Source organism: Bacillus sp. MUM 116 (assembly GCF_001866655.1).
Taxonomy (GTDB): Bacteria; Bacillota; Bacilli; order Bacillales; family Cytobacillaceae; genus Neobacillus.
Genome location: NZ_MLYR01000016.1, coordinates 1 through 57,671 on the forward strand (window position 1 = coordinate 1; position 57,671 = coordinate 57,671).

The window sequence follows — 57,671 nt, forward strand, 5'->3', positions numbered from 1 at the left end:
TTTAACCTTTTGGACGGATTGGCTTGTGACCTCGAGGGGCAGGACGCTTGCGCTGGACAATTCTCAAAGCAATTTATTAATTCTTAAATAATAAAAAACCATCTGCGGTTTTCACCTTTCAGATGGTCCTCCAAAAACAGTTTGCAGCATTTTATTTTTTACTCCCGGAAAGCTCATAATCGAGCCTACCGCAATGCGACGCAGCCAACCGGATGCGAGCAATAAATTAATTAAACGATATCGGTAACGAAAACCAAAATAACCAATCGAACCAATTAGAAAAATAGATGTAATCACACGAGACATATTAAATCCCTCCTACATCTATTTTGTGTTAATCAATTAAATTTTATCCAAAAAAAATTAACCACCATCGCAAATAAGGCTGCGATGAAACCTGATAGAAAATTAACCATATCATTATCAATATAGTTATAACCTTTTATCCGCTTCGTCTCTTTTTGACAATGAAATCGTCTTTCCGTTTCAATCCCGCATTGACCGCACTTGTACAATTGTTGATAAAAAGCTCCAAATAATGTATCGATTACATTACCGAAAAAACCAAAAAGGAAAATAACAAAGGCAAGAAAAATATGTAAATGAAAAAGCAAAAAACTAAAGACAGCTATTAACAAAGCCCCTGCTATAGACGCAATAGTACCCAATATACTAATTGCACCTGATGTCCCTTTTTCCACCGGCTTAAATGTGCGGATATAAAGGGGATTTTTTTTACTCAAAGAACCAACTTCTGATGCCCATGTATCCGAGTTGGCACTTGCCAGAGAAACGGAAAAAGCAACCAGCCATGAGACGTCCGGTTGAAAGAAATTCATGATACTGAAGAATGCTGCTGCACCACCATTGGCAGCCACTTGCTGCCAATCCCTTGTAGCGCCTTTTGCCAATTTTTCTTCAATCCTTTTCTTTACGGAACTTTTATACTCTGACCATAAACTTGAAGAAACAAAAAATGCGCCAAGAAGAAAAAGACCTTTTACACTAAAACCAAGCATGACTGCCGCCCCAACAATGATGGCTGCCACAGCCCCTGATTTGCTTAATGCTTTTACATAGTAGGCAAGAAATCCAGCACAAATAATAATCGCAAGAATGACCCACTTTTCCATCATTTTGTAATAATGACCTCTTTGTTTGTAATAATTTTGGAAACCGGTAAATCATGTTTCTCAATTCTAAAATCGGGCACCACTTGAATATTAAAGGCGAGGGAAGTTGTTTTCCCGCGAAAATTTGATAAGAAACGGTCATAATATCCTCCGCCAAACCCTATCCGATATCCTTCTTTAGTGTATACTACCCCTGGTACAATTAACAAATCAATCTCTTGTGGATTTATTTCCTTCGAAAGTTCTACCTTTGGCTCTAATAACCCATAGTACACTGATTCAAGTTGGGAAAATTCAGTCAAGATGCGAAATGATAGTAGTTTTTCCATTGGCAGGCACTTTGGGACTGCTACTTGTTTCCCTAGTTCCCAAGCCTTTCTAATAATTTGATACGTATCTACTTCCGGCTCTTTTGAAATGGTGATTCCAATTACGCCTGCATTTTTCCAATCTTGGTCATCAAATAGACGGTTGGCAATTTTATAAGAGTGGTCTTCATATAGAGGCTTTGAAACTTGCGATAAAGTCTCGATCATTTGCTTCCGAAGCAGCTTTTTATCATTCATACTGGAGTCCTCCTTATCTTTTTGGGCAACAAAAAAAGCAGCAGGAAATTCCCACTGCTTATTTTGTTTCACGGTGTGTAATAGAGCGCTTTTCTCTTGGGCAATATTTCTTAAGCTCAAGACGATCAGGATTGTTACGTTTATTTTTTGTTGAAATATAGTTACGGTCTCCACACTCAGTGCAAGCTAACGTAATATTTACACGCATGTTGATTTCCCTCCAAACCATTAAGCTAGTTCGTTCATACGACTTTTCTATAATATCATTTTTCGAAAGGAAATGCTAGTATGTTTTTTAAAAGTGCACGCTCCATGCTTAAAAGCTCATTTTTACTGCTTCCAATGATTGACCAAGTACTGACTTTTTTTGTTTCACGAGGCTCAATCGACATTTTTATCGTAAAGATACTTGCAGCCGGCCCTTTTGCCATAGGCTGATAAACAAGACTGCCTTTATTTACATTGCTCCACATTTTAGCATTAAAAACATTCCATGAAGGGTGAACCGTACATTCTTTCATTTCAGTACCAATGTATTTTCCATTGACAAGGAAGAACTTTTCATTTGCAAGATGAAAAATACGATTCTCCACAGGAGAAATAAACGTAAAATGTTCACCCGTTAAATTCGGATTATGATGTATGACTAAAACCTTGATTTCTTTCTTTACTTTGCTATGGTTGCTAATATAGATTTTTGTAAAAGAAATTTTCGAATGAATATGACAGGATTTTAGCTTAACAACCAATTCCTCTCCATAAATTACCTTTTCCGTACAATTTTGCACCCAATGCACTTTACCATTTACCCATATCCCCGGAATAAGCTGCAGTTCCTCGGTAACTGTTTGTTGAGGAGGAACTGAAACAGTCTTTATCTGCTCCATTAGACTCATCAGATTAACACCACCTTTTGTCATTAATAGCATTATTCCTTATAACAATCGTTAACATCCACTAGTTGGGTTAATAGCAAATCTTCCATCAATCTGCTAGTTTCCAGTGCTACACGTTTCCAGCTGTACAAGTTTTTCATTACCTGTTGCCCTTGTATTGCAATCTCGGCTGATTTTTCGGGGTGAATGAAAAGAAATGATATTTGCTCTAATAAACTTTCTGCATCTCCCGGATTCATTAACATACCTGTCTGCAAATGCTTCACAATCCCTTTTAATCCGCCCGTTTTTGAAACAATTGTCGGCTTTCCTAATGCCATCGATTCCAGTGCTACAATCCCAAAAGGTTCATACAAACTTGGTACAACGACCATTTCACAATTTTGAATAAAAGCATTCCGTTGTTGTTCGGTAATAAAACCAATAAAGGTGATTTTGTCTTCTAATTGTCTTTCTTTAATCTTCTTACGATAGGTTTCAAGCATTGGACCTTTTCCGGCAATAACAAAGAAGTAGTCAAGCCGTTGTTTCTTAACCATCGCTGCCGCTTCTATCATGGTTTCGAATCCTTTTTCCTTTACGATTCTGCCCATTGAAAAAATGTATTTTTGGTCATGAAGAAATTCGGGCAAATCAACCTCTTCATCCCTACTGGTAGTTAAATCTACTCCGTTTGGAATAATGGCTAATTTTTCAGCAGCAGTATCAAAAATCGCAGTAACTTCTTCAACCATATATTCGCTGCAGACAATGACTTGATTGGCCTCTGTAATCAGCTGTTGTTCTTTCCGATTAATAAATTCCTGTATTTCGGTATGAATCCCATTATTTCTCCCATGCTCTGTCGCATGAATCGTTGCTAATAATGGAATGGATAATAAATCCTTTAAGGCAATTGCCGCAGTCCCAACAAGCCAATCATGGGCATGAATAAGGCTAAAGTGATTTTCTTCGGCCAATTGCTCCACTTTATACCCAATCGCCAGGTTAAGTCCGCCAATCCAGGAAAGAAAATCTTCATCCTGTTCGTTTAATGGCTTTACACGATGAATATGGACATCATTTAATTTTTCATATGGAGGCAGGTCATCTCGAATCAGAGTAATCACATGCACGTTATGACCCCGTTCTGCAAGATGAACAGATAATCCAAATACATGTCTTGAAAGCCCGCCTACAACATGCGGCGGGTACTCCCAAGATAACATTAAAATATCAAATGTCCGGCTATTATTAGGCATCGACTCCAAGCCAACCGGCAAGGATATTGTTTTATTCATTGTTCTCCTCCATGTTATCTGTTTCAGCATAATAGCTATAGGTACTTACATGGTCGATCCACTTTGGAGTTTGTGTTGCAATTTTCTGCAACTGATTTAGGTTTTCGGTTAATTGGATTCTCTTCGTTGTCTCCATTGAGGGAGTTTGGACGGTATTTGACCGAAGGATTGGAAAAAAGCGATCTCCGAGTTTAACACCAAGTTCAGCAATATAATGACGATTAGAAAGTAAACCCTTTATATACCAAAAACTATTTTTATAAGGCACAGCAATTTCATAGAAATGATGGGCATTTATTCCATTGAACCTAAGATCGGTAACATCATAAATGCGCACAACGGAAACGAATTCATCAAAAGGCTGATCAAAGAATAGTTGGATAACGTTTTGGGGCAATTCTGAGACTTCCCAAAGTATGATGATTTTCTGTGGATTAATAAGCTTTGCTGTCAATTTACCCTTAACAGGAACAAAGGCCGAAGGGGACCCGCTAATTGAGGATTTGTTTTCCTCATTATTATCTTGTATATCCGCATCATCAATACTATTTTTTTCATTGCTGCTTATCCATTTATTCCACCGGTATTGAACTTTGCCTACCGTAGTGTCCAGCTCAGAAGCGATTTTCCTAAACGACAATCCTTCCTCTCGTAGTTTAATTATTTCTTCAATCATATTGTCCTCCTAAATGTAAACAATCAATTTATGCGGAAAAGTTCCAAATTATTCTTTTTTTAATAATTTTATCGTATCATCTGATTGAAAAAGGCACAATAAACGCAATTTGTCGTTTCTTGCTTGTCCTTATCACGTGGTTATTAAAGACTTAGATTTTTTTTATTTTAGAAGGCAAACAACCTGAAATTACGTCTAACCGACATTTTTCTTCAAAATCCCGAACAAAACGTTTCGACAAATTTTCAATTTGGCAAAAATAAAAAAGATGAGGGTTTCCCTCATCTTTTTTATGCATTCAAATCATATCGTTTTCCTGTTACGAGGAATATTACATTCTCCGCGATATTGGTGGAATGGTCGCCAAGTCTTTCTATATATCGACAAACAAACGCCAGTTGAGTAATTTGGTTCGTTTGGTTCGGATAGTTAGGAATAAACCCTAAAAGCTCTTTAACCAATTTCCCATACATTTCATCTACCTGGTCATCTTTTGCTGCGCATTTCTCTGCAAGATCAGTATCTTCATAAATAAACGCCTTTAAAGAATCAGAAAGCATATCTAAAGCTATTTCCATCATATTTGGAATATCAACAATTTCTTTAATATGTTTTTCCTTGCCAATGTGCAGGGTTGATTTAGCAATATTTACTGCTTGGTCCCCCACTCGTTCAACCTCGGAGGAAATTTTTAAGGCAGCAATAATTCTTCTAAGGTCTGTGGCTACAGGAGATTCTTTCGCAATTAGAATGATTGCTTTATTATTAATTTCTTGCTCTAACTCATCAATTACGCTATCTTCGTTAATTATTTGTTGGGCTTTTTCTAAATCTTGATTGATAAGGGCAACCATTGCATCCTTAATGGCCATTTCAGCTTTTTGGGCCATATCCAATAATAATTTTTTTAAATCTAATAATTGTTTATCAAAATTTGCTCTTGTACTCACATGATCACCTCTGTTATCCGAATCTTCCTGTAATATAATCCTCAGTACGTTGATCTGAAGGCCGTGAGAAAATTTTTGCCGTGTCGTCAAGCTCAATTAATTCTCCCATTAAAAAGAAGGCAGTCTTATCTGATACCCTGGATGCCTGCTGCATATTATGCGTTACAATTACAATCGTATATTTTTCTTTAAGCTCCAAGATTAATTCTTCAATTTTCAAGGTAGAAATTGGATCAAGCGCAGATGTTGGCTCATCCATAAGTAAAACGTCTGGTTTTGTTGCAAGTGCCCGGGCAATGCACAACCGTTGCTGTTGTCCACCGGAAAGCCCAAGTGCAGGAGAATGTAGACGATCTTTTACTTCATCCCATAAAGCTACATCTATTAATGCTTTTGTTACCATTTCTTCAAGATGTACTTTTCTTTTTATTCCATGGATTCTTGGTCCATATGCAACATTATCGAAAATCGATTGGGGAAAAACATTTCCTTTTTGAAAAACCATCCCGACATTTTTTCGCAAATCTACAAGGTCCGTCTTATCATTTAAGATATTTTGACCATTATAATTAATTTCCCCAGTCATCTTTACATTCGGTACATAGTTAATCATCAGGTTCAAGGTTTTAATGAACGTTGATTTCCCGCATCCTGAAGGGCCTATGATTGCCGTTACTTCTTTTTTGTTTATCGGAAAGTTTATGCTCTTTAGTGCGTGGTGATCTCCATACCATAAGTTCAAATCGTTTATTTGAAAAGCTTGTCTGTGAACCGTTATTGAAGTCATATTTTCCTCCTTAGCCAAACCTTCCAGAAATATATTCTTCTGTTTTTTGTACAGATGGATTGGTGAAAATCTTTTCAGTCACATCATACTCGATTAAATCACCACTTAAAAAGAAGGCTGTTTTATCGGAAATCCGTGATGCCTGCTGCATATTATGGGTTACGATGATAATGGAATAATCCTTTTTCAAATCAACAATCAAGTCCTCTACCTTTGCATTCGAAATTGGGTCGAGTGCAGAGGAAGGTTCGTCCAACAGCATAACCGTTGGTTTCATGGCAATCGTCCTTGCGATGCAAAGACGCTGCTGTTGCCCGCCTGAAAGCGAAAGAGCAGATTTGTGAAGCCTATCTTTTACTTCATCCCATAAAGCTGCTTTTTGAAGGCTTTCCTCCACAATTTCGTCTAGCCGACTTTTCTTTCTTATGCCGCTAAATTTTATGGCATGGGTAATATTTTCATATATTGATTTGGGAAAGGGATTGGGCTTTTGGAAAACCATTCCGATTTCTTTTCTTAATGCAACTACATTGATATTTTCTAATAAAATATTTAGACCTTCATAGTTAATTTCGCCTTCAGCCCTAGCCCCTGGAATAAGATCGTTCATCCTGTTGATACTACGTAAAAAGGTCGACTTCCCACAACCTGAAGGACCAATGAGTGCCGTAATCGAGTTTTTTTCAATATCCATTGAAATACCGTTAACTGCGCGTTTTTCACCGTAAAAAATTTCAAGGGCCTTTACATTTAAAATAGTTTCTTTTGGCTCCGGAGAAATCTTTTGTTTTGTATACCCTGCTTTTTCTACTGTTTCTTTTTCCTTCATAGCTGTTACCATCGAACCTCACCTTTTTCCTTATTTAGTAGCAGTAATCTTTTTATGAATAAGGCTGCCAATCCATCTGGCTAGCAGGTTGAAAATTAAAACTGAAAGTACCAAAACAGCTGCAGATCCGTTTGAAACGTCATTAGCATCCGGAATTAATCCTTGAGTGTTAACCGCCCAAATATGAACTGCTAATGTTTCAGCCGGACGAAAAATATTAAGCGGTGAAACCTCCGAAAAAGGATTCCAATCCGTATAATCTAATCTTGGTGTCGAAAGTCCAGCTGTGAATAATAATGCAGCCGCCTCTCCGAAAACACGTCCTGATGCAAGAATTGCCCCTGTAAGGATAACAGGAAAGGCACTTGGTAATAAAACAGTTTTAATGGTATGCCAATGTGTGACACCAAGACCAAGACTCGCTTCCTTTAATTCCCGTGGTACTGAGCGAATCGCATCTTCACTCACCCTTACCATGACTGGTAAGTTAAAAACGGTAAGTGCAAGGGCTCCCCCTAAAATGGTATAACCCCAACCAGTTAAAGTTACGAACATTAATAAACCAAACATCCCAATGACTATAGAAGGAAGGGAGGCAAGTACCTCAATACATGAGCGAATAAAGTCTGTTACTTTACCTGGTTTCGCATATTCGGCCATATAGATTCCACCCCCAACGCCAAGGGGAACAGTGATTAACATGGTGATAAATAGGACATAAAATGAATTAAATAATTGATCGCGAATTCCTCCGCCAGCCATCATATTACTTGATGGAGTGGTTAAAAACTTGAGTGAAACATGTTGTAATCCGTTAATTAAAATAAAAGAAAATAAACCAACTAAAACGGCAATAATGACGATAGCAATTGCTATAAAAACTCCTGTTGCAATCCGATCGGCTACTCTCGAATTCATTAAATTTTCCTCCTAGATGACAGGTAGCGAATCAAAAGAATAAAAGCAAATGACATAATTAAAAGGATTAAACCTAGAGACCAAAGAATATTATTTTCAGGACTTCCAAACGTCGTGTTGCCCATATTTAATGTAATGATGGTTGTTAACGTTGCTGATGCATCTAAAAGACTGTGAGGCATGGTTTTCACATTTCCGATTACCATTTGTACGGCTAACGCTTCACCAAATGCTCTAGACATTCCTAGAACTATTGCTGTCAGCAAATTTGGTAAGGCTGCCGGAATTAATACTTTTCGAATGGTTTGCCACCGAGTTGCTCCTAGTGCATAAGATCCTTCGCGAAGATTATTTGGTAGAGAACTCATCGCATCTGTAGCAATGGTTGTGACAGTTGGCAAAATCATAATCGAAAGCACAATCATGCCTGAAAGTAGACTAAACCCAAGTCCGCCAACATGTGCCCTTACAAATGGCACCAATACTGTAAGCCCAATGAATCCATAAACAACAGAAGGAATACCTACTAAAAGTTCTATTACGGGTTGTAAAATTTTTCTTCCCCACGATGGAGCAATTTCAGTCATAAAAATTGCTCCCCCTATTCCTAATGGTGCAGCAATTAGCGCTGAAAGAAACGTTACTGCGAAAGATCCCAAAATAAATGGAAGTGCTCCGTATAGTGGTTTAGCTGGATCAGTAGGATTCCAAATCTTACCAGTTACAAATTCAATAAGACCTACACCATCTTTAATAAAAGATTGCAGTCCTTTTTGTCCAAGAAAAATCGTAATCGCAATGGTTGCCGTTATCATGATAATTGCACAAACAAAAACGATAATCTTCCCTCTTACTTCCCCATCCATCCAATTTTTTTGAGATTTTAACAATCTATCTTTTGCTGGAATCACTTTTTCCATAAAAAAGAAAAACACCCCTATCTAACATCATAATAGGGTAAATACTCATATGTATTTACCCTGTTTTTAATTCTTACACCTATTACTTATTCTTCACATTTCCTTTTGCATCGCGCTCTACTTTCATTTGTGTCACAGGAATGTAGCCTTGTTTCGATACGATATTCGTTTGAACCGCATCGCTCATCATATAATCAAGGAATGCTTTTGCTGCTCCAGTTGGCTCACCCTTTGTATACGCGTGCTCATATGCCCAAACTGGAAATTTACCAGTTGTAACATTCTCTGAAGTTGGTGCTACACCATCAATTGAAAGAGCTGTTACTGTGTTATCAGTTAAATATGAGAATGCAAGGTATCCAATTGCACCAGGAGTTTCATTAATAATTTTTTTAACTGTATTTGATGCATCTTCTGTAACTCCCTCAGCAGGTGTTGCACCGTCTAAAGCCAATTTATTGAATACCGCACGTGTACCAGAAGAATCCGGACGGTTTACAAGCGTAATTTTTTGGTCTGCCCCGCCAAGCTCTTTCCAGTTTGTGATTTTTCCAGTGAAAACCTTGATAAGATCCGCTTTTTTAATATCTTTGATTCCCACTTTAGGGTTTACTGCGGCTGTAATTCCAACTACAGCGACTTTATGGTCAACTAACTGGCTTGCATCCATTCCTTTTTCTTCAGCGAAAAGGTCAGAGTTACCAATTTGAACCGCACCTTGTGAAACTTGTGATAAACCTGTACCAGATCCACCGCCGTTTACTTGAATGCTTACTTTTGAATTTTTATTCATAAATTCTTCAGCAGCCGCTGAAGCTAATGGTTGTAATGCTGTTGAACCAGAAATAACTAATGAGCCGGAAACTTCTTTTGTATTAGCCCCATTACCTTTTGATTGATCTTTATTTGTTCCGCCTCCACAAGCAGCCATTACTACCATGAAAGCTGCTAAAATTGTGACAAGGCTAAATTTTTTCAAGTTTTTCATTTCTTAAATCCCCCTAAGAATTTTTATTACTTGTCTGCCTTACATGTTACATATTAACGATAAAGTGTTAACCGGATTTGAATTTAGTGTAAAGCCTTCGTAAACTAATATTAAGTTTTTGTAAAGTTCTTTAACAAAAATTTACAATCCGGAAGAAATGGAACAGGAATAGTTTTTAACAAATAAGAATATTCCATTCGCTAAAACCATGTAGCGAGAAAAAAATTATTAATATCTGTCGTTTCTGGGAAGTATAACTTCTAGATAAAAGGAGGATTAGAAATGTGGCAAGATCGTCCATACGAAAATGAAGCTGAGGAAGCAAACTGGGAAATAAGTGAAAAATTTAAAGATTATAGTGCTCGAAGTTCTGCCAATGTAAATTCAGAGGCAGATATGGCCAATCAACAAATTCAAGAGCAGTTTTATGGGGAAGAAAAAGAGATAAACTCATTACCCTTTCATGTTGATGTAAATAACCCTCCTATTAAAAAATAACAGATTATATAAGAAAAATGGGGTGCCCACTTGTAGGGTGCCCCATTTTTACCATGATTTGATTACTTATTTGTAACATTCCCTTTTGCATCACGTTGTACTTTCATTTGTGTTACAGGGATGTAACCTTGTTTCGTTACGATATTCGTTTGAACTTCATCACTCATCATGTAGTCAAGGAATGCTTTTGCTACTTCATTTGGCTCACCTTTTGTATAAGCGTGCTCATAAGCCCAAACTGGAAATTTACCAGTTGTTACATTTTCTGAAGTTGGTGCTACACCATCAATTGAAAGAGCTGTTACTGTGTTATCAGTTAAATATGAGAATGCAAGGTATCCAATTGCACCAGGAGTTTCATTAATAATTTTTTTAACTGTATTTGATGCATCTTCTGTAACTCCCTCAGCAGGTGTTGCACCGTCTAAAGCCAATTTATTGAATACCGCACGTGTACCAGAAGAATCAGGACGGTTTACAAGCGTAATTTTTTGGTCTGCTCCGCCAAGCTCTTTCCAGTTTGTAATTTTACCAGTGAAAACTTTGATTAAATCAGCTTTTTTAATATCTTTAATGCCAACTTTAGGGTTAACAGCAGCTGTAATTCCAACTACAGCAACTTGATGGTCAACTAGCTGACTTGCATCGACACCTTTTTCTTCAGCGAAAAGGTCAGAGTTACCAATTTGAACCGCACCTTGTGCAACTTGTGATAAACCTGTACCAGATCCACCGCCGTTTACTTGGATGCTGACTTTTGAATTTTTATTCATAAATTCCTCAGCAGCTGCTGAAGCTAATGGTTGTAATGCTGTTGAACCAGAAATGACTAAAGAACCGGAAAGTTCCTTTGTGTTCGTCGCATCATTCTTTGCAGGTTGATTAGATTGATTTGATTCCTTAGATGTACCGCCTCCGCAAGCAGCCATTATTACCATAAAAGCTGCTAAAATCGTTACAAGGCTAAGTTTTTTAAAGCTTTTCATTTCTGTAATTCCCCCTAAGAATTTTGGTGGTATTGTTTTTCTTACATGATTCATGATAATACCAAACTGTTAACTGTGTTTTAAGGGAATGTAAATCTTTTGTAAATCGATGTCGAATTTTTCGCATTAACATGTAAAAAGCAAAAAACCTTGCCTCTGAATGAGACAAGGTTTTTATTAACCATTATTATTTCCTGCTGATAAAGCCTTTTGACTATTCTTAGCCCGCTCTTTCTTTAAATCAAAATACGCATCTAATACCCGGCGGCCGATAAGTTCGTTCACACTAGGTCCGTTGTTACCTTGAAAAACCCATGGAACTAAAACAGCCATAGCAACCTCAGGGTTACTATATGGAGCAAAGCTGACAAGGCTTAAGTTCATCACTTCAGGAGGGATTTTCCCATAATTTTTACGATTAGGTCCGTCATAAAATGCTTGAGCGGTTCCTGTCTTTCCAGCAGGACTGTAATCCACTCCTTTAAAATAACTGTAGGCAGTACCTCCTGATGTCTCCATAACCATTCTAAATCCTTCTTTTACACGATTAATCCATGAATCCTTTTCATCAATCCGATTTAATATGGTCGGCTGGATTTCTTGAACAATTGGTCCCAATTGATTTTTTTCCATAATTGGTTCGCGTATCTCCTTCACAAGATGCGGCTTGACACGGTATCCGCCATTGGCAATGGTAGAAATATACTGTGCTAGCTGCATGTTGGTATACGTATCGAACTGACCAATTGCAAGGTCAAGTAGATTACCTGGCTGTAAGGCAATCCCCTTAAACCCGGCACTCTCATTTGGCAGATCAATCCCAGTTAAAGTTCCCAGACCGAATTGATTGAAAGACTGCCGCATTGTATTAACTTTTGTCAAATCTAATGGTAACGGCTGCCCTGGAGCATAATGTCCTCCTGCCATGGCAATAACCGTTTTCCACATATAAACGTTCGAGGAAACTTGGAGTGCTTTTAAGTCGTTAAGATATCCAAAGGTTTTCCATGAAGCTTTAACTGGTGTGCTGGCGATTCTTAATGGTTCATCCAAAAGCACATCTCCAGGTTTGATTGCACCGGTTTTATATCCAGTCAAAACGGTTGCACCCTTTACTGCCGAGCCGACGTTATAAGAGGTGGTTATATTCCCCAGGGCAAAGTCAGTCATTCCCAATTTACCTGTTTTCTCATCACGGGCTATTTGTTTACCTGCCATGGTTAAAACCTCACCAGTATGAGGGTCCATCAAAACAACAAAGGCACGGTCTAGTAATCCGGTTCTCGGATAGGCTTTTGCTTTCCAAAGTTCTTCTTCAATGATTTTTTCAACTTTAAGCTGCAAATCCATGTCAATGGTTAAGACAAGGTCTTTACCGCGTTTGCCTTGCGAAACAAGCTCAGTGGATAAAACGTTACCAGATTTATCAGTCTGGTTTTTCACTTTAGCTTTTTGACCATGAAGTACATCTTCATACTCCGCTTCAATATAACTTTTTCCCACTCGATCGTTTCGACTGTAATCACGGGCAAGATACTCATCAATCTGTTCCTTAGGAATACCTTCCCCTGAGGAAGTTACATTTCCTAACACCGTTCTTAATGTTTTCCCAAATGGATATATACGATCCCAATCTGTCGTTGTATCGACACCTGGAAGATTCTCCAAATTCTCACTTACAACTGCAAACTCTTTAGGTGTTACATTTTTATTTTTCACAATTTGCGGGGTTAATGCATAACCGCTGTTAAATTGCCGATAAATCGCTAATGTTTTTATGTCATCCTGGGTGAAACTACTGAGGTCTTTGTCAGTAATTCTTTGCAATTGTAATTGATAGAGATCTTTATCAGCCAATTTTTTTTGTTCAAATAATGCCCATTCTTTTTTCGTTATTTTTTCTTTTGCTTTTTCTGGATTCTTAATGATCCAAAAATCCTTCTTATCACGATCACGAATTTTGGATGTATCCACTTTTATTAATTTTGCGAGATCTTGAGCCGTTTTGATCATTTCTTCTTGGCTTGTGTTTTGATATTTCGTATAGGTAATCGCATTTAACGGATTGTTATCGACGATGACCTTCCCATTCCGGTCATACATTTTACCGCGGGGAACCGGATTATTGACAGTAATATCTTCGGTCCGTTGAATTTCCCGTTTAAAATCATCACCATAAACGATTTGGACTACTCCAAGACGCAGAACAAGAATAGAAAAAAGTAAAAATACCATAAAGAATAACATATTTAAACGAAAAGGAACATGTGTCTTTTTCTTTTTCTTTTTTTGATTCAAATCAAATTTTCACATCCTTCTTACTCGACATAACATTTTCTATTTTATAAGAAAAAGCCCACTTTTACTATTATCAACCCTTACCAATTTACAACAATCGACGAAAGTCACATATTATTTACAAAAAGTAGAAAAAGCGATGAGTAAAATTCTGCTCATCGCTTTATGCTGTAGGGATTTGAACTCGTTTGACAAACCAATATATACATGTATGCCCTGCACCTAAAATTAGTAGGAGGATGGGGATACTGTTCTTCTCATTAAACCATGTGATGGCGGCTAAAAATAATAAGATTGAAACCACTCTTCCAATATTTAAGAAAATCTCCCGAACCACAATATATTCAATCCTCATTTCAGCAGCTTTCCAGCCTGTTCCTATGACATCGTATGTGGTTGAGATATAAGGAACAAGTAAAAGTGGGTAGGCAATCGCAATGGTGGCTGCATAAATTAACAGTTTAGCAAAATTCACATCCCAAACGATTAACAGGATTGCCAAATAGAGAAGAATGCCGCCGATAAGGATTGCTTTTTTCCTGGCTTTTTTCTTAATTAGCCTTGATGCAAAATAATAGGCTATAAAGGAAATACCGGAATTCAGGAGTCCATACGTTCCTAATGCCATCTCACTTCCTGTTGAGATATAGACAAAAACCGAGATGACAAATAAAAACGTCCCTTCCCTTAAGCCCTGGAAAAAATGAGCATTCGTTATGAGACGCCAATTTTCATTTTGTTTTCTTTCTGCCAAAATCCTTGTAAAACAATACTTTCCATGTGCAGGCCTGCGTTTTAAAGAAAAACTCAAGAATACAGCAAGAGCAAATAAACCCAAAGATAAACCAAAAACAATGGAATAACCGGCAAATTTTTCAAATCGTGTAATGATAATCCCTGCTGCAATCGGACCGATCATTCCTCCGGCGGATGATAAAATCCCTAGAAATCCGTTAAAAAAATCTCGAGTTTCTGGCTCTGTTATTTCAAATGTTAAAACATTATAGGCAAGCCAATAAAACCCATAGCCAATCCCTAAAAGGCTTCCTAATAGAAGAAGATAGGTGGAGGCATGTTTCCCGGTTAATAAAACAGTTACGTAAAAGAATGTCAGAAAGATGACACCGATTCTAAGGACAATGACACGATCAATTTTCTTTGCCCATTTCCCTGCTAATATAAATGTTAATGGCTGCAGTACGACAATTGACAAGTTGTACAACGCCAAATCAGAATATTGCCCGGTTTGCTTCCATAAATAAATGTTCACAAATGTGTTCGAAAGCGCAACACTTAAGGAATATAAGCCGCCAATGATAAGCAGCAATGTTAAATCCTTTGTTAATTCAACGTCACCTAAAATCTTAAATTTTTTTGCCATAAAAACTCCCCTTTATCATAAAGGTAGTCTTTAACAAGCAAAATTTTTTATTCACTTTTTAGAATCAAAGCCGCAAAAAAAGACAGCTAAAATAGCTGCCTTCATGTTTATTTATATTATTTTGCTGCACTATAGCGTTTTGCAACTTCATCCCAGTTTACTACATTCCAGAATGCACCGATGTAGTCAGGGCGTTTGTTTTGATATTTTAAGTAGTAAGCATGCTCCCAAACATCAAGACCAAGGATTGGAGTTTTGCCTTCCATTAAAGGAGAATCTTGATTTGGAGTGCTCGTTAATTCTAATTCGCCGTTGTTTACAGCAAGCCATGCCCAGCCAGAACCGAAGCGAGTAGTTGCTGCTTTAGCAAATTCTTCTTTGAAAGCTTCAAAGCTGCCAAATTTGCTGTTGATTGCATCAGCTAGTTCACCAGATGGTGCGCCGCCGCCGTTTGGTGAAAGAATGGTCCAGAATAAAGAGTGGTTAGCGTGTCCGCCGCCATTGTTACGTACAGCCGTACGCGCAGACTCAGGAACTGCATCCAGGTTAGAGATTACTTCTTCAACAGATTTAGATAGTAATTCTTCATTTCCTGCTAAAGCATTGTTTAAATTTGTAACATAAGTATTGTGGTGTCTTGTGTGGTGAATGTTCATTGTTTCTTTGTCAATGTGTGGTTCAAGAGCATCTTCTGCATAAGGTAATTGTGGTAATTCGAATGCCATGTTACTTCCTCCTATGTAAACGATTTATTTTTTCGCTTTAGCAAACTAAAATCATAATGATTTTAGAATATTTCTAAAGCTTTTCTCCTTAAGATTACCAAAGAAACTCGAGCGTTTCAAATGAAATGCTCGCTTAAATACCAATGAATAGAATCCCCGTATTTTCTTTTTTTATTCGCATTCATCTCAATTTTCCCCCTTACTTTTTTTGAGAAATTGTCATGACTTTAAAAAGATGATTCTATCAACTATATCAGCTAATTGAAAAATTCACTCTTTATTGATCATTCTTGTATATAACGCTTTAAGCGGCTACAATAGAAAGGTGAATCAATGTAAAGGTGGTCATTATGAATATTTTCAAACAATTTTACAAAAGTTTGTATTCCCCAAAGGATATAGCTCTTTTTCGTTTTCAGGGAATAGGAAAAACAATCTTATATGTATTTTTTTTAACTTTCATTTCAATCCTCCCGTCCATCTACTATTTAAGTACTTCACTTGCAAACGGAATTGACTCGGCTAGGACTGTTATTAAAGATGAAGTCCCTTCATTTGAAATTAAAAATGGCAAACTGAATGCCAATACGAAGGTTCCTATTACAATCAATAAGAATCAATTCTCTATTATGCTCGATCCGACAGGCACCGTTACGGAAAAAGATGTTGGAACTGAGAACAATGCGTTTGCCTTATTAAAAGATGAATTTGTATTAGCCTCAGGTGGAAAAATTCAAACATACCCATATTCAATGCTTCAAGGATTACATGTGACAAAAACTGATTTTTTAGATTTTATTCAAGCTTTAGATGATATGAAAACGATCATCATACCAATTGCGGCTCTGTTAATTTATTTATTTTCTAGTGCGGCTAGTTTTATCGAAGTTTCAATTTTAGCTTTTATTGGATTGGCATTAAAAAACCTTACAGGAAGAAAATTAACGTACCGGCATTTATGGCGTATGGCTGCATATAGTGAAACATTGCCAACCGTCTTCTTTACGATTATGGCAGCATTAAAAACAACGGTGCCAAACAGTTTTATCATCAACTGGTTTGTCATTATCATTGTGTTATGTTTAGCTATTAATGAAACACCAAAACCTAAAAAAATCGACTAAACACACCATTCTTGGTGTGTTTTTTTGGTCTATTTAAATGTGGACAAGCATAGGTATGTACAAACTTTCCTTTTTGGAGGCCTGTGCAATGAAAAAGTTATTAGGTTTGGTGCTTACGGCATTAATCATATACGTTATATACATTGACTTAACAGTTGGAACGTTGCCAAGCGACTCAGTCCAAACAGTCGAGGCAAAGGGAGAGACTAGTTCAGCAAACTCAACGATCCCTTCTTTTCGAACTACAGTTGAACCTGGTGAAACTGTCATTTCCATTGTTGAACACCAATTGAAAAAGCCCATCCCTGTTTCAATCAACGAATTAGTCAGGGATTTTAAACTTCTTAATTCGGGATTTTCACCCGAAAAAATCCAAGTCGGTACCACCTATCAATTTCCTGATTACTCGGATTAATCAGGATAAAACCGTTTGTCTTGTCAAGATTAGTAATAGACTGATAAAATAAGGTGAAACTTCAATCAGTGGTTTTTTTTCCCACTGATTGATAGTTGAACCAATCGGGCTTTTACGGGCAGTTTTTCTCCACTGATCCTATTAGCTCCTCAAATCTTACTGCCCGTTAATGCGGGATAAGTTGATTTTATTTTTATTTACCTTTTATTCGAATTCCATTTTAAAGGAGCGAATTCCACGTGAGTGAAATTATACATCGTACGAAAACCCGTCCAATCAAAGTCGGAAATTTAACCATTGGCGGAAACAATGAAATCATTATCCAAAGTATGACAACAACCAAAACCCATGATGTTGAGGCAACTGTTGCTGAAATTAAACGTCTTGAAGAAGCCGGATGCCAAATTGTCCGGGTTGCTTGTCCGGATGAGCGTGCTGCTAATGCCATCCCTGAAATTAAAAAAAGAATCAACATTCCCTTAGTTGTGGACATTCATTTTGATTATAAATTGGCTCTAAAGGCAATTGAAGGCGGAGCAGATAAAATCCGGATTAACCCTGGGAATATTGGTAAACGTGAAAAGGTTGAAGCAGTTGTAAAAGCGGCAAAAGAACGCGGTATTCCAATCCGTATTGGCGTTAACGCCGGTTCTCTTGAAAAGCGAATTATTGAAAAATATGGCTACCCAACAGCAGATGGTATGGTCGAAAGTGCTCTACATCATATCAAAATTCTAGAAGATCTAGATTTCCATGACATCATTGTTTCCATGAAAGCATCCGATGTCAATCTAGCAATTGAAGCTTATGAAAAAGCTGCTCGTACTTTTGATTACCCACTTCACTTAGGAATTACCGAATCGGGAACACTTTTTTCCGGAACCGTGAAAAGTGCAGCCGGACTAGGTGCAATCATCAGCAAAGGTATTGGAAACACACTTCGTGTATCTTTAAGTGCTGACCCTGTTGAAGAGGTAAAAGTAGCACGGGAGCTTTTAAAAGTATTTGGACTATCCTCTAATGCAGCAACGCTTATTTCATGCCCTACATGTGGACGTATTGAAATTGACTTGATCAGTATTGCAAATGAAGTGGAAGAATATATTCAAAACATTAAGGCTCCAATTAAGGTTTCTGTACTTGGATGTGCTGTCAATGGACCTGGTGAAGCGCGTGAAGCAGATATCGGAATTGCCGGTGCACGTGGAGAAGGCTTGCTATTTAGGAAAGGTGAAATCGTCCGCAAGGTTCCTGAAGATCAAATGGTTGAGGAATTGAAAAAGGAAATTGACCAAGTAGCAGAAGAATATTTCAGAAAAAAAGCAGAAGAAGAAAAAGTGACTAAATAAGAACAAAAAGCGCAAGCGCCTTGATCAGCCTGACAAGCATATGTCAAGCCGGCAGTCGGATTGGCTGTAGACCATCGAGGGGCTAGGTGCTGGGGCTGGACAATTCTCAAAGTCGAATATTATACTTTCATATCTAATTATGAAAACCCGGCAGTATCGCTGCCGGGTTTTTGTTTGCCCCTATTACACAGATATTGGTTAAAAGAACGGGAGGATAACTATCCCTATAATAAGCGATACGACACCAATCCCGATTGCCCAAGCACCGATACCTGCGGCCCCTCTTGCTCGAGCAATAAAACCTAACACAATACCTGCTGCACCAAAAAGAATCGGTAATACAAACAGAGATAAAATCGACAGGGCTAATGCAACATACCCTGTACCTGTTCCCCCTTCAGCCCGGCCTCTGACGTCATCAACTTCTCTTCGACGGGCAACCGGGACAGGAGCGGCAATTTCTGCTGCCGTTTCTTCTCTATAGTCTGAAGGGTTATTAGGGATGTCTTGTCCAATGTATGCACTTTCGGTATTTTCACGCACCCCAGTGTCTCTATCTTGGTCTGCCATCGTAATCCCTCACTTTCAGTTATAGGAGCCTTATTAGTATTTGTCTTCTTTTTCATTTTAATTTGTTAATGTTTGTCTGCATTGGTGTTTTTCTTCAAGTCTTTCAAAAATATTTAACTTTAGAGAAATAACTCTATTTGGTAAAATAAATAAGATACTATTTAGCAATGAAGGTGAAGGCATAAAAATGAGAAAAAAATTTGGCATTGACATTGATGGAACGGTAACATCTCCTTCAGCACTTTTACCATTTATAAATAAAGATTTTGGTTTAAATCTTCATCTATCCGATATTACCCAATACGATTTGAACCCTTTCGTTAATGTACCTGAAAAAGAATTTTCAAAATGGTTTAGTGAAAACGAACCAATTATCTATGAGAGGTCACCACTTGCAAAAGGGGCAGATGATATTTTAAATACATGGAAAGACCGGCATAAACTGTATTTTATCAGCGCCCGCGGCCCTCATTTGCTTGAGAATACAAAAAAATGGTTTAGAAAAAAAGGCTTAACCTACCATAATATTGATTTAATTGGATCACATGATAAAGTTGAAACAGTAAAAAAACATATGGTTGACATTTTCTTCGAGGATAAGCATGATAATGCCGTGATGATTCACGAGGAATGTTCTATCCCGGTTATTTTGTTTAATACTCCCTATAATCAAGACCCTATTCCTCAGGGTGTGATCAGAGTAAACGATTGGTACGAAGCTTATAGTTGGGTTGAGAATTGGTTAAGAACAACTGCAGACGAAAAAATTCCTTTCCTCACTAAAGGATAGAAAAAACAGCTTGCCATCAGACAAGCTGTTTTTTTTAAAACGTAATTACTTCTTAGTGTGTACATTCCGGGCAGCGGCCATAAATTTCAAATTTATGGCCTGAGATATCATAGCCGGCTAAATCTTCACCTAATTCATTCATTGGACAAGTTTCAATCTCTTTTGTTTTTCCGCAGTCAAGGCAGATAAAGTGATGGTGATGACTATGATGCGAACAAGTGAAACGGAAATGCTTTTCCCCAGACAATTCGGTCATTTCCAAAATTCCCATTTTGACAAATAAAGAAAGGTTGCGGTAGATGGTATCAAAACTTAATCCAGGATACCCTTCTTTTAATTGGTCCAAAACATCCTTGGCGGTTAAATATTTATTACTATCCGCAAACAGTTGCAGCATTTCTTCGCGTTTCCCTGTGTGCTTAAACCCTTTTTCCTTTAAATATTGTATTGCCTCATTAACGTTCATGTCATTCACCTCTATTGCACCTGTTTATGGACTGTCATTTTTTTTAAAAAAATAGCAAATATTAAAATGAGAACTGCAATCATAACAATCGTTCCACCTGGTGCCAAATCTAAATAATAGGCAGTAAAAAGTCCACCCATTACAGCAATTTCCCCAAAGACCACTGATAAAAAAATTGTCTGTTTAAACCCTTTGGCAATCCGGATACTTGCGGCAACTGGCAAAGTCATTAACGAAGAAACCAAAAGAATTCCGACAATCCGCATGGAAGCCGCTATAACAAGAGCAACCATTATAATAAAAATAAAGTGAATACTTTTAGCCGCAATTCCCGATGCCTTTGCATGCTCCTCATCAAATGATAGTAAAAACAGTTCTTTATACAATAAAATTATCGCAAAAACGACAAGAAGACTAATGATAAAAATAACCCATAAATCTGTCCTGCTAACGGCCGAAACACTGCCAAACAAATAACTAAACAAATCAGTATTAAATCCATTGGCAAGTGAAATAAAAATAACCCCAAGCCCGATACCGCTCGAAAGTATAATCGGAATTGCCAATTCTTGATAATGTTTATAAACTCCCCTTAGCTTTTCAATAAATAAGGAGCCTCCTACCGAAAACGCCATCCCCAAATAGAGTGGATTTAACCCGGCGAACACCGTAAAATATTTTTCAATCAATAGGCTTGCTGCAATCCCGGCCAGCGTGACATGGCTTAAGGCATCCGCAATTAACGAAAGTCTTCTGACGACAATAAATACACCCAGCAGTGGGGCAAGAAAGCCAATCAAAATCCCGGTTAAAAAAGCATTTTGTAAAAATTCATAATGAAAAATTCCTTGTATCACTTTGTCACACCTCCGTGTTCATGTTGATGCGACAGCATATGAACATCATGCCCGTAAAAATCCGAGATTTCTTCTGTTCTAAACCTCTCAAACTCCTCCGTATTTCCATGAAAATGCATATGTTTATTAAGGCAGGCAACATGTGTCACCTTTTCTGAGATTGTGCCGATATCATGCGTAACTAATAAAAGGGTAATTCCGCGCTTTTTATTTAAATCTCCAAGCATTTGATAAAACGAATTTACGTTTTGAGCGTCAACCCCAACAGTTGGCTCATCGAGGATCAGAAGCTTCGGTTCGCTGACTAGAGCACGAGCGATAAATACCCGCTGCTGCTGCCCGCCCGACAGCTCGCCAATATTCCGCCTGCTAAACTTCTCCATTCCGACTGCTTCAAGTGCTTCCATTACCTTTTGAGAATGCTCTTTCTTGAAAAAACGAAACATGCCAATTTTTTTTGTTAGGCCGCTGGAGACCACTTCAAATACTGTTGCCGGAAATCCGGTATTAAACGAATTGGCCTTTTGGGAAACATATCCGATTTTTTGCCAATCCTTAAATTTACTTAGCTCCTGATTGAATAAATAAATTTCTCCTTTTTGTTGTTTCAAAAGGCCAAGGATAAGTTTTAGAAGCGTGGATTTTCCAGATCCATTTGGTCCGACAATTGCCAAAAAAGAACCATCCGGAATTGAAAGATTTATGTCCTCGAGGACCGTATCCTTTTCATATCGATAAAAAAGATGCTTGATTTCAATAATTGATTGCATATGATAAACTCTCACCTTTAATTTTAAGAATCATTCCGATTTAACTTTATGTAGTATACAATAGGGTTTTCATTATGTAAAGTGATTCAAACTAAGCCCAAAAAAATCTTCTGGGATAAGTCACACTCTTACTTCTTTCTCATACATTAGGATGGAGGAGTGATGAGGATGAGGATATTTGAAAACATCATCAATCATAAAATAAATACTATAACTGCAGAAGAATTATTAAAGTATGCCAATCAATTTAATATTTCAGTAAATCGAATCCAAGCGAAAAAAATCTCCCAATACTTACGAGGAAAAAATATTAATATTTTTGATGACCGCGAACGTTCAGCTTTAATAAAAGAAATTGCCAAAGCTGCGGGTCCTGATACAGCACGCGAAGTAAATAAACTATTTATGCAATTAACCAAAAGCTGAAACGAAAAGCGGAAGCGCCTTGGTCAGCCCCGACATGGCTTTAGGTCCTGGTGGTGAAGTCGTTCTTTGACTTCATCGGCAGGACCGAAGCAACCTAGGAAAAAAGCAGTTCATTTTTTCCCTCGAGGGGCTAGGCGCTGGGGCTGGACAATTCTCAAATTCGAAAATCCCTATCATTTAACCCAAAAAAAGCTGTGCTTGCTGCACAGCTTTTTCTTATGATTGCATGATGTCATCCAAAAGATTTTCATTGAACTTTTGTTCCCTAAACATGTCAATTTCAAACTTATATGGAGACTTTTTGTTATTTTTATCTTCACCGACAAATGGCGTTTCTAAAATTTTTGGAATATCGGTAAGCTGTGGATGATGAACAATATAGTTCAATGCATTAAATCCAATATGTCCAAATCCAATGTTCTCATGACGGTCTTTCCTCATCCCGACAGCATTTTTACTGTCATTAATATGAAGAACCTTTAGGCGGTCAATTCCAATTTTTTTATCAAAATCATTTAATACACCATCAAAATCTTCGACAATATTATAGCCGGAGTCATGAGTATGGCAGGTATCAAAACAAACGGAAAGCTTGTCGCTATAGGTAACCCCGTCGATGATCATGGCCAACTCCTCGAATGATTTCCCGCATTCCGAGCCTTTCCCTGCCATCGTTTCCAAAGCAATTTGCACGGTTTCTTTTCCAGTTAACACTTCATTTAAACCTTCGATAATTTTTTTTATACCTGCTTCTGCCCCTTCACCGACATGTGCACCGGGATGGAGGACGATTTGCTTTGCACCGATCGCTTCTGTTCGTTCAATTTCCGAACGAAGAAATCTCACGCCTAATTCATAGGTATCCGGATTGGTTGTATTCCCAATATTAATAATATAGGGTGCATGAACAACGATTTCAGCTATACCGTTTTCTTCCATATGTCTTCTTCCAGCTTCAATGTTTAAGTCTTCAATTTTTTTTCTTCTCGTATTTTGCGGTGCTCCTGTATAAATCATAAATGTATTTGCACCATAAGACACTGCTTCCTCGCTTGCAGCCAAAAGCATTTTCTTTCCACTCATTGAAACATGCGACCCAATTTTCAGCATTCCTTTCCTCTCCATTCACCGGTTATTTTTTTCTCTGATTTAATTTTCGTTGGCGTTTTTTAATTTTATCCATTTCCCATTGCATTTTCTTTTTATATCCTGGTTTTACTTTTTGTGGCTTCTTGATCATTGATTTGGCAATTTTATCTGCCTCATCCTCTTGCTTCACCCTCGTTTTTCTTCTGTTCCGGTCCTCTAATTCAACAAATTCATCATTTTTAATATCCACGTATTTAAATTGAATTCCCATTTTCTCTAAACGAATTAAGGCATCTTCATCGGAAAGATCATAAATGGTGAGAGCAATTCCGGAATTTCCAGCTCGAGCCGTTCTTCCCACCCGGTGGATATAAAAATCTAAATCTGTCGGCAGTTCATAGTTTATGACATGGCTAACCCCTTCGATATCAATACCTCTTGCAGCTAAATCAGTGGCAACAATATATTGGAATTCCAAGTCCTGAATCTGCTTCATCATTTTCTTGCGCTCACGCGGATTTAGATCGCCATGAACCCTCCCGACTTTTAACCCTTTCTCCGTTAAAAAGCCAGCGACCTCTTCTGCCATTTTTTTTGTGTTGGTAAAAACAATGGCCAAAAATGGGTTAAAGGTAAGTAAGGCATCATGTACAAGTTGTTTTTTATTTCGATGCCTTGAGGGCATGAGCAAATGCTGTAAATTAACTGCTGCCCTTTGTTTTGAATCAATTTGAATAACCTTTGGATTTTCCATATATTTTTTTAGGAACGGTTTCAGCTTCTCAGGAATCGTTGCTGAAAATACGAGCATCTGCAAACTTTCAGGCATTTTCGCTGCAACCTGATCCAAATCTTCAATGAACCCCATATCGAGCATCATATCTGCTTCATCAACCACTAGAACATCGGCTGTATGAATAAATAGGGCTTGTTCAAGCATGAGATCCTTGATTCTTCCCGGTGTCCCGACAACAATATGGGGCTGCACCTTTAATTTATCAATTGTCCGCTGCTTGTCCGTCCCACCGATATAGCATCTTGTCATTATCGATTGATCAGGGCTGCAATGCTCAGTGATTTTTAAGATTTGATGGTAAATCTGCGAAGCCAGTTCCCTAGTTGGTGCCGTAATGACTGCTTGCACCTGTTGAATCTCAGGTTTTATTTTTTCAAGAATTGGCAATATGAAAGCATGTGTTTTACCAGTTCCGGTTTGAGACTGGCCAATGGCATTTTCCGCTTTTAATACCAGCGGAATCATCTTTTCTTGAATTTCTGTTGGCTGATAAAAGCCAAGATGATTTAATGCATCTATCAAAAAAGGTTGAAATTTAAAACGTTCAAATTGGTTATGCTTCATTTAATTACTCCTCATAAAAAATAATTTAGGATTTGTTTTCTTGCTTTTACAAGAGTTTCCTCATTTCTTTCCATCATGCAATTATAGTAAATTTTAATCCAAAACTCCAGCAATCTTTTTCCTACTAACATCATTTACCTTTATACACTTTTTAAATCAGAAAATTTCCTTTGTCCTGTGCATTAGACCTAAACCAAAATTGGTTATATGCATATTTTAATGCATGAAGACGTATTTGAGGGGAGGTATAGAGATGCAGCCAGGACCTATGAACGGAATGCAAGGGGGAATGGGCCCCCGAATGATGGGAACCGGTGGAAATCCATTTGGCAGCGCTGGTCCAATGATGAATTCGTTTAGCGGTAGAAACCCAATGGCAGGAGCAGGAATGAATATGTTTGGCGGAAGAAATCCAATGGCAGGAGCAGGCGGTATGTTCGGCGGAAGAAATCCAATGGCAGGAACAGGAGGTATGTTCGGCGGCGGGAATCAAATGATGGGTGGAGCCGGTCAAATGGGAAGAGGCGGAGGCGGCTTGCTTTCAAGGATATTAGGAAGGGGAAATCCAGCAGGCGGAATGGGTGGACTAGGTAATGCCATGCAGGGAGCCGGTAGAGCAGCTTCCGGTGGTGGTGGAGGTCTTCTTCAGTCCTTAAGCAATCCTGGTGGGATTAGCGGCTTATTAAATAATACCCAACAAGTGTTAAAAACGGCTCAAACCATTGGACCAATGATCCAACAGTATGGCCCTATCGTCAAAAATCTTCCGGCGATGTGGAAATTATACAGGGGTTTAAAAAATGCCCCTGACAGCACGGAAGATTCATCAAAAGCTGATGAAAGCAAAGATAATAAAGCAGCAGTGAAAGATGAATCGAGTTCAAGAACTACATCCAGTATTTCTTCTGGAAGTAAAAAGCGAACACATAAAAAGCAGCAGACATCTAGTAAGCATTCAAGCAGCCATAAATCGGGACAAAAGCAAACATCACAGAAACAGTCAAGCCGGCCAGAATCAAGACGGCAGAAAGGGACTTCAGTCCCAAAACTTTATATTTAAATCTGGAATGCTGGGAACAGCATTCTTTTAATTTTTTAGAGAAAAAATGTATCTTTGTTTTATTTCTATTAGTTTTATATAATAAATACATAGATTTTGAACTTCATGATCTTTTGGGAGGACTTTATATATGCAAATTATAAAAATATCACCACGAGGTTATTGTTACGGTGTTGTCGATGCCATGGTCATTGCCAGAAATGCCGCATTAGACAAAACATTACCACGCCCAATCTACATCTTGGGAATGATTGTTCATAATAAACATGTTACCGATGCATTTGCAGAAGAAGGAATCATTACACTTGATGGGAAAAATCGCAAAGATATCCTTAATAAAGTTGAATCGGGTACAGTTATCTTTACAGCTCACGGTATTTCTCCAGAAGTTCGGCAGCTTGCTAAAGAGAAAGGGCTTGTTACCATTGATGCTACATGCCCTGATGTAACCAGAACCCATGATTTAATACATGAAAAGACACAACAAGGATATCAAACCATTTATATCGGGAAAAAAGGACATCCTGAGCCGGAAGGTGCTGTGGGTGTTGCACCAGGACTTGTTCACTTAGTGCAGACTCCAGAAGATGTTGAAGCATTAAACATTGATTGCGATAAACTCATTGTGACAAACCAGACTACTATGAGTCAATGGGATGTCACAGATACCATGAAGAAAGTTCAGGAAAAGTATCCGAATGTGGAAGTCCATAATGAAATTTGTCATGCTACACAAATCCGCCAGGAGGCAGTGGCTGGTCAAGCTGGCGAAGCCGATGTAACAATTGTAGTCGGAGATCCAAAAAGTAATAATTCCAATCGTCTTGCACAGGTATCAGAAGATATAGCCGGAACAAAGGCCTATCGAATTGCTGATATTTCAGAATTAGATATTGACTGGATTAAGGGTGCGAAAACGGTCGCCGTAACAGCGGGTGCTTCCACGCCGACTCCTATCACCAAAGAGGTGATTAGTTTCCTTGAACAATTTGATCCAAATAATGAAACTACATGGGAGCGAAGAAAAAACGTTCCATTAAACAAAATCCTCCCAAAAGTGAAAAGAGATTAACAGAAAAACCGGTCATTTTTTTAATGACCGGTTCTTTTTTAAATAAATTGGAAAGGATCTGTATTAATCTCAGAAGGAATAATTTCAACCTGATAACCGGATTCTTCGCACATTTTTTTTAGGACGGCGATTACACCCTTTTTCATCACTTTTTCGACGTTATGACCAGGGTCAATCATATTCAATCCCTGCATCATGGCATCATGTGCCGTGTGGTAATAAATATCTCCGGTAACATATACATCTGCCCCATTAAACTTGGCCTGAGTGAAATATTTATTCCCATCACCGCCCAACACGGCAACCTTTTTAATTTTAGCGGTTAAATCACCAACCACCCTGACTTTATCAACCTCAAGCATGGCTTTAACCTTCTCGGCAAATTCTTTTAATGTCATCTCTTGAATTGTACCGATTCTACCCAAGCCTAAAACCTCACCTTTATTGTCAACCGGATAAACATCATAAGCAGCCTCTTCGTAAGGATGGGCCTTGATCATGGCGGAAAGGGCTTTTTTCAACATGGATTCCGGAATAATAGTCTCCATCCGGACCTCCTCGGCTTCTTCTAATTTTCCTGGCTTGCCCAAAAAAGGATTGGAATCTTCCCCTGGTAAAAATCTTCCCGTTCCTTCTGTCGAAAATGAACAATGACTATAATTTCCGATAAAGCCTGCCCCTGCATGACCAAGGGCCTGTCTCACCTGTTCCTCATGGCTTTTCGGGACAAACACAACGATTTTTTTTAACGGGGTTTCATATGTCGGGACGAGAACCTTTGGATTTTCTAGCCCTAGGGCTGCCGCAAGTAAATCATTGACACCTCCGGTTGCCACATCAAGATTCGTATGGGCTGCATAAACAGCAATATCATGTTTTAACAACTTTTCAATCATTCTTCCCTGTGTGGTGTCCGTGAGCAGATTTTTCAGCGGCCGGAAAATGGGAGGATGATGGGCAATGATAAGCTGAACATTTTTTTCTATTGCCTCATCAATCACTTCTTCCAGGACATCAAGGGCAATCATTATTCGTTCCACTTTTTTGTTTAGCCGCCCAATTTGTAGACCGATTTTATCCCCTTCCATAGCTAAGCTTTTAGGAGAAAATCGTTCAAATAATTGAATGATTTCATGACCGTTCGCTATTTTCATTGCCAAGCGCCTCCTCTACCATTTTAATCTTATCTAAAAGTTCTTGTTTTTTCAGTTCTGTTTCAGCGGACGGTGCCGCCCCTTCTAACTGAGAATAAATTCTTTTCCAATTTTCCTTTTCCATACGCCATTTCTTTTTAAATGTTTCATCTTTTTTATGTAATAAATATGGCCCTACCAAAAGTCCTAATTCGCTTTGGATATTTTTATATGGTTTTAAAGGCTCCCCCTTTTCGGCCACTAAAACTTCATATATTTTTCCATCTTCCTCAAGAATTTCTTCTTCAATAAGCTCCCATTGATGCTCAAGCAGCCATTTTCGTATGGAGGATGCACTAATATTCGGTTGTAGGATTAGCCGCTCAACTGTCGGCAGCTTTTCTTTCCCTAGTTCCAATATATTTGCAATCAAGGCCCCGCCCATTCCTGCAATCGTTATGCAATTCACTTCACCAGGCTCGATTACTTCCAAGCCATCACCTAATCGAACAGAAACGATATCTGCTAACCCCTCTGATTGGACATTTCTTGCTGCAGATTGAAACGGTCCCTCCACTACTTCCCCTGCAACGGCAAATGTAATCGAACCATTTTTTGCCAAGAAACAGGGTAAATAGGCATGATCGGAGCCGATATCGGCAAGTTTCACTCCATTTGGAACATATTTTGCTACTGTTGCTAAACGGTCAGATAATTTATCCGTATTCAAAAATTTCACCACACCTTTAAGAATTCCATTCATTCTAGTATAAAAAAGTCCTTTACAGATGCAAAGGACTTTCTTTAAATCACCATTATTATTTAATCTTAGATACCCATTCTGCCATTGCTTGGGCTTGTTCTTGGGGGACTAGGTTTGGAGGCATGTTGCCTTTACCCTTTGTGATGACGTGAATAATCTCATCCTTGGATATTTTTTTACCGATACCTTTTAATGGCGGACCTACTACACCTTGGTATTGGTCACCATGGCAGCCAATACATGTTTGTTTATAAATGTCTTCTGGATTAGTAGCAACCGTTGCTGTCTTTTCGGCGCCTTTGCCTCCATTTTTATCCTTTGCCATCTCTTTCGCATCGCCGAGACCTTTAAAGGATAATAAGAATGTTAATCCGATTCCAAAAACAAAAATCAGAATGTAAGGAATGACCGGATTCCGCTTCATGCTATAACCTCCCTTATGTAAGTAAAACTGTTAAATTATAGAACGTCTACAAACAACTACTATTTTACTTGAAAATCGACAGAAGGAAAAGTCCTAATCTTACTTTGTCCAATATTCTTTATAAAAAAGATAAAAGAGGCAGAAATTTAATTATTTTCCGCCTCTTCGTGTTCTTCCCATTTTTCTTTTTAACAACCAATTTTTCTGGCTATTACCATTCTTTGAACCTCCGAAGTACCCTCGCCAATTTCGAGCAATTTTGCATCGCGCATCATTCTTTCCACATGATACTCTTTCATATAGCCATAGCCGCCATGAATTTGCACTGCCTGGTCGGTCACTTGCATGCAAATTTCAGAAGCATACAATTTACACATTGCAGCTTCTTTTGAGAATGGCCTTCTTTGGTCTTTCAACCAAGCAGCCTTATAAACCATGTTTCGGGCCAATTCTATTTTCATAGCCATATCTGCCAGTTTAAATTGGATGGCTTGAAAAGAGGAAATGGATTGACCAAACTGTTTTCTTTCCTTCGCATATGCAAGAGCCTTTTCAAAGGCACCTTGAGCAATGCCCACAGCCATAGCCCCAATTCCGATGCGCCCCCCATCAAGAGTAATTAAAAATTGTTTAAAACCCTCTCCTCGTTTCCCTAACAAATTTTCCACAGGTACCCTAACATCCTCTAAGACAAGTTCGGTCGTATTAGAAGCGTTTAAGCCCATCTTTTCATAATTATCAATTACCTTAAATCCATCTGCATTGGTTGGAACAATAATTGCACTAATTTCTTTTATTCCATTTTGTTCTCCGGTGATTGCTGTTAATGCCATATGTTTTGCATAACTTGCATTCGTAATAAAACATTTATTCCCATTTATAATAAATTCCCCATTCTCTTCTTTAACCGTTGTTCTTGTTCCCCCTGCATCCGATCCGGCATTTGGCTCAGTCAACCCGAACGCCCCAAAAGATTCACCGGTACATATGGGGACTAAGAATTTTTGTTTTTGTTCTTCCGTTCCAAAAAGATCTAGGGGTGCTCCTCCTAAAGAAATATGAGCAGAATAGGTAATGCCGGTAGAGCCGCATGCCCTGCTCAGTTCTTCCGTAACAATGGTAAAACTAACCGTATCGGCACCTCCACCCCCGTAATCTTCCGGGAAAGGCAGCCCCATTATCCCCATCTCGGCTAATTTTTTAAATATTGTCAAAGGAAATTGTTTATTCCGATCTCGTTCAATTGCACCTGGCGCAACTTCTTCATTTGAAAACTCACGAATCATTTTTTTTAGCATTTCTTGCTCAGAAGTTAAATCAAAATTCATTTTTATCCCCCTTAAGCAATTTTGTATGCGATTTCTTTAATTATACGAGGGATTTTTATATTTTCACAACATTTTAAAAATTTAAATTTAAATTGTTATATGGATATATATAATATTTTGAATTTTTTCTTTTTTCAACATCACTAATTCCATATATTACTTTTTCAAAATAATATTGACCTCTTTTCATGTAAAAAGTATTTCGAAGCCTATTTGCAAAATGAAAGACAATTCAGTAAAATAAGTACAAAAGTAAGGAATTGCTAAATGACCAACAAGAATTCTCAAAAAAAAAATAGTTTACTTCTCTACAGAAGTAAACTATTTAAAAGCAGTTTTATTCTAAAAAGTCCTTTAGACGTTTACTGCGGCTAGGATGACGTAATTTTCGCAATGCCTTTGCCTCAATTTGACGGATACGTTCTCTCGTTACACCAAAAACCTTTCCCACCTCTTCAAGAGTACGGGTACGTCCATCATCTAAGCCAAAGCGCAAGCGAAGAACATTTTCTTCTCTGTCCGTTAATGTATCCAGAACGTCTTCAAGCTGCTCTTTAAGTAATTCATATGCCGCATGCTCGGAAGGTGAGGTTGCGTCCTGGTCTTCGATAAAATCGCCAAGATGTGAATCGTCTTCCTCGCCAATCGGAGTCTCGAGAGAAACCGGCTCTTGAGCAATTTTAAGGATTTCCCTTACCTTATCTGGAGTTAAATCCATATCCTCGCCAATTTCTTCAGGAGTTGGTTCGCGACCAAGGTCCTGCAATAATTGACGCTGAACTCGAATTAATTTATTAATGGTTTCAACCATGTGAACCGGAATACGGATCGTACGTGCCTGGTCTGCAATCGCGCGTGTAATCGCCTGACGAATCCACCAGGTTGCATACGTACTAAATTTAAATCCTTTTCGATAGTCAAATTTTTCCACCGCTTTAATAAGACCCATATTTCCTTCTTGAATTAAGTCAAGGAAAAGCATTCCACGGCCGACATAACGCTTTGCAATACTGACAACAAGTCGTAAGTTTGCTTCCGCAAGACGCCGCTTCGCTTCTTCATCCCCTTGTTCGATTCTGTTCGCCAGTTTGATTTCTTCCTCACCCGAAAGCAAATCAACGCGGCCGATTTCTTTTAAGTACATACGAACCGGGTCATTAATCTTAACCCCGGGCGGAACACTCAAATCATTTAAATCAAACTCATCGTCATTTTCTTTTGCTAATTGATTGATATTCGGGTCTTCCTCGTCACTATCTCCGACTAATTCGATTCCTTGATCCCCCAGGAATTCATAAAATTCATCCATTTGATGAGAATCCAATTCAAAATTAGCCATTTTTTCAGCAATATCATCGTAGGCAAGGACACCAATTTTTTTTCCCAGCTCGGTAATCTGGTTTTTTACTTGTTCAAGGGTTAATTCTTGTTCAACCTCTTTTGAACGGGCAGATTTTTCAGCCATATGTCCCCCTCCTTCCAGAAATCAAAGACACTATAATGAATACTAAAGTGATTTACGTAATTGAATAATTTCCATTGCAATTGCAGCTGCCTTTTTGTAATCCTTATTTCGATCAGCTTCTCTTTCTTCAAGTTCTTTTTCTTTTATCTTTAACATCTTTTGATAATTCAACACCTGTTTGATATAATCATTTAATTCTTGGCTGCTTAATTCATTATTAATTGTCATCATTTCAATATTGGCAACCAAACTCCTAAGATTATCATCCTGAATATAAGATAAAAAAGCACTTGAGTCAGGCTGGAGATGCTCCTCATAATATCCAAACAGATACGTTATTATTGCCTGATGCTCATCAATATTAAACGTTTGACCCTGCAATAAATCCTGCACCTTGTAGGCAACATCTTTATCTTTAAGCATATGGGCGATTAAATACCTTTCTGCATTGATATGGGCAGGTTTTATATCATTCACTTGCACCGGCTTAATGATTGATTTGTTAAGCGGTGGATTGTCTCTATTTGCTTTCTTTTTTTCAGCAAAAAAGATTTGTTTTTGCTGTTGCTTTAAAGCGTCCAGCGATAAGGAGAATTCAGCCGCAAGCTGTCTTAAGTAATGATCCCTTTCAACAGCCATTGGTAATTTGCTTATTTCTCTAATTATTTCTTCGATATAGGCAAGCCTATCTCCTTCAAGCTGAAGATTTTTTCCTCTGCGAAAATAAAGGAATTTAAATGACATCCAGGTTAAACTTGCACCAATTACTTCATTACGGAATTTTTCCGGGCCAAACTTTTTAATATATTCATCTGGGTCTTTGCTTTCGCGCATCATCGCTACTTTAAGCTGCAGTCCCGAATCACCAAGCAATTGGCCCGCACGATAGGCGGCTTCAATTCCAGCTTTGTCGGAATCATAGCAAATCAAAACGGATTGTACATTTTGCCTTAGCAGGGCTATATGTTCATCTGTCAGCGCTGTTCCCATGGTAGCAATCCCATTTTCAATTTCAGCCCGGTCTGCAGCAATTACATCGGCAAAGCCTTCAAACAGCACAGCCTGGCGGGCTTTTTTCATACTTGCCCTTGCCAAGTGAAAATTATATAAAATTTTACTCTTATTAAAGATTGCCGTTTCGGGACTATTTAAATACTTGGGCTCATCGTCCCCGAGAGTTCTCCCTGAAAATGCAATCGTTTTACCATTACGATCAAAAATTGGAAACATAACACGGTCCCTAAATCTGTCGAAATAGGTTCCATCTTTTTCGCGCTTGATTATCAATCCGGCTTTTTCCATCCATTCCGGCAGAAACTCTCTTTTAGAGAGAAATTTATAAACAAAATCCCATGAATTTAAAGAATAACCTATTTGAAACTTATCAATTGATTCCCTGGTAAAGCCTCTTTTAAGCAAATACTCTAATGCCAGCTGACCCTCTTTTGTGTTTACAAGCAAGTGATGATAAAATTTACGTAAAAGCTCATGAGCCTCCTGAATGGATTGGAGCTCTTTCGAAACTCTTTTTTCCTTTCCATCGTTTGAAAGATTTACTTGAAGCTCAATATTGGCTTTTTCGGCCAGCTTTACAGCTGCTTCCTGAAAAGAGATGCCCTCAAGCTCCATTAAAAAAGTAAAAACATTTCCGCCAGCACCGCATCCAAAGCAATGGAAAATTTGTTTATCGGATGAAACGGAAAATGATGGTGTATTTTCTCCATGGAACGGGCATAAGCCAAAATAATTTCTGCCCTGCTTTTTTAGTTGAACATAGTCGCTGATTACTTCAACAATATCAACAGCCTGACGAATTTGGTCTATTTTTTCATCTGCAATTCGGTCAGCCATGAAAAACAACTCCATTTGTTGTTACAATTATTCTACAAAGAATAATTAATTTCCTGCAATTTTCGACATTTTTTTTGTTAACGATGTAATAAACTTTTCTCTGTCTTGTGAACTAAAAGGTTTTGGCCCTTTCCCATAAATGCCTTTTTTCTGGCTTTTGCATTAAGGTATCGTAAGTCAAGGGCAGTTTGAATCCCTGTTTCTTCAAATAAAATTCCTTTTGGGGATAACACATAGACACCTTTTGGCAATTAGGTGGATGCCAGACCAATATCTTGTGTTATCGTTATGTCTCCATTGGCAGCATGATTCATAATAAATAAATCAGCAGCCGCTATTTCTGGAATCAACATATTTCCAAGCTGCATATGTAGAATCCTTCAATCCATGATGATCATAAGAAGCGACAAAAAGAACTTTTACAGAAAAATTGGAAGCAATTTCGACAATTTCCTCTTTAACTGGGCATGAATCCGCATCGACAAAAATTGTCGGACTGCCGTTAATAGTAGTATTAATTCTACATCACTCCACATATTCCTTCTTTAGCCATTAACTTTTATAAAAAGGATTCATGTCGATTTTTTTCAGCTAGGTTTCCTTGACATCTGACAATAAATAGTTTATTCGTTCATATGCAAGTCTAAACCTAAAAGATTCATTTTTATCACAATTTTTTATTATAGTATATTCATTTTGATTTTACCATCATTTTTATTTTCTTTTTTTCATCCAATTGTTTACAGAAAAACACATAATCCAGAGAGATTATGTGTCATCGTCTAGTTTTATGAAAGTAATTTAAAATGACATTCGCTGTTTCTTCAACTGCTTTGTTGGTTACATCAACTACTGGACAGCCAATTTTCTGTACAACATGATCAAAGAAAGATAATTCTTCTTTAATCCGCTCGATATTGGCGTAGCTGGCACTATCGTTTAATCCTAATGATATCAAGCGTTCTCTTCTGATATTATTCAATTTTTCAGGGCTTATTTTTAGTCCAAAGCATTTTTCGGCAGGGACCTTATATAATTCTTCCGGCGGGTCTACTTCAGGTACTAAAGGAACATTAGCAACCTTTAACCGTTTATGTGCAAGATATTGTGATAAAGGGGTTTTAGAAGTTCTTGATACTCCAATTAAAACAATATCCGCCTTCAAAATCCCGCGAGGATCCCTTCCGTCATCATATTTGACCGCAAATTCAATGGCCTCAACTTTTTTAAAATAATCTTCATCCAGTTTTCTGACTAACCCGGGTTCACAACGAGGTGTTTTTCCACTATAAACCTGGATTTGGTCCATCAATGGACCCATTAAATCAACTGTATGGATCCCCGATTCATCTGCCTTTTTCATCATGTATGTACGCATTTCCGGTTTTACTAATGTGAAGGCAATCATCGCTTGATCCATTAATACAAGTGAAATCACATCATCGATATGTTCTTTATCTTCCACATATGGATATCTTTTCAAGACCATCCCAGAGCCATTAAATTGGCTAATTGCTGCTTTGGTTACCAATTCAGCTGTTTCTCCCACTGAATCAGATACAACATAAATAATCGGCATATTCATTCCCCTTCAACAGCTCCTCTGCTAAGTCTTTACCTTATTCATTCCCAAGAGCAACAAAAGCTTTTGTAATATTTGTTTTCGTAATTCTGCCAATTACTTCGAAACCTTTGTCAGTCTTTCTTACAACCGGTAAAGCGTCAATTTGTTTATCAATTAATTTTTGTGCAATATCAATTAAAAGGTCTTCACGTTCGCACATCGTAATATTCGGCATTCTTGTCATGATGATATTTACAGGTATGGAGGTTAACTCCTGCTTACCGATACTTGCCCGTAATAAATCTTTCCGCGATAATACTCCAACCAAGAAGGAGTTTTGATCCACTACAAATAATGTACCCACATCCTCAAGGAACATGGTACAAATCGCATCATATACGGATACATTTTCATTCACAACAACCGGAATCGACTGGTAATCTTTCACATAAAACTTCTTTAAATTTTCCGTTAACAGCTGGGTACCTGATTTTCCTGTATAAAAATACCCAACTCTCGGCCGTGCGTCCAAATATCCTGCCATCGTAAGGATGGCTAAGTCCGGTCTAAGCGTAGCCCTTGTAAGATTTAATTGTTCAGCAATATGCTCGCCTGTTATCGGACCATTATCCTGGACGATTTGCAAAATATGCTCTTGCCTTTTTGTCAGTTCGATTTTCCTCACCGCCTTAAAAGCTTAAGTTAAAGCCACAATTTAATCTTTTTTAGCAATATTATATACGATTTTCAATTTAAGTTAAAAAGATAACATTTCAAAAGGTGCGGAACCCGCACCTTTTGAATTTCTTTAAAAAACCATCTTTTCTTGTAAAAAGCTTACAAGGTCGGCAATTGGGATACGGGTTTGTTCCATTGTATCCCGATCTCTTACGGTAACCATTTGATCATCATTTGAATCAAAATCATAGGTAATACAATAAGGTGTTCCTATTTCGTCGTGACGGCGGTATCTTTTGCCGATCGAACCTGCTTCATCAAAATCCACAGTGAAATATTTTGCTAAAGTACTGAATACTTCTTTTGCTTCTTCTGATAGTTTTTTCGATAACGGAAGAACTGCGGCCTTGATTGGCGCCAGCGCAGGATGGAAATGCATAACAGTACGTGATGTTCCATCTTCAAGCTGTTCCTCATCAAAAGCATCGATTAAGAAAGCTAGTGTTACACGATCAGCTCCCAAGGATGGTTCAATACAGAACGGGATATATCTTTCATTTGTTTCCGGATCAATGTAATCAAAGTCTTCTCCAGAGAATTGCATATGCTGTTTCAAATCATAGTCTGTACGAGAAGCAACGCCCCAAAGTTCTCCCCAGCCGAATGGGAATTTATATTCAAAATCAGTTGTCGCATTGCTGTAGTGGGAGAGCTCATCTTCCGAATGATCACGAAGACGTAAGTTTTGTTTGTTTAATCCTAAGGAATTCAGCCATTTTTCCGCAAATTCCTTCCAATAATCAAACCATTTTAGTTCTTCTCCCGGTTTACAGAAAAACTCCAATTCCATTTGCTCAAATTCTCTAGTACGGAAGGTAAAATTACCCGGGGTAATTTCATTACGGAAGCTTTTACCGATTTGGGCAATACCGAATGGCAATTTTTTCCTCATTGTCCGTTGCACATTTTTAAAGTTAACAAAAATACCTTGAGCCGTTTCCGGACGAAGGAAAATTTCATTCGAGCTCGTTTCCGTAACCCCTTGGAATGTTTTAAACATTAAATTAAACTGACGGATGCCGGTGAAATCATGACTGCCGCAATCAGGGCAGGCGATATTGTGCTCTTTTATTAGTTCTTCCATTTTCTCAAAAGGAAGACCATCAACAACCATTTCAATGCCCTTTTCTTCAAGAGAATTTTCAATCAACTTATCAGCGCGATGTCTTGCTTTACAATTTTTACAGTCAATCATCGGGTCATTAAAATTGCCGATATGGCCGGAAGCTTCCCATGTTCTCGGATTCATTAAAATGCTTGCATCCAAACCGACATTATAGGGAGATTCCTGAACAAATTTTTTCCACCATGCTTGTTTAATATTGTTTTTAAATTCAACACCTAGTGGACCATAGTCCCATGTATTTGCAAGACCCCCATAAATTTCTGATCCCGGGAATATAAAGCCTCTATGTTTTGCGTGGGAAACAATTTGCTCCATCGTTACACTCATTTTTTTTCGCTCCTTTTTTTATAGGCTGTGTTAAACTGTCTGTTGCTTTCCGCTTCAGGCACTTCGCTTTCCGCGGGCGGTCCGGGGGGCCTCCTCGTCGCTACGCTCCTGTGGGGTCTCCCCTGCCCCGTACTCCCGCAGGAGTCTTCGTGCCTTCCGCTCCAATCAACAGGGTTAAAAAATCAACAATGTACTTTAACACAGCCTTTTTATAAAAATAAAAAACTCCCATCCCTATGCTCTGAATAAGCATAGGGACGAGAGTTACCCGCGGTTCCACCCTATTTGCTGATAGTAAGTCAGCCTCTTTGATTTGTGCATTGCAGCACATGATTGCTCAGGAACGCCTTTCCTAAGAATTCTATACCCTAGCTTCCACCATCCTAGGTTCGCTTTTATAGAAGTATCTAAGTACTCTTTTCCGTCACAGCAACTATTTATTTACAGAAAATATAACCTAAAACATGCTAAAAAGTCAACAGTCATTAGTCATTTTTTAAAAGATTGCGAAATTGATCCATTGAATTTAAAAATTTTTTTGTTTTTAAATGAATTCCCGAATATTCATCATAATAAGTTGAAATTACCTTTTTTAACTCTGCTTTTGTTTCCGGCTTGACAGAAATATTGCCGAGCCTTGATAAATCAAAAAAATAAAATAAGCGCAGTAATTTCACCGTGGCTTGTGAAATTTTTATATGATATGGGTCTTTCCCTAAGCAGCGATGGCAGATAATTCCGCCCTCTCGCATGGAAAAAGAAAAAATCCCGTCTGTACTGCCGCAAACGGAACATTGATTTAATGTTGGATTTAATCCCATGACATTTAACATTTTCATTTCATAAATATTCATTAAAACATCGGGGTCATAGCCTTCATTTAAATAATTCAATGTTTGAAATAACAATTCAAAATGAAAAGGATTTGGCTTTTGATCCTCTGTACATTTATCTGTTAACTCAACAATATAACTTGCATAGGCCGTTAAAAAAATATCTTCACCAATTGAACGCATAGAGGTAATCAACTCGCCTTGCTGCAAGCTGCCGAGGCCAGTACCTTTTTGAATAAGAAAATATCCATGTGTAAAAAGCTGGGTGATGGAGGAGAGCCGGCTGTTTGGCTTTTTAGCACCTCTGGCCATAACTCCAACCTTCCCCCACTCCCTGGTATATATGGTTACAATTTTATTCGTTTCACTGTAATCGGTCGTTCTAATGATGATGCCTTCACATTTCTGAAGCATGATATCACCATCCAAGGGACGCGAAAGACTTGCTTATGAAATGGGAAAATCAAGTTCCGCTAGCTCTTCATTCTGATTTCCGGGTATTTCTTGGTTTTCCTTCTCAAGTTCTTTGAAGAGAAGATATGTGTTAATATTACCTGTTTGGGTAAATACTTTCCACGTAAAATCCATCATTGAAAACCCCACCTTTCATTATTTAGACTAGCTTTTCATATCCCAAACCTTACAATTATCATAGCCTGCCTTTGCCAAAATCATAAGACGAAAAATTTGTTAATGTTGTCCATGCATAAACTGTTTAAAAAGTTAATATTTTAGTTAGGGTGATTCGTTTAATATTCATCTTCATTAAAGCCAAAATCGCGAAGCTGGGACATTTTATTCCGCCAATCTTTTTGAACTTTTACCCATAATTCTAAAAATACCTTTGACCCAAGGAGATTTTCAATATCCATTAGGGCACGTTTACCAATTTCCTTTAACATACTGCCTTGTTTTCCAATTATAATCCCTTTTTGCGAGTCCCTTTCCACAATAACGGTTGCCATTACATTGATAATATCCTTCCCTGCCGGCCGTTCAATTTTATCCAAAACAACGGCGATAGAGTGAGGAATTTCTTCTCTCGTTAAATGAAGCGCTTTCTCTCTTATCAACTCGGTAATGATAAACCTTTCAGGATGGTCCGTTACCTGATCAGCAGGATAATATTGAGGTCCTTCCGGCAGGTAAACCTTTATCTGATCCAAAAGACGTTCGACATTGTTACCTTCAAGAGCTGAAATTGGAACAATCTCTTTAAACGGATATTTTTCTTTATATGAATCAATGATTGATAATAAATCATCAGGGTGTATTTGATCAATTTTATTAATCACGAGAAAGATGGGTGTGTTGACGGTTTGGAATTTTTCAAGAATAAATTCTTCACCACGACCAAATCCTTCTTCTGCATTCACCATAAATAAAACTAAATCTACTTCTTTTAGGGTATTTTGAGCAACCTTCATCATAAAGTCGCCTAATTTGTGTTTTGGTTTGTGAATTCCAGGAGTATCAATAAAAATCATTTGTGTATCTTCTAGTGTTAGGACACCCTGAATTTTATTTCGAGTGGTCTGCGGTTTATCACTCATAATGGCAATCTTTTGACCGATAACTCGATTTAAAAAAGTTGATTTTCCTACATTTGGCCTCCCAATGATGGAAATAAACCCTGATTTATAGCCTTTGTTTTCGTTCCAATTATTCAGCATGCAGATCCTCCTGTGAAAAAGCCCCAGGCAGTAAATCTTCGACAGTAATCTCTAATATATCACCTTTTAAATTGGTTAGTACGACTTTCATGTCCCTTGGGCATAACTCAGAAATGACTTGACGACAGGCACCACAAGGTGAGCAAGGACGGTCCGTATCCGCAACCACTGCCAGCATTTGAAAATCGCGATCCCCTAACGCATAAGCACTAAAAAGGGCTGTGCGTTCAGCGCAATTACACATGCTATAAGCAGCGTTTTCAATATTACAGCCATGATAAGCTTTTCCATTCGATGTTAACAATGCAGCGCCAACACCAAATTTCGAATAAGGAACATAGGCTTTTTCTCTTGCTTTTTTCGCTTCTTCAATTAGTTGCTGAATGTTCACAAATCTTCTTCCTTTCAAGCAGTAAATTTCTGCTTACTTTATTTTAACTCATTTTCCAATGAAAATCATTACTTGTAGCAAAAATGTAACGGAAAAATTTAGAATTTTCCCAAAAGTCAATTTTTTGCAAAAAAATCACATGCTCCTTACGTAAGTCAAAAAAACAACTCTAGGATATAAGGCAAAAAAATGAATAATCCAATGATAACCGAAACAATAGCATAAATAAATACAGCCCCTGCGGCTAGATCTTTTGCTTGTTTAGCAAGCGGGTGGAATTCCTTTGTAACAAGGTCAACTACACGCTCAATAGCTGAATTCATTAATTCTAATGCAAACATGCCTCCAATTACTAACAAAACAAACAGCCACTCTAATTTAGTAATCGAAAAGAAAAACGACGTGCCAATTACAAGGAAAGAAATAAAGAGATGAATTCGTATATTTCTTTCCGTTTTTATGGCCGTTCTAATTCCTTCTATTGCATAAGCAAATGAACGGATCAATGGAGTAGGTTTACCTTTATCGCGTGAGTCCATATTCATCTAATATTTCCTTTTGGAGCGTAAACATTTCTTTTTCGTCAGCCTCATTCATATGATCGTAGCCTAATAAATGTAAAAAACCATGAACAGAAAGGAATCCAAGTTCTCTAATAAAAGAATGGCCATATTCCCCTGCTTGTTCTTTCGCTTTTGGTATCGAGATGATAATATCTCCAAGAATCCGCGGCATATTCACACCGACCAATTCAACTTCCCCTTCTCCAAGCTCCTCTAATGCAAAGGAGATGACATCTGTTGGGGCATCTTTGTGACGGTATTCACGATTGATTTCCTGTATTCTGTCATTTGAAACAAAAGTAACGGAAACTTCGCTGCCGACTTCAATCTTCTCTTTTTCAGCAGCAAAGTTTAAAAGAGTTTCAACCTTTTTGATTTGTTCATCCGACAATTCATTTGTTTCATCTAAAAAATCAATGACTAAATTCATGCTTGCTTCACCTTCTTACTCATTTCTGGATACTCAATTCTTGAGTGGAAAATCCCCTTCAATGTTTCACAAAGAGTATGGGTTACGGTTTCAATTTCTTTTAACGTTAAATCGCATTCATTCAACTGCCCATCCTGCAGGCGGTCTGCAACAATTTTTTTTACAAGCGATTCGATTAAGATTGGAGTAGGCTGTGTAAGGGAGCGTACAGCTGCCTCAACACTATCGGCAATCCCTACAACAGCAGACTCTTTAGTCTGTGCTTTTGGGCCTTGATAGCGAAAATCCTTCTCCTTTGGTTCCTCATCATTTTGCAGTGCCTTATGGTAAAAGAACTTCAGTAATGAGGTTCCATGATGCTGTTCTGCAATATCGATAATTTCTTTTGGCATATGATATTTCTTTAATTCATTTGCCCCATCCGAAACATGAGCAATAATAATATTTGCACTTTTTTCAGGCGGCAGCCTGTCATGCGGATTATCGAGATTCATTTGATTTTCAATAAAAAAGTTAGGTCTCCGTGTTTTTCCAATATCGTGATAATAACTGCCCACACGAGCTAACAAACCGTTTGCTCCAATCGCTTCACAAGCTGATTCTGACAGGTTTGCAACCATGACACTATGATGATAAGTTCCAGGCGCTTCCATTAGTATTTTCCTTAAGAGCGGATGATTCGGATTGGATAATTCAATGAGTTTCATCGTTGTTAAAATTCCAAAACTAGATTCGAATAAAGGAAGCAAACCAATGGTTAAAACAGCAGATGCAATACCGGAAATTAACGCCGTTAGGAAATAGTACCCATATTCCAGACCTGAAAATTGTCCATTTGGTAGAAACATTAAGGCCCAAATGGTAATAAGATTGACACCAGCTGTAATCGATCCGGCTTGTAAAATTTTGGACCTCTGATTGTGATTGCTCAGGAATAAAATTCCGGCTAGCGAACTAAATAGGATATAGATTCCTTCCGAGAAATTCAACGTTCCTGTCACACCTTCATTAAAAACAATACTGCCGCATACAGCCAAGATGATGGACATTAAAATCCCTAGCTTTTCATCGATTAAAATCTTTATAAGCATACCGCCCATCGCTGCCGGGAATAGATAACCTATTCCTGAATAATTAAAAATTTGCAGCATACTTATAACCTTTAAAATAAAGATAGACAGGATGAAAATAATCCCGAATAAAAGCAGATTGGTTTGTCGTCTTTCCGGCTGGACTTTTGTTTGATAAAAATAATAATACACCCCAAAAAGGAAAATGGAGATCAAGAATAACAATCCTAGAAATGGTTTATAAGATTTTTCATTATCCAATAAACCAACGAGCTTTAACTGTCGATAGATTTCCTGATTAATTAATGCCCCTTCCTCCACGATAATTTGCCCTTGAAGGATTTTAACAGGTTCAACATTTTCTGCAGCCTGTTTTCTTAAATCTTCCGTAGCAACCGGATCATAAAATTCATTTTGAACGACTGCATATCTGCCCAATTCGATTGCCGCGTTTTTTAGGTCATCATTCAATGTCGTATATTTTAATTCCTCTTCCACCCTTTTTTTTGCATTCTCTACATCATTGGTAGAAATCCGTTTTGACATTACATTATTAATGGCGGTAACCGTTAAATCTTTTGTAATAGCAAGTTCATTTTTGTCAGACTGTACAAGTGCAGTAAACACGAAATCAGGTAAATCCTTTGTAACATTTTCGGTTAAATTATCCTTTAACTTTGACACCTTATCGGAAACAGAGGGCTTTTCCTCGCGAGTTGTTTTTACTGCTTCAGTATCTTTCTTCGAACTTTTATTCTCTTCATTATTAATTTCCGCTGCCGTATCAAAAATGGAGGTAATTAAATCCACCCTGTTTTGGGTATATTCCTTCTTAAGTGTATAGACATCCTGAACCTGATCTACCGCTTCTTGCCGCTTAATTTCCGTGCTTTTTTTATCCTCAATGGTCGCGGGTGATCGGATTGTTTTTTCAGCAATGGAGAACAAACCTAAATCCAATTTTTCAGGTTTTACATTACTGTACATTGAAAGATATAAAACTAGGCCTAATACAAGAAAAAATAGTACACGAAAAAACGTATAATCTAACAGCTTCCGTATTCGAATGAAATGTTGCTGCATTTTTTCCATCTTTATCCTCCCTAGAAATCCCAAAATCAGGTATGGCTTACCATCATTATGGATTTTTAACACCATAAAAATCAAATCGTTATGTACGTTTCCTTTTATTGGATAAAAATTTAACTATGACTAGCTGTTTTTTAAAAGCAGGCTTTATGTAAAATCATAACAGTTTTTAAAATAAGTTTCATCTGCAAAAAAAGGGAATGGATAAACCATTATAACATAAGAAAAGCGGAGGCGCCTTGGTCAGCCCCGACAAGGCTTTAGGTCCTTCGGTGAAGTCGTTCTTTGACTTCATCAGCAGGACCGAAGTAACCTAGGAAAAAAACAGTTCATTTTTTCCCCCGAGGGGCTAGGCGCTGGAGCTGGACAATTCTCAAAGTTTAAATTTTGTTTTCTATTCTTAGATAAGAAAAAGGGATAAACCTTATTTCAGGTTTACCCCTCTTTTCTTAATGATGAACCGTTTTCTTTTCATATGCCTCGATAATCCTGCCAACGAGCGGATGGCGGACGACATCACTTTGTTCTAAGAAAATAAACGAAATCCCTTTAACATTTAATAAAATTTCTTCTGCAACAATTAGCCCCGATTTAACTCCTTTTGGTAAGTCCACTTGGGTTTGATCGCCGGTAATTACCATTTTCGAACCGATACCAAGACGGGTTAAAAACATTTTCATTTGGGCATTCGTCGTATTTTGCGCTTCATCCAAAATAACGAACGCATCTTCCAATGTCCGTCCTCTCATATAAGCAAGCGGGGCGATTTCAATTGTACCGCGCTCAATGAGCCTTCCGGTATGCTCAGCACCCAAAACATCATGGAGCGCATCATACAGCGGCCTTAAATACGGATCTACCTTTTCCTTTAAATCACCGGGCAAAAATCCTAAGCTTTCTCCCGCCTCAACGGCAGGTCTTGTTAAAATTATTTTATTTACTTGACCATTTTTTAGGGCATTGATAGCCATGACAACAGCTAAATAAGTTTTACCGGTACCAGCAGGGCCAATTCCAAACACAAGGTCGTTCTTCTTAATCGCTGTTACATACTGCATTTGACCAATCGTTTTAATCCGAATAGATTTTCCTTTTACCGTTTTGGCAATTTCTTCATCATAAATATTGACGAAGTACTCAAGCGTTCCTTTTTCAGCCATTCGAAGGGCATACAAAACATCCCTCTGGTTAATGTTTATTCCTTTACGGATTAATACAACCAATTTGTCAAGAACCTGTCCGGCAAGTATAACCTTCTCTTCATCCCCTGATAAGCTGACAGATTCTCCTCTTGTAACGACTGAAACATTTAGCTCTTGTTCAATAATTTTAATGTTTGCATCTGCATTTCCTAAAAGCGCAATCGCCTCATTTGGATTTTCTAGCTGCAAGTTGATTGTTTTAAGCTTTACTGTCATTCATGTATCTCCTTGGTTATTGGTTGTCCGATCGCAATATTTTCGATTATCTTAAAATGGATATCTAGTATAACTTTACCATTCTTAATTGACTTGTGTAAAATTTTTTCATCCTTAATGATAGCATCCTCATCTAAATGGCTTTTTATTTCCTTTTTAGCCATATCAAGTGCAATTTGTTCAGCTTGCTTTTCAGTATAATTCCTGTTAATCTCTTCACGTTCACGCAGCGTTTTATTTTCATACGAAATGGGCAATTCCCATTTTAAAAAGTGAATTTTATGGATAACGGTTTCCGTTTCATACTTCTTAAATTCAGGCTTCCCAAAACCCCATACCGGAATTTCAAAATTGCCGAACTTTATATAATGCTTTTGCTTTTCTTTGCCATTAAAAACGGTAAAGTTTGTTTCAAAGGGAAGCTCTACATGGCTTTTATACCACGTCTCTCCCCACACCTCACCTTTAGCGGCAATGGTTTTGGTTTTACCTTCCATCCCAATTACACCTGAAACAAGTAATTGTCCGGGCTCTACATGATCATGAATATTAACAACTTGCTGTCCATCTTCAACATACATATTAGTTATAACGGCTTTCTTCTTGGCAATTAAATTTCTGGGAACTAATTTTTCTGGCTTTTTTGGCTCATTTTTTTCAACCACTTGAAAATGATAGGTTGTCCCGTTTAGTTCCACACCAACCCATGTAAGGTCACTGATATTGTTTGTCAGCTTTCTTTGGATCCCTTCTACGTTATCAACAAAGAACTGCAGCTTGCCGATTTTCACCCCCATCTTGTCCAATTCTTTTCGAATTTTATACTCCGTTGCCGGCTTTGCACCTTTGATTTCAATTCCCCAAATTACATTTGATAACACTAAAATAAGCAGTAAAAACAAAGCAGCCCCTGCCAGAAAGCCGCTGTTTTTTAGTAATCTTTTGAATAAAAACGGTACGCCGCTTCTCTGCAAAAAGCTGATGGAGCATTCACTTTTACGGGCAAAACGTCTTATTTTTAACGCATCCTGGAGCCTCATTTTAAAAGTGATGGTTTCTGTTCCATGCCTTTTGACATTCCAAACGAGCAAGCCATTTCTGGTTAGAGCATTTAGAAATCGTTCAATACCCCTTCCCGATACCTTTACTGTTACCCTGCCAAATAAAAATTCAATCCATTGGTTTTTCATTTTGTTCCTCCCGGATTTTCAGTTATATAAATGACCTGATCAATTTTTCCTTCCAATAATATCTCTTCAGGTAAAATCGTTTTGATTACGAAGGACTTACCTTTTACCAAAAGCTGCCCTTGCTTTAAGAGCAAACGGAGTTCTTTATCTGTAAAGGCCAATAGGCCTCTATGATTTTCGATGTAGATATGAATCTGGCCAATCATCGTAATTCGGGGTAAATCCATCATGACATCTTGAGGAAGATCCATATTTTTGGTCATCCATTTTCGGATAAGTTGCCCCCATTTTTTTGCCATAAAAAAAGAACCCCCCTTTCATCTCATGTTTATGAGATTTGGGAAGGTTCTAGCACATCTTTTTCCTTATCAAATGGTTTATTATTTTATCGTCTTTTTGGAAAATACGGTCTTTTTGCTCTAGGTTCACCAAGAATCTCCGACCAGATAATTCCATTTATAAGTGTATTTTCATCAGGACCATTCGAAGGCAATTTAGTTTTATCATCACTTTCTAAAATAAGCGGATTTACGTCTTCAACCGTTTGCTTTTCCGGCACATGGCTGACTTCAAGTGTGAAAGTTTCTGCCTCTTGCTTTAGCTGTTGATGATTTTTTTCGATATTTTTTTGCTTAACCATTTTTTGCGTCTGTTCTTTTACCTTATTAGTAAGGATTTCTTGTTTTGGAGTGGCTTTTTCGGAAAAAAGCTCACGAAACTCATCAAATTGATTAAATGAAAATGGTTTATTTTTTGATTGAATCCTATTGCCTTTCGCTTTTCCAAAAACGGCTGAAAGAACACCTAAGATAATCATAAAAATGATGGTTTCCATGACCGAATCCTCCTTAGTTTATTCCCGTTCGGATGGCGGCCGTTTAACGATCTTCTTTTTTATCACCCGACATTTTTCCAATCGATCCTCTCATATCGGTATCCGCCGAGATATTTTTAAAATTCATATAATCCATTACACCAATATTTCCGGACTTAAGGGCTTCTGCCATAGCAAGTGGCACTTCTGCCTCAGCTTCGACCACCTTGGCCCTCATTTCCTGTACCTTTGCCTTCATTTCTTGTTCTTGTGCAACAGCCATGGCGCGTCGTTCTTCCGCTTTTGCCTGGGCTATTTTTTTATCTGCTTCTGCCTGTTCTGTTTGCAATTCTGCACCAATGTTTTTACCTACATCAACATCGGCAATGTCAATTGAAAGAATTTCAAACGCAGTACCTGCATCAAGCCCTTTTGAAAGAACTGTTTGTGAGATCAGGTCTGGTTTTTCAAGTACCTTGAAATGGCTGTCGGATGAACCGATTGTCGACACTACCCCTTCGCCGACACGAGCGATCACTGTCTCTTCACCCGCACCGCCGACAAGACGTTCAATATTGGCTCTGACAGTAATTCTTGCTTTAACCTTTACTTCTATACCATTCATCGCAACCCCAGGGATAAAAGGTGTTTCAATTACCTTTGGATTGACACTCATTTGCACTGCCTCTAGGACATCACGTCCAGCAAGATCAATCGCTGCACAGCGCTCAAATGATAATTCAATATTAGCTCTGTGAGCGGCAATCAGCGCATTCACGACCCTATCCACGTTTCCTCCGGCAAGGTAATGACTTTCGAGCTGATTTGTTGTTACCTTTAAACCTGCTTTATGCGCTTTAATTAATGGATTAATCACCTTGCTCGGCGTTACCCTTCTAAGTCTCATTCCCACCAGTGTAAAGATGTTTACACGAACACCTGCGGCAAGCGCCGAAATCCATAGCATGACAGGAACAAATGATAATAAAATCCCTAAGAAAATTAACGCGACAATGACAATCGCAATGACAAAAATCGTTCCACTTGGCATGATTAAGCTACCCCCTAATTAGTTAATTTCTCTTACAACAATACGTGCTCCCTCTACCTTAATGACTTTTATTTTTATATTTTGATCGATAAAGCCTCCTTCGCTGACCACATCCACCCGTTCATTATTAAAAATGGCTGTTCCGGCTGGGCGTAAAATGGTTAATGCAGTCCCTTCCATTCCTAGTAGGTCTGTCCGATTAATATTGGATACATATCCATCCTCTTTCCGTGCTGAATCAAACAGCACCATTTTATTAAAAAGGACAAGTTTTTTATCAAAAATTCTTATCATGATGAAAAAGCTTAAAATCGAAAAGAATAAAGCGATTAGTATTGATACACTCATTTGCAGAGCATTTCCGCCAGCTAAGAAAAGACTGAAGATGAGCGCTGCCACCCCTAGTGTGCCTGCAATTGCTCCTGGTAAAAAAAATTCCAAAAATATGAGGATGATTCCGGCTACGAAAAGGGCAAAAGCACCAATACCTGCCAGTCCCGCTAGATAATGTCCATAAAAAAAGAGCAGCAGGGCAACCACACCAATAGACCCCGGTATCCCGAATTTAGGAGAAAAAAGCTCCATGACAATACCGATGCCAGCGATGGTTAATAAAACGGTAATGACAATTGGATCCGTAAGAAAAGCAACCAACTAAAATCCCCCCTTCTTTATCTATTGCTATTATATACGTTATTAGAATGAATAGGTTTCAACCTTTATAAATAAAAACCGCAGGCATTACTGCCTGCGGTTTTGATGTCAGAATACTTATGAAAGGTGTTGTTGTACAAGTTTATTTACAAGTGATCCATCTGCTTTACCTTTTACCTTCGGCATAATCGCAGCCATCACTTTTCCCATATCCGCTTTTGATGTTGCACCGGTTTCAGCGATTGTTTCTTTTACAATATCCGATACTTCTTCGTCAGATAGCTGTTTTGGCATATACACTTCGACGATAGAGAGCTCCGTGCGCAATTTATCAACAAGGTCTGCTCGACCTGCTTTATCAAATTCATGGAGGGAGTCTTTGCGTTGTTTTACTTCGCGAGAAAGTACTGTTAACTCTTGTTCTTCAGAAAGCTCATTTGAACCGAGCTTAATCGCTTCATTTTGCAATGAAGCTTTTACCATCCGAATCACACTGAGTTTGTCTTTTTCCTTGTTTTTCATTGCTTGTTTCATATCATTATTTAAACGCTCGAGAAGACTCATAAATTACACCCTCTCTTAGAACTTACGTTTTCTTGCTGCTTCAGACTTTTTCTTACGTCTTACACTTGGCTTTTCGTAGAATTCGCGCTTTCTTGCCTCTTGCAAAGTACCTGTTTTTGATACAGTACGTTTGAAGCGACGAAGAGCATCTTCAAGCGATTCGTTTTTACGAACGACGGTTTTAGACATTCTCTTTCCCTCCCTCCGAAACACAACACACTTACATTCAATCCATGTACCTTGCAATTATAATATAACCTTGAAACAAGGTCAATATTTATTACGATGAGTCATACAAGCTTTTTTACTTTTTTATTCATAATTTAGAAGAATTTTAATGAAGCATGTCCAATTTTTCGTTAAAAGTGGCATGTCCTAAATCAACTGGCCATACAATGAATCGAGGGGGCCAGGAGACATGCTGTATATCCTATTATTTGTTCTTTGTATTTTATTATTTATATTTGGAATGACCATTATTAGGTTTGGATTATTTAATTTATCTGCTGAAAAGTTGAAAACATGGCTGATTAAATTAACGAGTACACCGTTAAAAGGAATGGTAACCGGGACATTTATCACAGCCCTTCTCCAAAGCAGTTCTGCAGTAATGGTCATTACAATTGGATTGATTTCTGCGAGAATCATGACCTTTCCGCAATCGATTGGGATTATTTTAGGGACTAATATTGGAACAACCTTTAAGACGGAGTTAATTACTTTCGATATAGATGCTATTTTAGCGCCCTTAGCTATTACTGGTGCCATTCTAATGATTCTTAAAAATCGAAAGGCGAAAAGCATTGGAATGCTCTTATTTGGAATTGCCTCAGTGTTCGCAGCAATGAAAGGTTTTGAATTATTAGCGCACCCTTTAACATCGTTAAGTTTTATAAACAAATTCATTCTTTCAATAAATGACCATATTTTTCTTAGCTTATTAACAGGAACTATCATTACATCAATTATTCAATCAAGTACTGCCATGACAGGGATTGCGATGGGATTTTTAACTGCTGGTCTCCTTCAGCTGGACGCCGGAATTGCGATTATGCTTGGCGCAAACATCGGGACATGTATAACTGCAGTTATTGCTTCCATTGGCGGCGGAAAAGAATCCAGGCTGGCGGCTTATGCGCATGTATGGCTGAATGTATTTGGGGTTGCACTGTTTATCCCATTTATCCCTTACCTTTCTGAACATGCAAGGGTCTTAGCAAGCCATAAAGATGTTCAATTAGCTCATATCAGCGTCATATTTAATGTGGTTACTTCCATTCTCGTCCTGCCATTTGCAACAAAATTTGGGGAAATGATTTTATACTTACATGGAAAAAAAGCTTAAAAGACGGCATAATGCCGTCTTTCTTAATACGAACTTATTACGGTTAATCCTTTTAAAATAGCAGCGCCTGAGCTGGCTCCAATTCTTGTCGCTCCTGCCTCAATCATCTTTAATGCATCCTCGGTGCTTCTTACCCCGCCGGAAGCTTTTACACCAAGTTCTGGACCAACAGTTTGACGCATTAAAGAAATGTCTTCCACCGTTGCCCCGCCTGTTGAAAACCCTGTTGAGGTCTTGACAAAATCTGCTCCTGCTTTAACGGAGAGCTTGCAGGCACGAATCTTTTCTTCTTGTGTTAACAAACTTGTTTCAATAATTACCTTTGTTAATGCCTTGCCTTTTGCAGCATCCACAACAGCCCTAATATCCCTTTCCACCAATTGGTCATTATGGTCCTTTAATGCACCAATGTTAATAACCATATCAACTTCGCCGGCACCATGATCAATCGCATTTTTCGTTTCAAATGCTTTTGTTTCAGATGTTGCCGCTCCTAACGGAAAACCAATGACCGTACAAACCTTAACACCGCTTCCATTTAATAAATCCTTGCATGTTTTTACCCATGTTGGATTTACACAGACGGAAAAAAATTTAAACTCCTTTGCTTCATTACAAAGGGTTTCAATTTGCTTTCTCGTCGCATCCGGTTTTAATAACGTATGATCAATCATTGAAGCAATATTGGCAGTTGTCATATATTTTCTCCTTTCACAAATCATGTAAAGATGTTATCTTGTGGCGAAGGTAAAAGACTGTGTTAAATGACAATGTTGATTTTTTTAACCCTTTTGATTGGAGCGGAAATCAATAGACAAGTTTAACACAGTCATGTAAAAAAAATCTGCTGCTGTATATAGGTTATCCCTCTCTAAGAAAAAAGGACCCGAAAATTGGGTCCTTAAATGGCAGCTTCTTCTTCCATAAACAATTCTTCTTTTACTGGTGTATCCCCAACAACTCGAACGAATTGACCTTCGTTATAAGGATAACCGGCTTTGGTAATTTTCACTTTTACAATTTTACCAACCATATCTTCTGTTGCAGGAAGAACAACTTTTAAATAATTATCGGTATAGCCAACATATAATCCTGAATTTGACTCTTCCTTATATTCCTCTTCCGGAATAACTTCAAGAACATCATTTTCAAATTGAGAAGCATATTCTTTCGCAAGTTGATCGGAAAGAGTAATTAGACGATGTACCCGCTCATTTTTTACTTCTTCATCAACTTGGTCTTCCATGCGTGCAGCAGGAGTGCCTGTACGTTTAGAATAAGGGAAGACATGAAGTTCAGAGAATTTATGTTCCTTAATAAAATTATAGGTTTCCATAAATTCTTCCTCAGTTTCACCTGGGAAACCAACGATTACGTCAGAAGTCACCGCAAGACCCGGCAGAACTTCCTTCAAGCGCTCCAATCTTTCAGCGAAAAATTCCATCGTATATTTTCGGCGCATCCGCTTCAAAACTGTATTTGACCCGGATTGAATTGGAATATGCAAGTGGCGGACAATAATATTTGAGTGTTTAATGACTTCAATCACTTCGTCGGTAATTTGGCTTGCCTCAATCGAAGAAATCCGCAGACGTTTTAGTCCCTTCACCTTAGCTTCTAAATCGTGAAGAAGCGCTGCAAGATTATAATCCTTCATGTCTTCTCCATATCCGCCTGTATGAATACCAGTGAGCACGATTTCTTTATAACCGGCATCCACCAACTGCTGCGCTTGATGAATGACTTCCTTTGGATCACGTGATCTCATTAATCCGCGTGCCCATGGAATAATACAGAAGGTACAGAAATTATTACAGCCTTCTTGAATTTTTAATGAAGCGCGTGTTCGGTCTGTGAAGGAAGGTACATCCAGTTCCTCATATACACGACTTTTCATAATATTCCCGACACCATTGATTGGCTGACGTTCTTTTTTAAACTGCTCAATATAATCAAGCATTTTAATCCGATCCTGTGTTCCAACCACAATATCTACCCCAGGAATGGCCATAATTTCAGCAGGGGAAGTTTGTGCATAGCATCCTGTTACACAAATAACGGCATCCGGATTTTTCCTTACAGCTCTTCTTATTACTTGCCGGCTTTTTTTATCCCCTGTGTTTGTTACCGTACATGTATTTATCACATAAACATCCGAAATCGCTTCAAAATCGACCCGTTCGTAACTTTCTTGTTTAAACAACTGCCAAATGGCCTCAGTTTCATAATGATTGACCTTACATCCAAGTGTATGAAACGCGACTGTTGCCATTAGAACTCACCTCATTAATTCAAAATGATAGGAAATCGCCCCAAGTGCATATAAAGGCGCCGTTTCCGTTCGTAAAATTCGCGGACCTAATCCGCAAAGTGCAAATTCATTTTCCTTTAAAAGCCGAACCTCTTCTTCTGTTAATCCACCTTCAGGTCCAAAAACCAATAAAAGCGATTCGCCGCTTTTCATTTTTTGAAGGGTTGAAGCGAAAATCGAAGTTTCTCCGCTCCGGCTTTCTTCCTCATATGCAGCTAATTTATAATGAAAGTTTTTGCTTTCTGCTAGTAAATTTTTAAAACTTACTGGATTTATTACTTCTGGTAAAATAGCACGATGGGATTGCTCCGCAGCTTCTTTGGCAATTTTTTGCCATCTCTCTATTTTTTTTGCTGCCTTTTTTTCTTCCCATTTCACAACTGAACGTGCAGCAGAAAAGGGCAAAAATTTATGGGCACCAAGTTCAGTTCCCTTTTGAATAATCCATTCCAGCTTGTCTCCTTTAGGCAATCCGCTGGCGATTGTGATGGAAATTGGAAGTTCCGAATGATCTTCTTTCCATTGTACAACGTCTGCAACGACTTGTTCATCGGTAATTTTTGCAATTTCACATACAGCCATTTTCCCTTGCGGGTCAACACAAATAATTTGGTCCCCAATATGCATGCGCATGACCTTTAATATATGATGTCGATCTTCAGAACCAATCAAAAACCGATTTCCATTTGTTCGATCTTTAACAAAGTAGCGTTGCACACGATGCACCCTCTTTAAAAAACATTTTACTCTTTATTTTACTAAAAAAATATTAATTATTAAAGTCATTAAAATAAAAAAAGGAGTCAGAGCCCCTTTTTTCACACATTATACCCTTTTTGCAATAAGCGCAACCCAATCTTCCATCAAAATCGTTTCTACGATATCAAAACCCGACGCAACAAGTGCATCTTTTACTTGGTCTTTCTTTTGCTGAATGATTCCTGATGCAATAAAATATCCATCCGGTTTTAAAACCTTTGCAACGTCGTCGGTAAACCTTAAAATTACTTCGGCTAAAATATTTGCGACAACAACATCTGCCGCGTTCTCTTCCACACCATCAAGCAAATTATTTTGCGAAATGGAGACAACTTCGTTTACCTTGTTGAGCTTGATATTTAGTTTAGCCTGGGTAACGGCTACTTCATCTAAATCATAAGCCCTGACATCAACAGCACCAAGCATGGCAGCTGCAATACTTAATACACCGGAGCCCGTACCGACATCAATTACCCGGTCACCGCTCTTAACGGCTCTTTCTAGCGCCTGTATGCACATAACCGTTGTTGGGTGTGTGCCTGTTCCAAATGCCATTCCAGGGTCCAATTCAATGATTAGCTCATCACTGCTGACCGGATTGTAAATTTCCCATGTTGGCACAATCGTGAATTTCTCAGAAATTTTTACAGGATTATAATATTTCTTCCAGGCAGTTGCCCATTCCTCTTCATTCACTTCGCTGATGGTCACCTTGTTAAGACCAATATCAATATTATAAATAATTAAGTTATTAATTGAATCCTTAATGGCATCGACCGTTTCCCCTAAAAAACTATTTACAGGTAAATAGGCTTTAACAATTACCCCTTCCTCCGGGTAATCATCAGGATTAAGTTGGTAGATTTCCCCGAATTGGTCTTCCCTTTCCTTCGTTAACTCAAATGGATCCTCAATAACTACACCACTTGCTCCAGCCTCATGCAATATATGAGAAATCGGTTCGACTGCCTCATTTGTTGTATGAATACTAATTTCAGACCATTTCATACTACCAACCCCAATCCTTACTCACCTTTAAAGGCACGTTTTACTTTCGAGAAAAAGCTTTCTTCATGCTCACCAATTGGTGCATTTCCGCTTATTTCAGCAAACTCGCGAAGAAGCTGTTTTTGTTTATCATTCAGCTTAGTCGGAGTAACAATTTTGACAATAATATGCTGATCACCGACACCGTAGCCACGAACGTTTGGTACACCTTTTCCTTTTAGGCGGAACTGAGTGCCCGTTTGCGTCCCTGCTGGCACTTTTAGCTTAACCTTGCCATGCAGGGTAGGGACTTCAATTTCATCCCCTAATGTGGCTTGAACAAAGGTAATTGGCATTTCGCAATAAATGTCATCGCCATCTCTTTCAAAAAACTCATGATCACGGACATGGAAAACAACATAAAGATCTCCTGCCGGACCTCCGTTAATCCCTGCTTCTCCTTGTCCGGCCATTCTTAATTGTTGGCCATCATCGATTCCTGCAGGAATTTTCACATGGATTTTCTTCCGTTTTTTCAATTTCCCTGTTCCGCCGCAGGTAGAACACTTATGCTTTATTTCTTTCCCTGTTCCGTTACAGTAATGACAAGTTCGGCGATTCACAATCCGGCCAAATGGTGTATTCTGTTCAACATTTAACTGACCTGATCCATGACAATGGTTACAGGTTTCCGGATTTGTACCCGGCTTTGCTCCTGAACCGTTACAAGTTTCGCATGTTTCTTCACGAGGAATTTCAATATCCGTTTCCTTACCAAATGCTGCTTCTTCAAAAGATACTGTCATTGTATATTGAAGGTCAGCACCTTGTCTTGGTGCATTTGGATCGCGTCTGCGCGAACCGCCGCCACCAAAAAATGTATTGAAAATATCCTCAAAGCCGCCAAAGCCGCCGAAATCAGCTCCGCCGCCGAATCCTTGATTTGGATCCGTATGACCGAATTGATCATAGTGCGCCTTTTTTTGATCATCACTTAATACTTCATAGGCTTCGGCAATTTCTTTAAATTTATCCGCTGCATCCGGCTCTTTATTAATATCTGGATGATATTTTTTAGAGAGCTTGCGGTAAGCCTTTTTTATTTCATCCTTTGAAGCACCCTTGCTGAGCCCGAGCACCTCATAGTAATCCCGTTTACTCATGATTACCACTCCCGAATCATTCACATGAAGATTATTCTAACACTCTTTAAAAGAATAAATCAATAAAAATTAATTGGTTATTCACAAAGAAAAAGTCAAAGCCGCGAGACTTTGACTTTTTCTTTTAATCATGAACAACAATAACCCATTCGCTTAGCAGCTATGTTCTTCCGTTTTCTCTTTTATTTATCGTCTTTAACTTCTTCGAATTCTGCATCTACAACATTGTCATCTTTTTCGCCTGCACCCGCACCTTGTTCACCTTGTTGTGATTGGGCTTGCTTGGCAGCTTCTTCATAAAGCTTAACAGATAAAGCCTGAACAATTTCTTGCAATGCATCTTTCTTGCTTCGAATTTCATCTAAATCATTTTTTTCGATGGCTTGTTTTAAGGCATCCTTCGCATCATTCGCTTTTGCAACTTCCGCTGCATCTACTTTGCCTTCCAGATCTTTTAACGTTTTTTCCGTTGTAAAGACAAGCTGGTCCGCTTCATTCCGAAGTTCTACTTCTTCTTTGCGCGTTTTATCCGCATCCGCGTTTTCTTCTGCTTCTCTCACCATTTTTTGAATTTCTTCATCAGAAAGACCAGTAGAAGATTTAATCGTAATTTGCTGTTCTTTATTTGTGCCTAAATCTTTAGCGCGAACATTTACAATTCCGTTTTTATCGATATCGAATGTTACTTCGATTTGCGGAATTCCACGTGGTGCCGGTGGTATATCAGATAACTGGAATCTGCCTAATGTTTTATTATTTGCTGCCATTGGACGCTCACCTTGAAGAACATGAATGTCAACAGCAGTTTGATTATCGGCAGCAGTTGAAAACACTTGAGATTTAGATGTTGGAATCGTTGTATTGCGCTCGATTAATTTTGTAAATACTCCACCCATCGTTTCAATTCCTAAGGATAATGGAGTAACGTCTAGTAATACAACATCTTTTACATCGCCAGTAATAACGCCGCCTTGAATTGCAGCACCCATAGCAACCACTTCATCAGGGTTAACGCCACGATGAGGCTCTTTACCAGTTGCTTTTTTAATCGCTTCCTGAACAGCTGGAATTCTTGTTGAACCCCCAACTAAAATCACTTTATCAATCTCAGAAGGCGTGAGGCCGGCATCACTAAGTGCCTGACGAGTAGGTCCCATTGTCCGCTCTACAAGAGATGCTGATAATTCTTCAAATTTCGCTCTGGTCACGTTTACTTCTAAGTGAAGCGGACCTGCTGCACCAGCTGTAATAAATGGCAAGGAAATTTGCGTTGAAGTTACACCAGATAAGTCCTTTTTCGCTTTTTCTGCAGCATCTTTTAAGCGTTGCAGGGCCATTTTATCTTGAGACAAATCAATTCCGTTTTCTTTTTTGAATTGTTCAACCAGATAATCAATGATAACTTGGTCAAAATCGTCACCGCCAAGGCGATTATCACCAGCCGTTGCTTTTACTTCAAATACACCGT

General features: G+C 38.3%; 62 protein-coding genes, 1 pseudogene and 1 other annotated feature (1 of these 64 running past the window's edge). Of the genes and pseudogenes, 9 read left to right on the forward strand and 54 right to left on the reverse strand.

What is annotated here, in order from left to right; all coding sequences use genetic code 11:
• Positions 1–111 precede the first annotated feature (111 nt).
• The 13 genes from BIV60_RS03525 to BIV60_RS03585 form a co-directional block, all read right to left on the reverse strand.
• The gene (locus BIV60_RS03525; RefSeq protein WP_071354338.1) at positions 112–306 is read right to left on the reverse strand and encodes a hypothetical protein; all 195 of its coding nucleotides are present in this window, start codon (positions 304–306) and stop codon (positions 112–114) included.
• A gap of 32 nt (positions 307–338) precedes the next feature.
• Positions 339–1,136, reverse strand: a complete 798-nt coding sequence (locus BIV60_RS03530; RefSeq protein WP_071354339.1) for a DUF92 domain-containing protein — start codon at positions 1,134–1,136, stop codon at positions 339–341.
• Positions 1,133–1,699, reverse strand: coding sequence for a 5-formyltetrahydrofolate cyclo-ligase (locus BIV60_RS03535; protein WP_071354340.1), 567 nt, complete (start codon positions 1,697–1,699; stop codon positions 1,133–1,135). Before BIV60_RS03535 ends, BIV60_RS03530 begins: the two co-directional genes overlap by 4 nt.
• Before the next feature lie 58 nt (positions 1,700–1,757).
• Positions 1,758–1,907 carry a 50S ribosomal protein L33 gene (rpmG, locus tag BIV60_RS03540; protein WP_071354341.1) on the reverse strand — a complete coding sequence of 50 codons (150 nt, stop codon included), beginning with the start codon at positions 1,905–1,907 and terminating at the stop codon, positions 1,758–1,760.
• 55 nt (positions 1,908–1,962) lie between these two features.
• Positions 1,963–2,595 (reverse strand): hypothetical protein, encoded by a 633-nt coding sequence (locus BIV60_RS03545; RefSeq protein WP_071354342.1) that lies wholly within the window; start codon positions 2,593–2,595, stop codon positions 1,963–1,965.
• Positions 2,596–2,627: 32 nt separating this feature from the next.
• Entirely contained in the window at positions 2,628–3,875 is a 1,248-nt protein-coding gene (locus BIV60_RS03550; protein ID WP_083402079.1) for a glycosyltransferase family 4 protein, read from the reverse strand.
• Positions 3,868–4,551: a DUF4912 domain-containing protein gene (locus tag BIV60_RS03555; protein ID WP_071354343.1), complete on the reverse strand. Its 684-nt coding sequence runs from the start codon at positions 4,549–4,551 to the stop codon at positions 3,868–3,870. Before BIV60_RS03555 ends, BIV60_RS03550 begins: the two co-directional genes overlap by 8 nt.
• A gap of 290 nt (positions 4,552–4,841) precedes the next feature.
• Positions 4,842–5,501 (reverse strand): phosphate signaling complex protein PhoU, encoded by a 660-nt coding sequence (gene phoU, locus BIV60_RS03560; protein WP_083402080.1) that lies wholly within the window; start codon positions 5,499–5,501, stop codon positions 4,842–4,844.
• Positions 5,502–5,514: 13 nt separating this feature from the next.
• Positions 5,515–6,288, reverse strand: a complete 774-nt coding sequence (gene pstB, locus BIV60_RS03565) for a phosphate ABC transporter ATP-binding protein PstB (protein WP_071354344.1) — start codon at positions 6,286–6,288, stop codon at positions 5,515–5,517.
• Between the two features lie 10 nt (positions 6,289–6,298).
• Positions 6,299–7,129, reverse strand: coding sequence for a phosphate ABC transporter ATP-binding protein PstB (gene pstB, locus BIV60_RS03570; protein WP_371261501.1), 831 nt, complete (start codon positions 7,127–7,129; stop codon positions 6,299–6,301).
• 18 nt (positions 7,130–7,147) lie between these two features.
• Positions 7,148–8,035, reverse strand: coding sequence for a phosphate ABC transporter permease PstA (pstA, locus tag BIV60_RS03575; RefSeq protein WP_071354345.1), 888 nt, complete (start codon positions 8,033–8,035; stop codon positions 7,148–7,150).
• Positions 8,035–8,955 (reverse strand): phosphate ABC transporter permease subunit PstC, encoded by a 921-nt coding sequence (pstC, locus tag BIV60_RS03580; protein WP_071354346.1) that lies wholly within the window; start codon positions 8,953–8,955, stop codon positions 8,035–8,037. The genes pstA and pstC overlap by 1 nt, the downstream gene beginning before the upstream one ends.
• A gap of 82 nt (positions 8,956–9,037) precedes the next feature.
• On the reverse strand, positions 9,038–9,943 hold the full coding sequence (locus BIV60_RS03585) for a phosphate ABC transporter substrate-binding protein (RefSeq protein ID WP_071354347.1): 906 nt from the start codon (positions 9,941–9,943) through the stop codon (positions 9,038–9,040).
• 282 nt (positions 9,944–10,225) lie between these two features.
• On the opposite strand from BIV60_RS03585, the gene BIV60_RS03590 reads away from it, so the two are divergent.
• A complete protein-coding gene (locus BIV60_RS03590; RefSeq protein ID WP_071354348.1) occupies positions 10,226–10,441 on the forward strand; it encodes a hypothetical protein in 216 nt (71 codons plus the stop codon).
• Positions 10,442–10,503: 62 nt separating this feature from the next.
• Here BIV60_RS03590 and BIV60_RS03595 read toward each other — a convergent pair whose 3' ends face one another.
• The 4 genes from BIV60_RS03595 to BIV60_RS03610 all read right to left on the reverse strand — a co-directional run bounded on the left by BIV60_RS03595 (position 10,504) and on the right by BIV60_RS03610 (position 15,831).
• Positions 10,504–11,427, reverse strand: a complete 924-nt coding sequence (locus BIV60_RS03595) for a phosphate ABC transporter substrate-binding protein (RefSeq protein WP_071354349.1) — start codon at positions 11,425–11,427, stop codon at positions 10,504–10,506.
• Between the two features lie 177 nt (positions 11,428–11,604).
• Positions 11,605–13,674, reverse strand: a complete 2,070-nt coding sequence (locus tag BIV60_RS03600) for a peptidoglycan D,D-transpeptidase FtsI family protein (RefSeq protein WP_071354416.1) — start codon at positions 13,672–13,674, stop codon at positions 11,605–11,607.
• Between the two features lie 214 nt (positions 13,675–13,888).
• Complete coding sequence (locus BIV60_RS03605) at positions 13,889–15,106, reverse strand: MFS transporter (protein WP_071354350.1); 1,218 nt, start codon at positions 15,104–15,106, stop codon at positions 13,889–13,891.
• Between the two features lie 116 nt (positions 15,107–15,222).
• Positions 15,223–15,831: a superoxide dismutase gene (locus BIV60_RS03610; RefSeq protein WP_071354351.1), complete on the reverse strand. Its 609-nt coding sequence runs from the start codon at positions 15,829–15,831 to the stop codon at positions 15,223–15,225.
• A 350-nt stretch (positions 15,832–16,181) separates the two neighbouring features.
• On the opposite strand from BIV60_RS03610, the gene BIV60_RS03615 reads away from it, so the two are divergent.
• The 3 genes from BIV60_RS03615 to ispG all read left to right on the forward strand — a co-directional run bounded on the left by BIV60_RS03615 (position 16,182) and on the right by ispG (position 18,719).
• Positions 16,182–16,955 (forward strand): DUF1189 domain-containing protein, encoded by a 774-nt coding sequence (locus BIV60_RS03615; protein WP_071354352.1) that lies wholly within the window; start codon positions 16,182–16,184, stop codon positions 16,953–16,955.
• An 88-nt stretch (positions 16,956–17,043) separates the two neighbouring features.
• Positions 17,044–17,370: a hypothetical protein gene (locus BIV60_RS03620; protein ID WP_071354353.1), complete on the forward strand. Its 327-nt coding sequence runs from the start codon at positions 17,044–17,046 to the stop codon at positions 17,368–17,370.
• A 248-nt stretch (positions 17,371–17,618) separates the two neighbouring features.
• Positions 17,619–18,719, forward strand: a complete 1,101-nt coding sequence (gene ispG, locus BIV60_RS03625; protein WP_177177210.1) for a flavodoxin-dependent (E)-4-hydroxy-3-methylbut-2-enyl-diphosphate synthase — start codon at positions 17,619–17,621, stop codon at positions 18,717–18,719.
• A gap of 198 nt (positions 18,720–18,917) precedes the next feature.
• Here ispG and BIV60_RS30830 read toward each other — a convergent pair whose 3' ends face one another.
• Positions 18,918–19,289 carry a hypothetical protein gene (locus tag BIV60_RS30830; RefSeq protein ID WP_071354355.1) on the reverse strand — a complete coding sequence of 124 codons (372 nt, stop codon included), beginning with the start codon at positions 19,287–19,289 and terminating at the stop codon, positions 18,918–18,920.
• A gap of 187 nt (positions 19,290–19,476) precedes the next feature.
• Between BIV60_RS30830 and BIV60_RS03635 the strand changes: the two genes are divergently transcribed.
• Entirely contained in the window at positions 19,477–20,079 is a 603-nt protein-coding gene (locus BIV60_RS03635; protein ID WP_071354356.1) for a 5' nucleotidase, NT5C type, read from the forward strand.
• A 52-nt stretch (positions 20,080–20,131) separates the two neighbouring features.
• Here the strand turns inward: BIV60_RS03635 and zur are convergent, their stop codons facing one another.
• From zur to BIV60_RS03650, 3 genes are read right to left on the reverse strand one after another with little or no spacing between them, the layout of a single operon-like run.
• Positions 20,132–20,545 (reverse strand): zinc uptake transcriptional repressor Zur, encoded by a 414-nt coding sequence (zur, locus tag BIV60_RS03640; RefSeq protein WP_071354357.1) that lies wholly within the window; start codon positions 20,543–20,545, stop codon positions 20,132–20,134.
• A gap of 11 nt (positions 20,546–20,556) precedes the next feature.
• The gene (locus tag BIV60_RS03645) at positions 20,557–21,402 is read right to left on the reverse strand and encodes a metal ABC transporter permease (RefSeq protein ID WP_071354358.1); all 846 of its coding nucleotides are present in this window, start codon (positions 21,400–21,402) and stop codon (positions 20,557–20,559) included.
• A complete protein-coding gene (locus BIV60_RS03650; RefSeq protein WP_071354359.1) occupies positions 21,399–22,172 on the reverse strand; it encodes a metal ABC transporter ATP-binding protein in 774 nt (257 codons plus the stop codon). Before BIV60_RS03650 ends, BIV60_RS03645 begins: the two co-directional genes overlap by 4 nt.
• A gap of 168 nt (positions 22,173–22,340) precedes the next feature.
• Between BIV60_RS03650 and BIV60_RS03655 the strand changes: the two genes are divergently transcribed.
• A complete protein-coding gene (locus BIV60_RS03655; RefSeq protein WP_071354360.1) occupies positions 22,341–22,598 on the forward strand; it encodes a DUF2624 domain-containing protein in 258 nt (85 codons plus the stop codon).
• Between the two features lie 216 nt (positions 22,599–22,814).
• On the opposite strand, the gene BIV60_RS03660 is transcribed toward BIV60_RS03655, so the two are convergent.
• Together BIV60_RS03660 and BIV60_RS03665 are read right to left on the reverse strand one after the other, a co-directional pair.
• Entirely contained in the window at positions 22,815–23,708 is an 894-nt protein-coding gene (locus BIV60_RS03660; protein ID WP_071354361.1) for a deoxyribonuclease IV, read from the reverse strand.
• Positions 23,709–23,730: 22 nt separating this feature from the next.
• Positions 23,731–25,047: a DEAD/DEAH box helicase gene (locus BIV60_RS03665; protein WP_071354362.1), complete on the reverse strand. Its 1,317-nt coding sequence runs from the start codon at positions 25,045–25,047 to the stop codon at positions 23,731–23,733.
• 253 nt (positions 25,048–25,300) lie between these two features.
• Between BIV60_RS03665 and vrrA the strand changes: the two genes are divergently transcribed.
• Both vrrA and BIV60_RS03675 read left to right on the forward strand, forming a co-directional pair.
• Entirely contained in the window at positions 25,301–26,107 is an 807-nt protein-coding gene (gene vrrA / locus BIV60_RS03670) for a VrrA/YqfQ family protein (RefSeq protein WP_256218293.1), read from the forward strand.
• A 130-nt stretch (positions 26,108–26,237) separates the two neighbouring features.
• Positions 26,238–27,179: a 4-hydroxy-3-methylbut-2-enyl diphosphate reductase gene (locus BIV60_RS03675; RefSeq protein WP_071354363.1), complete on the forward strand. Its 942-nt coding sequence runs from the start codon at positions 26,238–26,240 to the stop codon at positions 27,177–27,179.
• Between the two features lie 38 nt (positions 27,180–27,217).
• Here the strand turns inward: BIV60_RS03675 and BIV60_RS03680 are convergent, their stop codons facing one another.
• The 25 genes and pseudogenes from BIV60_RS03680 to rpsU all read right to left on the reverse strand — a co-directional run bounded on the left by BIV60_RS03680 (position 27,218) and on the right by rpsU (position 49,827).
• Positions 27,218–28,333, reverse strand: coding sequence for a Nif3-like dinuclear metal center hexameric protein (locus BIV60_RS03680; protein WP_071354364.1), 1,116 nt, complete (start codon positions 28,331–28,333; stop codon positions 27,218–27,220).
• On the reverse strand, positions 28,311–29,042 hold the full coding sequence (locus BIV60_RS03685) for a tRNA (adenine(22)-N(1))-methyltransferase (RefSeq protein ID WP_071354418.1): 732 nt from the start codon (positions 29,040–29,042) through the stop codon (positions 28,311–28,313). Before BIV60_RS03685 ends, BIV60_RS03680 begins: the two co-directional genes overlap by 23 nt.
• An 88-nt stretch (positions 29,043–29,130) precedes the next feature.
• The gene (gene cccA / locus BIV60_RS03690; RefSeq protein WP_071354365.1) at positions 29,131–29,499 is read right to left on the reverse strand and encodes a cytochrome c550; all 369 of its coding nucleotides are present in this window, start codon (positions 29,497–29,499) and stop codon (positions 29,131–29,133) included.
• Positions 29,500–29,687: 188 nt separating this feature from the next.
• Positions 29,688–30,827, reverse strand: coding sequence for an acyl-CoA dehydrogenase family protein (locus BIV60_RS03695; RefSeq protein WP_071354366.1), 1,140 nt, complete (start codon positions 30,825–30,827; stop codon positions 29,688–29,690).
• A 337-nt stretch (positions 30,828–31,164) separates the two neighbouring features.
• A complete protein-coding gene (gene rpoD / locus BIV60_RS03700) occupies positions 31,165–32,292 on the reverse strand; it encodes an RNA polymerase sigma factor RpoD (RefSeq protein ID WP_071354367.1) in 1,128 nt (375 codons plus the stop codon).
• A gap of 42 nt (positions 32,293–32,334) precedes the next feature.
• Positions 32,335–34,143, reverse strand: a complete 1,809-nt coding sequence (gene dnaG / locus BIV60_RS03705) for a DNA primase (RefSeq protein WP_071354368.1) — start codon at positions 34,141–34,143, stop codon at positions 32,335–32,337.
• Between the two features lie 45 nt (positions 34,144–34,188).
• Positions 34,189–34,650 (reverse strand): annotated as a pseudogene (locus BIV60_RS03710) (YaiI/YqxD family protein).
• 268 nt (positions 34,651–34,918) lie between these two features.
• Complete coding sequence (locus tag BIV60_RS03715) at positions 34,919–35,728, reverse strand: pyruvate, water dikinase regulatory protein (protein WP_071354369.1); 810 nt, start codon at positions 35,726–35,728, stop codon at positions 34,919–34,921.
• 34 nt (positions 35,729–35,762) lie between these two features.
• Positions 35,763–36,392 (reverse strand): transcriptional regulator CcpN, encoded by a 630-nt coding sequence (ccpN, locus tag BIV60_RS03720; RefSeq protein WP_083402081.1) that lies wholly within the window; start codon positions 36,390–36,392, stop codon positions 35,763–35,765.
• 123 nt (positions 36,393–36,515) lie between these two features.
• Entirely contained in the window at positions 36,516–37,898 is a 1,383-nt protein-coding gene (locus BIV60_RS03725) for a glycine--tRNA ligase (RefSeq protein ID WP_071354371.1), read from the reverse strand.
• 250 nt (positions 37,899–38,148) lie between these two features.
• Positions 38,149–38,335: a binding site (T-box leader), on the reverse strand.
• A gap of 48 nt (positions 38,336–38,383) precedes the next feature.
• A complete protein-coding gene (gene recO / locus BIV60_RS03735) occupies positions 38,384–39,145 on the reverse strand; it encodes a DNA repair protein RecO (protein WP_071354373.1) in 762 nt (253 codons plus the stop codon).
• 33 nt (positions 39,146–39,178) lie between these two features.
• On the reverse strand, positions 39,179–39,322 hold the full coding sequence (locus BIV60_RS03740) for a YqzL family protein (RefSeq protein WP_071354374.1): 144 nt from the start codon (positions 39,320–39,322) through the stop codon (positions 39,179–39,181).
• 158 nt (positions 39,323–39,480) lie between these two features.
• Complete coding sequence (gene era / locus BIV60_RS03745; RefSeq protein ID WP_141770396.1) at positions 39,481–40,404, reverse strand: GTPase Era; 924 nt, start codon at positions 40,402–40,404, stop codon at positions 39,481–39,483.
• Positions 40,394–40,795 (reverse strand): cytidine deaminase, encoded by a 402-nt coding sequence (gene cdd, locus BIV60_RS03750; protein ID WP_071354375.1) that lies wholly within the window; start codon positions 40,793–40,795, stop codon positions 40,394–40,396. The genes era and cdd overlap by 11 nt, the downstream gene beginning before the upstream one ends.
• A gap of 155 nt (positions 40,796–40,950) precedes the next feature.
• Entirely contained in the window at positions 40,951–41,340 is a 390-nt protein-coding gene (locus BIV60_RS03755) for a diacylglycerol kinase family protein (RefSeq protein WP_071354376.1), read from the reverse strand.
• Positions 41,318–41,788 carry an rRNA maturation RNase YbeY gene (gene ybeY / locus BIV60_RS03760; protein WP_071354377.1) on the reverse strand — a complete coding sequence of 157 codons (471 nt, stop codon included), beginning with the start codon at positions 41,786–41,788 and terminating at the stop codon, positions 41,318–41,320. Before ybeY ends, BIV60_RS03755 begins: the two co-directional genes overlap by 23 nt.
• Complete coding sequence (locus BIV60_RS03765; protein WP_071354378.1) at positions 41,785–43,950, reverse strand: HD family phosphohydrolase; 2,166 nt, start codon at positions 43,948–43,950, stop codon at positions 41,785–41,787. Before BIV60_RS03765 ends, ybeY begins: the two co-directional genes overlap by 4 nt.
• A 446-nt stretch (positions 43,951–44,396) precedes the next feature.
• Complete coding sequence (locus BIV60_RS03770; protein WP_071354379.1) at positions 44,397–45,365, reverse strand: PhoH family protein; 969 nt, start codon at positions 45,363–45,365, stop codon at positions 44,397–44,399.
• Entirely contained in the window at positions 45,362–46,555 is a 1,194-nt protein-coding gene (gene yqfD / locus BIV60_RS03775) for a sporulation protein YqfD (protein ID WP_071354380.1), read from the reverse strand. The genes BIV60_RS03770 and yqfD overlap by 4 nt, the downstream gene beginning before the upstream one ends.
• A complete protein-coding gene (gene yqfC, locus BIV60_RS03780) occupies positions 46,552–46,854 on the reverse strand; it encodes a sporulation protein YqfC (protein ID WP_071354381.1) in 303 nt (100 codons plus the stop codon). The genes yqfD and yqfC overlap by 4 nt, the downstream gene beginning before the upstream one ends.
• Before the next feature lie 86 nt (positions 46,855–46,940).
• Entirely contained in the window at positions 46,941–47,390 is a 450-nt protein-coding gene (locus BIV60_RS03785) for a hypothetical protein (RefSeq protein WP_071354382.1), read from the reverse strand.
• 43 nt (positions 47,391–47,433) lie between these two features.
• Positions 47,434–48,420: a flotillin-like protein FloA gene (gene floA, locus BIV60_RS03790; protein WP_177177209.1), complete on the reverse strand. Its 987-nt coding sequence runs from the start codon at positions 48,418–48,420 to the stop codon at positions 47,434–47,436.
• Positions 48,421–48,438: 18 nt separating this feature from the next.
• Entirely contained in the window at positions 48,439–49,074 is a 636-nt protein-coding gene (locus tag BIV60_RS03795; protein ID WP_071354384.1) for an NfeD family protein, read from the reverse strand.
• 117 nt (positions 49,075–49,191) lie between these two features.
• Positions 49,192–49,638 (reverse strand): GatB/YqeY domain-containing protein, encoded by a 447-nt coding sequence (locus BIV60_RS03800; protein ID WP_071354385.1) that lies wholly within the window; start codon positions 49,636–49,638, stop codon positions 49,192–49,194.
• Positions 49,639–49,653: 15 nt separating this feature from the next.
• Entirely contained in the window at positions 49,654–49,827 is a 174-nt protein-coding gene (gene rpsU / locus BIV60_RS03805) for a 30S ribosomal protein S21 (RefSeq protein WP_026572407.1), read from the reverse strand.
• A 229-nt stretch (positions 49,828–50,056) separates the two neighbouring features.
• Here rpsU and BIV60_RS03810 point away from each other — a divergent pair, with 229 nt between their 5' ends.
• Positions 50,057–50,983, forward strand: coding sequence for a Na/Pi symporter (locus tag BIV60_RS03810; RefSeq protein ID WP_071354386.1), 927 nt, complete (start codon positions 50,057–50,059; stop codon positions 50,981–50,983).
• A gap of 23 nt (positions 50,984–51,006) precedes the next feature.
• Here BIV60_RS03810 and deoC read toward each other — a convergent pair whose 3' ends face one another.
• The 6 genes from deoC to dnaK all read right to left on the reverse strand — a co-directional run.
• Entirely contained in the window at positions 51,007–51,681 is a 675-nt protein-coding gene (gene deoC, locus BIV60_RS03815) for a deoxyribose-phosphate aldolase (RefSeq protein ID WP_071354387.1), read from the reverse strand.
• Positions 51,682–51,884: 203 nt separating this feature from the next.
• The gene (mtaB, locus tag BIV60_RS03820; protein ID WP_071354388.1) at positions 51,885–53,255 is read right to left on the reverse strand and encodes a tRNA (N(6)-L-threonylcarbamoyladenosine(37)-C(2))-methylthiotransferase MtaB; all 1,371 of its coding nucleotides are present in this window, start codon (positions 53,253–53,255) and stop codon (positions 51,885–51,887) included.
• Between the two features lie 6 nt (positions 53,256–53,261).
• Complete coding sequence (locus BIV60_RS03825) at positions 53,262–54,011, reverse strand: 16S rRNA (uracil(1498)-N(3))-methyltransferase (RefSeq protein ID WP_071354389.1); 750 nt, start codon at positions 54,009–54,011, stop codon at positions 53,262–53,264.
• Positions 54,012–54,119: 108 nt separating this feature from the next.
• A complete protein-coding gene (gene prmA, locus BIV60_RS03830; protein ID WP_071354390.1) occupies positions 54,120–55,061 on the reverse strand; it encodes a 50S ribosomal protein L11 methyltransferase in 942 nt (313 codons plus the stop codon).
• Between the two features lie 17 nt (positions 55,062–55,078).
• Entirely contained in the window at positions 55,079–56,203 is a 1,125-nt protein-coding gene (gene dnaJ / locus BIV60_RS03835; RefSeq protein WP_071354391.1) for a molecular chaperone DnaJ, read from the reverse strand.
• 182 nt (positions 56,204–56,385) lie between these two features.
• A protein-coding gene (gene dnaK / locus BIV60_RS03840) for a molecular chaperone DnaK (RefSeq protein WP_071354392.1) crosses the window boundary here: on the reverse strand, positions 56,386–57,671 show its 3' portion. 547 nt of this gene lie beyond the right edge of the window; 1,286 of the gene's 1,833 nt are visible here — the last part of the coding sequence; its start codon lies off the right edge, out of view; its stop codon occupies positions 56,386–56,388.

What these genes read in the sequence shown, in the direction of transcription:
- pstA (WP_071354345.1), bottom strand. Translation starts at nt 8,035, where the DNA reads ATGAATTCGAGAGTAGCCGATCGGATTGCAACAGGAGTTTTTATAGCA.
- BIV60_RS03715 (WP_071354369.1), bottom strand. Translation starts at nt 35,728, where the DNA reads ATGAATATGCCGATTATTTATGTTGTATCTGATTCAGTGGGAGAAACA.
- BIV60_RS03615 (WP_071354352.1), top strand. Translation starts at nt 16,182, where the DNA reads ATGAATATTTTCAAACAATTTTACAAAAGTTTGTATTCCCCAAAGGAT.
- BIV60_RS03620 (WP_071354353.1), top strand. Translation starts at nt 17,044, where the DNA reads ATGAAAAAGTTATTAGGTTTGGTGCTTACGGCATTAATCATATACGTT.
- BIV60_RS03605 (WP_071354350.1), bottom strand. Translation starts at nt 15,106, where the DNA reads ATGGCAAAAAAATTTAAGATTTTAGGTGACGTTGAATTAACAAAGGAT.
- ybeY (WP_071354377.1), bottom strand. Translation starts at nt 41,788, where the DNA reads ATGAATTTAGTCATTGATTTTTTAGATGAAACAAATGAATTGTCGGAT.
- BIV60_RS03610 (WP_071354351.1), bottom strand. Translation starts at nt 15,831, where the DNA reads ATGGCATTCGAATTACCACAATTACCTTATGCAGAAGATGCTCTTGAA.
- zur (WP_071354357.1), bottom strand. Translation starts at nt 20,545, where the DNA reads ATGAACGTTAATGAGGCAATACAATATTTAAAGGAAAAAGGGTTTAAG.
- BIV60_RS03550 (WP_083402079.1), bottom strand. Translation starts at nt 3,875, where the DNA reads ATGAATAAAACAATATCCTTGCCGGTTGGCTTGGAGTCGATGCCTAAT.
- rpsU (WP_026572407.1), bottom strand. Translation starts at nt 49,827, where the DNA reads ATGTCTAAAACCGTCGTTCGTAAAAACGAATCGCTTGAAGATGCTCTT.
- pstB (WP_371261501.1), bottom strand. Translation starts at nt 7,129, where the DNA reads ATGGTAACAGCTATGAAGGAAAAAGAAACAGTAGAAAAAGCAGGGTAT.
- pstC (WP_071354346.1), bottom strand. Translation starts at nt 8,955, where the DNA reads ATGGAAAAAGTGATTCCAGCAAAAGATAGATTGTTAAAATCTCAAAAA.
- dnaJ (WP_071354391.1), bottom strand. Translation starts at nt 56,203, where the DNA reads ATGAGTAAACGGGATTACTATGAGGTGCTCGGGCTCAGCAAGGGTGCT.
- BIV60_RS03535 (WP_071354340.1), bottom strand. Translation starts at nt 1,699, where the DNA reads ATGAATGATAAAAAGCTGCTTCGGAAGCAAATGATCGAGACTTTATCG.
- recO (WP_071354373.1), bottom strand. Translation starts at nt 39,145, where the DNA reads ATGCTTCAGAAATGTGAAGGCATCATCATTAGAACGACCGATTACAGT.
- BIV60_RS03545 (WP_071354342.1), bottom strand. Translation starts at nt 2,595, where the DNA reads ATGAGTCTAATGGAGCAGATAAAGACTGTTTCAGTTCCTCCTCAACAA.
- rpmG (WP_071354341.1), bottom strand. Translation starts at nt 1,907, where the DNA reads ATGCGTGTAAATATTACGTTAGCTTGCACTGAGTGTGGAGACCGTAAC.
- BIV60_RS03530 (WP_071354339.1), bottom strand. Translation starts at nt 1,136, where the DNA reads ATGATGGAAAAGTGGGTCATTCTTGCGATTATTATTTGTGCTGGATTT.
- prmA (WP_071354390.1), bottom strand. Translation starts at nt 55,061, where the DNA reads ATGAAATGGTCTGAAATTAGTATTCATACAACAAATGAGGCAGTCGAA.
- BIV60_RS03665 (WP_071354362.1), bottom strand. Translation starts at nt 25,047, where the DNA reads ATGAAGCATAACCAATTTGAACGTTTTAAATTTCAACCTTTTTTGATA.
- dnaG (WP_071354368.1), bottom strand. Translation starts at nt 34,143, where the DNA reads ATGGCTGACCGAATTGCAGATGAAAAAATAGACCAAATTCGTCAGGCT.
- BIV60_RS03725 (WP_071354371.1), bottom strand. Translation starts at nt 37,898, where the DNA reads ATGAGTGTAACGATGGAGCAAATTGTTTCCCACGCAAAACATAGAGGC.
- BIV60_RS03765 (WP_071354378.1), bottom strand. Translation starts at nt 43,950, where the DNA reads ATGGAAAAAATGCAGCAACATTTCATTCGAATACGGAAGCTGTTAGAT.
- pstB (WP_071354344.1), bottom strand. Translation starts at nt 6,288, where the DNA reads ATGACTTCAATAACGGTTCACAGACAAGCTTTTCAAATAAACGATTTG.
- BIV60_RS03650 (WP_071354359.1), bottom strand. Translation starts at nt 22,172, where the DNA reads ATGCAATCAATTATTGAAATCAAGCATCTTTTTTATCGATATGAAAAG.
- BIV60_RS03770 (WP_071354379.1), bottom strand. Translation starts at nt 45,365, where the DNA reads ATGACAGTAAAGCTTAAAACAATCAACTTGCAGCTAGAAAATCCAAAT.
- BIV60_RS03785 (WP_071354382.1), bottom strand. Translation starts at nt 47,390, where the DNA reads ATGGAAACCATCATTTTTATGATTATCTTAGGTGTTCTTTCAGCCGTT.
- era (WP_141770396.1), bottom strand. Translation starts at nt 40,404, where the DNA reads ATGCTGAATAATTGGAACGAAAACAAAGGCTATAAATCAGGGTTTATT.
- BIV60_RS03800 (WP_071354385.1), bottom strand. Translation starts at nt 49,638, where the DNA reads ATGAGTCTTCTCGAGCGTTTAAATAATGATATGAAACAAGCAATGAAA.
- BIV60_RS03675 (WP_071354363.1), top strand. Translation starts at nt 26,238, where the DNA reads ATGCAAATTATAAAAATATCACCACGAGGTTATTGTTACGGTGTTGTC.
- BIV60_RS03655 (WP_071354360.1), top strand. Translation starts at nt 22,341, where the DNA reads ATGAGGATATTTGAAAACATCATCAATCATAAAATAAATACTATAACT.
- BIV60_RS03755 (WP_071354376.1), bottom strand. Translation starts at nt 41,340, where the DNA reads ATGAATATGGACTCACGCGATAAAGGTAAACCTACTCCATTGATCCGT.
- BIV60_RS03695 (WP_071354366.1), bottom strand. Translation starts at nt 30,827, where the DNA reads ATGAATTTTGATTTAACTTCTGAGCAAGAAATGCTAAAAAAAATGATT.
- BIV60_RS03555 (WP_071354343.1), bottom strand. Translation starts at nt 4,551, where the DNA reads ATGATTGAAGAAATAATTAAACTACGAGAGGAAGGATTGTCGTTTAGG.
- vrrA (WP_256218293.1), top strand. Translation starts at nt 25,301, where the DNA reads ATGCAGCCAGGACCTATGAACGGAATGCAAGGGGGAATGGGCCCCCGA.
- yqfC (WP_071354381.1), bottom strand. Translation starts at nt 46,854, where the DNA reads ATGGCAAAAAAATGGGGGCAACTTATCCGAAAATGGATGACCAAAAAT.
- BIV60_RS03600 (WP_071354416.1), bottom strand. Translation starts at nt 13,674, where the DNA reads ATGTTATTCTTTATGGTATTTTTACTTTTTTCTATTCTTGTTCTGCGT.
- floA (WP_177177209.1), bottom strand. Translation starts at nt 48,420, where the DNA reads ATGCCAAGTGGAACGATTTTTGTCATTGCGATTGTCATTGTCGCGTTA.
- BIV60_RS03595 (WP_071354349.1), bottom strand. Translation starts at nt 11,427, where the DNA reads ATGAAAAGCTTTAAAAAACTTAGCCTTGTAACGATTTTAGCAGCTTTT.
- BIV60_RS03810 (WP_071354386.1), top strand. Translation starts at nt 50,057, where the DNA reads ATGCTGTATATCCTATTATTTGTTCTTTGTATTTTATTATTTATATTT.
- BIV60_RS03680 (WP_071354364.1), bottom strand. Translation starts at nt 28,333, where the DNA reads ATGAAAATAGCGAACGGTCATGAAATCATTCAATTATTTGAACGATTT.
- yqfD (WP_071354380.1), bottom strand. Translation starts at nt 46,555, where the DNA reads ATGAAAAACCAATGGATTGAATTTTTATTTGGCAGGGTAACAGTAAAG.
- cccA (WP_071354365.1), bottom strand. Translation starts at nt 29,499, where the DNA reads ATGAAGCGGAATCCGGTCATTCCTTACATTCTGATTTTTGTTTTTGGA.
- BIV60_RS03590 (WP_071354348.1), top strand. Translation starts at nt 10,226, where the DNA reads ATGTGGCAAGATCGTCCATACGAAAATGAAGCTGAGGAAGCAAACTGG.
- BIV60_RS03660 (WP_071354361.1), bottom strand. Translation starts at nt 23,708, where the DNA reads ATGCTGAAAATTGGGTCGCATGTTTCAATGAGTGGAAAGAAAATGCTT.
- BIV60_RS03585 (WP_071354347.1), bottom strand. Translation starts at nt 9,943, where the DNA reads ATGAAAAACTTGAAAAAATTTAGCCTTGTCACAATTTTAGCAGCTTTC.
- rpoD (WP_071354367.1), bottom strand. Translation starts at nt 32,292, where the DNA reads ATGGCTGAAAAATCTGCCCGTTCAAAAGAGGTTGAACAAGAATTAACC.
- BIV60_RS03525 (WP_071354338.1), bottom strand. Translation starts at nt 306, where the DNA reads ATGTCTCGTGTGATTACATCTATTTTTCTAATTGGTTCGATTGGTTAT.
- BIV60_RS03740 (WP_071354374.1), bottom strand. Translation starts at nt 39,322, where the DNA reads ATGATGGATTTTACGTGGAAAGTATTTACCCAAACAGGTAATATTAAC.
- mtaB (WP_071354388.1), bottom strand. Translation starts at nt 53,255, where the DNA reads ATGGCAACAGTCGCGTTTCATACACTTGGATGTAAGGTCAATCATTAT.
- BIV60_RS30830 (WP_071354355.1), bottom strand. Translation starts at nt 19,289, where the DNA reads ATGGCAGACCAAGATAGAGACACTGGGGTGCGTGAAAATACCGAAAGT.
- BIV60_RS03635 (WP_071354356.1), top strand. Translation starts at nt 19,477, where the DNA reads ATGAGAAAAAAATTTGGCATTGACATTGATGGAACGGTAACATCTCCT.
- deoC (WP_071354387.1), bottom strand. Translation starts at nt 51,681, where the DNA reads ATGACAACTGCCAATATTGCTTCAATGATTGATCATACGTTATTAAAA.